Raw genomic sequence first — 55,362 nt, forward strand, 5'->3', positions numbered from 1 at the left:
GCTTGGCGAGCCCCCAATGGGCCCCCTCCGTCACGTCGCCTATCGGCGCCGCGCCACCTCCCCCGTTTCACGGGTGAGGAGGAAGCCGCAACCCTCCTGCCCCGCTTGCGGGGGAGGTGGCGCGCGGCGAAAGCCGCGTGACGGAGGGGGCGCTTTCTCGCCCCCCGCTATCCCGCACGCGCCCGTCGCAGCGCCTGGGGCGGCTGGCCGAACGCGCGGATGAAGGCCCGCCGCATCCGCTCGGGATCGCCAAAGCCCGTCTCCAGGGCCACGTCCTCGACCTGTAGAGGCTGGCTGTCCAGGAGGGCGCGGGCGGCCTCGACGCGCAGGCGCTCGATGGCCTTGGCGGGGGTGACGCCGGTCTCCTGGGCGAACAGGCGGGCGAAGTTGCGGGGGCTCATGGCGGCGCGGTCGGCCAGTTGCTCGACGGTCAGGGGCTCGGACAGGTTCTGGCGGGCCCAGGACAGCAGGGCGTCGAAGCGGCCGGGGCGCAGGTCGATCAGGGCCGAGTGCTGCGACTGGCCGCCGGGGCGGTGGTGATAGACCACCAACTGTTGGGCCGTCCGCCGCGCCACCGCCTCGCCCTCGTCGGCGCCGATCAGGGCCAGGGACAGGTCGATGCCGGCGGTGATGCCCGCCGAGCTCCATACCGACCCGTCCTGAATCCAGATGCGATCGGGCTCGAGCCTGATGTTCGGATAGCGACGCTGGAAGTCCTTGGTCCGGCTCCAGTGGGTGGTGGCGCGCTTGCCGTCCAGGAGGCCGGCCTCGGCCAGGACATAGGTTCCCGAACAGACGCTGGCGACGCGCCGTGACGAGCGGCCAGCCTCGCGCACGAAGGCCAGGGTCTCGGGACAGGTGGCGGGAACCTTCACCGCATCGCCGCCGGCGATCAGCAGGGTGTCCAATTGCGGGGCCTCGGCCAGGGCCTTGGTCTGGACGACCATGCCCGAAGTGCTCGGGACGAGGCCCCCGCGCAACGACAGGAAGTGCAGGCTGTAGGCGCCCGGCGACAGCCGTCCGGCGATCTCGAACGCGGCGATCGGGCCGGTGGCGTCCAGCAGCTGGAAGCCGGGATAGACAAGAAAGCCGATCGCACGGGGCATGTCGGGGGCTCTGGCTGAAATTGCGGGAACTATGTCATTTCCGCCAGACGCTAATCGAACCATGGTGTCTGGGTCAATCCAGCTGGAGACCCCGCCATGAGCCAGACCCCGCAGATCGTGATCGCCCTGTTCCCCGGCGTCACGCACCTGGACTTTACCGGACCGCACCAAGTGCTGTGCCGATTGCCCGGCGCCAAGGTGACGGTGGCCAGCCTAGCGGGCGGTGAGATCGAGGCCGACGGCCTGGTCTTCGCGCACCTGCCCAAGCTGTCGGACATCGAAGCCTGCGACGTGCTGATTGTGCCGGGCGGCTTTGGCACGACCCAGGCGATGGGCGACCCTGACTTCATCGCCGAGATTAGGCGGCTGGCCGACGGCGCGCGCTATGTCTGCTCGGTCTGCACTGGCTCGCTGGTGCTGGCGGCGGCGGGCCTGCTCAAGGACAAGCGCGCGGCCTGCCATTGGGCCTGGCGGGACCAACTGGCGCTGTTCGGCGCCATCCCCGACGCTTCGCGGGTGGCGCGCGATGGCCGCTACATCACCGGCGGCGGGGTGACGGCCGGCATCGACTTCGCCCTGACCCTGATCGCGGAGCTGGCCGGCGACGAGGTGGCCCAGGGTATCCAGCTGGCGGTGGAATACGCGCCCGACCCGCCGTTCAATGCGGGGCGTCCGGAGACCGCGCCGCCGCAGGTGCTGGAGCGGATCACCGCGCTTTACGGCAAGGGGATGGACGACCGGATGGCGGCCGCGAAGGCGGCGGCGGCGGGGCTGTGAAGTCTGAGCTCAGATCCCGTGTCATCCCGGGCGGCGAAGCCGACCCGGGACCCAGGGGCCAAGCGCAGTGAGGCTGCCCCTGGGTCCCGGCTCTCCGCGCTACGCGCTGCGGCCGGGATGACACGGTTGTTGAGGTGGGGGGAGCGCCAGCCTCACCCCACCTTCACGCCCGTCATCGAGATGGCCGCGAACACATCATCGTTGAAGAAGCTGACCGGATCCCCGGGCGCCTGGGCGCCCAGTACATAAAGCAGCGGCAGGTAGTGTTCGGCGCTGTTGATCGCGGCCTCGGCGTCGGGGCCGAGGGTGCGCCAGTCGATCAGCGGATCGTGGTCGCCGGCCAGGATCAGGCGCTTGGCGGTCTCGTTGAAGCGGTCGGCCCAGGGCGGTGCTTCAGGGCGGCGGAAGTCGGCGGCGCGCAGGTTGTGGACGATATCGCCGCTGCCCATGATCAGCACGCCCTCGTCGCGCAGCGGGGCCAGGCGCCGGCCGGCCTCGTAGTGCCAGCGGTCGCTCCGACCGCGATCGAGACTCAGCTGGACGACGGGAATGTCCGCTTGCGGATACATCGGCGCCAATACGCCCCAGGCGCCGTGGTCGAGACCTCGCGTCGGGTGCTGCACCACGGTGTCGGGCGCCAGCAACTCCGCCACCCGCGCGGCCAGGGCCGGGTCGCCCGGCGCCGGATAGCGCACGTCGAACAGGGCCTGCGGGAATCCGAAGAAGTCATGGATCGTTTCGGGCGCGGCCGAGGCGCTGACGGCTGAGGCTCCCCGCGTCTCCCAATGGGCGCTGACCATCAGGATCGCCTTGGGGCGGGGAAGCGCGGCGCCCAGCCGCGCCCAGTCGCGGCTCCAGGCGTTGTCCTCGATGGCGTTCATCGGCGAGCCGTGGCCGACGAAGAGGGCAGGCATGCGGGACATGAAGATCCGGCCTTATCAGAAACAGTATAAGTTACAGATAGTGGCCGCGACGCCATGGCGCAAGATGACGTTCGGGTGACGGCTTCCGCGCCTGGACGCGCTTTGCTATGCGGCGAGCGTGACCGCCGCGCCGCCCCAGATTCCCCCGGACGTGACCCCTGTTCCGACCGAGCCGACGGCTCAGTCGGTCAGCCATGCGCCGGTGCGGGAAAACGTGCGGGGCGGGGCGCTGGACTTCCTGCGCTTCCTGGCCTCGCTGCTGATCGTGGTCTACCACTATGGCGCCGAGAGCCCGATGCGGATCGAGCGCTTCGCCCAGGTGTTCTCGCGCGGCTTTCTGGCCACCGACTTCTTTCTCATCCTGTCAGGCTATGTGCTGGGCAGGGCCTATGGCGCCTCGACCCTGAGCGGACGGCTCAGCACGCCACAGTTCTGGGTGCGCCGCGCGGCGCGGGTGTGGCCGGGCCATCTGGCCGTGCTGGCCATGCTGGTCGTGCTGGTCCTCGTGCTGAACGCCATCGGCACCGACGCCCACAAGCCCAGCCGCTTTGCGTGGGACCAGCTGGCCCCGCAGGCGCTGCTGGTTCACGCCTGGGGCTTTCCCAGCGACGGCTGGAACCTGCCCAGCTGGAGTCTGTCGGCGCTGATCGTCTGCTACGCTCTGTTCCCATCCTTCTGGCGCGCGGTCAGCAAGATCCGCCACGCCTGGCTGCTGCCGCTGCTGGGCCTCGCCATCTTGGCCGCCTTCGAGGTGCTGGCCGAGACCGTCTTCGACCAGGGCCTGGCTGACCTGCGCTTCCAGTTTGGGGTGATCCGGGCCCTGCCGCTGTTCATTCTGGGTGTCTGCCTGGCGCGCACGGTCGACATGCGCTGGCCGTCGGAGAAGGCCGCCCACGCCCTGCTGTGGGGCGGGGTCGCCCTGCTGGTGATCACCCAGCCGCTGGACCGCTACGCCTTGCCGGATCCGCTGCTGTTCGACGCCCCGTCGCTGCTGGCCATCGCCATGATCGTACTGGGCGCGGGGCGCCTGCCGGTCAAACGTCCGCGCCAGTGGATCGAGGAAGGCGCCAAGCTGTCGTTCGCCCTCTTCATCACCCACATCTTCGTCGGCGTGATCTACTGGAGCGCGGTGCATAAGCTGATCGACACCGTGCCGATCGGCATCGGCTGGCAGTGGCTGATGTGGCTGGCGGGCTTTCCGATCGCCTATGGCGCAGCCTGGCTGTTCCACCGCTATGTCGACCAGCCGCTGCAGGACCGCATCCAGCCGCTGTTGCGGCGGACCTCCTGAACGCCGACCTCCCCGGCGAATGCCGGGGTCCAGGTCGAAACCCGAGGACATCGCTCTGTAAGCTCTGAGCACAGGCGGGCCCACCCCAGCCGCTCTTGATGGATCTGGGCCCCGGCATTCGCCGGGGAGGTCGGGGGACATGATGGGCGTTCGCTTGTCGTCCACCGCCCTTCTCACTGCGTAACAGCGTTATCGATCGCCGCTGGAGAACGCCATGCTGGTCCTGATGCTCGCCCTGTCCCTGCAAGCGGCGACGCCGCCGGCCGCCCCCTTGGCCGGGGACTGGGTCGTCGACCTGTCGGCGACGCCGGCCGAGCCCTACTACAAGGGCATGAGCCTTAAGCTCGAAGCCGACGGTACGGTGACCGGCAGCTTCTACGACAGCGAGATCCAGGCTGGGCGCTGGAAGACGGCCGGCGGCCGCACCTGCGCCAGCTTCCGCACCACCGACGGCGCGGGGCCCTACCACACCAGCGTCTGCCAGGGCGCGAGCGGGCTTGAGGGGCAGACCTGGGCCGAGCACCGCAACTTCGTCTTCCTTTGGCGCGCCAAGCCGGCGACGGCCGAGGACCGCAAGGCGAAATGGTGGTGACGCAGGGGGCGCTTTCCACAGTCTCGCCCATTCGATAAGTCACCCAGCCATGACCAGACTGATCCCCCTGCAAGGCGTCGAGAACTTTCGCGACTTCGGTGACTACGCCGCAGGCGCGGGTCGGCTGAAGAAGGGCGTCCTGTTTCGCGCCGCCCACCAGGCCGAGGCGACTGACGAGGACCTTTCGCACCTATCCTCGCTGGGGATCGCGACCCTGGTCGACCTGCGACGTCCGAACGAGCGTGAGCGTGCGCCGTCGCGGCGGTGGGACGGCTTTTCGGCGAGCGTCATCGAAAACTTCCTGGGCGCGACCGGCGAGGATCCCTGGCACACCTTCCTCAAGGAGTCGGATCTCTCCGAAGCGTCGATCCACGCCTACATGGACGAATACTACCGTCGCGCCCCGTTCAAGGCGCGGCACCTGGATCTGTTCAGCCGCTACTTCCAGGCGGTCGCGAAGGGCGAGGGCGCGGTGCTGATCCACTGCGCGGCGGGCAAGGACCGCACCGGCATCCTGGCGGCCCTGACCCATCATATCGCCGGCGTGTCCGACGAAGACATCATCGACGACTACCTGCTGACCAACGACCCGACCCGCTTCGAGCGGCGCGGCCATATCTTCCTGAACAACATCTTCGAGATGACCGGCAAGCGTCCAACCGAGGCGGCGATGCGGGCGGCCATGGGTGTGGAGGCTCGGTACCTGGCGGCGGCCTTCGCGGCGATCAAGGATCAGTACGGCTCGCTGGACGGCTATCTGGAAAACGCCGTGGGACTGGACGCCAAGACGCGCGAGGCGGTGGCGGCGCATATCCTGCTTTAATCGGTAAGGTGACAAACGCCCGTTTAACCGCCAACCTCGCCTGACGGCCCCGTCAGAGGGCCGGTCACCGGGGTCAGGGTATGAGTGAGTTGGCGGGAACGCCTCCGGGCTTGAGCGATGTCGCGGGCGCGGAGGGACGGGAAGACGTCCTCACCCCGCCGCCGACTGGAAAGCTGTCCAAGGGGGCGCTGAGCTGGATCCTGCACCAGGGAACCCGCGACCCCTATGTGATCCTGGTCACCATCTATGTGTTTGCACCGTACTTTTCGCGAGTGCTGATCGGCGATCCGGTCAAGGGCCAGGCGACGGTCGCCGACATCTCCACCACCTACGGCCTGCTGACGGCGCTTCTGGCGCCGATCCTGGGCGCCTCAATCGAGCGCTATGGACGGCGCAAGCCGCTGATGGCCCTCGGTCTGGCGATCATGGTCCCGCTGCTGTTCGCCCTGTGGTGGGCGACGCCCGGCGGGCTGCCGGTGGGGCTGATCGGCGTATTCCTGATCATCCTGGGCGTCGTCTACAACTGTGGCGACGTGCTGCAGAACTCGCTGCTGTCGCGAGCCGCCGAGAAAGGCCAGGAGCCGGTGCTGTCGGGTCTGGGCTATGCCGTCGCCAACGGGCTGTCGGTGGCGCTGCTGATCTTCGTGATGTGGGCCTTCGTGCTGCCCGGGCAGGTGTCATGGTCGTTCGTGCCGGCCGCGCCCTTGTTCGGCTTGAGCCAGAGCGCCTATGAGCCCAGCCGCATCGTCGGACCGCTGGCCGGGGCGGTCATGCTGCTGGGCGCGATCCCGTTCTTCCTATGGACGCGCGACGCGCCGCCCACCGGCCTGCCGTTCGTCGCCGCATTGAAGGAAGGCTTCCGCCTGATCCTCGACACCTTCAGCAATCTCAAAGGCCACGCCGACGTCGCCAAGTTCCTGGGCGCACGGATGCTCTATTGCGACGGCATGACCGCGCTGCTGATCTTCGGCGGCCTGTTCGCGGCGGGGCTGATGAAATGGGGCGAGCTGGAGATGCTGGCCTATGGGATCTCGCTGTCGATCTTCGGCGTGCTGGGCGGTCTGCTGGCGCCGTGGCTGGATCGGGTGCTCGGCCCTCGCCGCGCTATCCAGCTGGAGGTCGGGGCCTGCATTCTCATCCTGATCGCCATGCTGGGCATGACCCGCGAGCAGATCCTCTATGTCTGGCCTTGGGACGCCAGCCAGGGCGTGCTGTGGAACGGACCTCTGTTCCGCACCCTGCCCGAGGTGATCTATCTCTGCCTTGGCCTGCTGATCGCCGTCTTCGTCACCGCACAGTACGCCTCGAGCCGCACCCTGCTGGTGCGCCTGGCCCCACCTGATCGGATGGCGGCGTTCTTTGGCCTTTTCTCGCTGTCGGGCACCGCGACCATGTGGGTCGGCTCGCTGCTGGTGGCCCTGGCCACCAAGCTCTTCGACAGCCAGGTGGCGGGCTTCATCCCAATCGCGGGCCTCCTGGCGCTGGGGCTGCTGGGGCTGTTCACGGTGAAGGGCGGGGGACGCGAGGCTTAGGGGGCGCGCACTGGCTTCGACCCGTCGACCCCGCTATCACCCTTCGCATGCGCCACGTCGCTTTCCTCACCGCCCCCTGGCGCGAGCCGGTGTGGGCGCTCGCGCCGTTCCGGGATGAGGCCTACGCCTGCGCGCTGGTCACGGGCGGCGCGGGGCGGTGGTCGTACCTGCTGCGCGCGCCCGACGCGACGCTGGCCCTGTCGGAGAAGGACCCGGCCGATCCCTTCGCGGCCCTGACCGAGCTGGTCGGCCCCCGCCAGCCCGACCATCCCCAGGGGCCGCCGTTCCAGGGCGGCGTGGTGGGCCTGGGCGCCTATGAGCTTGGCGACCGGGTCGAGCACCTGGGGCTGGCGCGCACCGACTGGCCGGACCTGACCTGCGCCCGCTACCCGACCTTGCTGGCCTTCGACCATCACGTCCGTCAGGTGGTCGCGGTCGGCCGGGGCGAGACAGAGGCCAAGGCCAAGGCGCGCGCGGCGGACGCCCTGACCTGGCTGGACGCGACCACACCTGACAGCGTCGAACCGGTCGGCCCCCTTTGCACCGACCTGATCGCCAGTGACGCGAACGCCTATGAGGCCGCCGTGGCGCAGGTGGTCGAACGCATTCTGAGCGGCGAGATCTTCCAGGCCAATATCGCCCGCGCCTGGACGGGGCGGCTGGCGGCGGGCGTCGATCCATTCGATCTGTTCGTGCGCCTGCGCCAGCAGAGCCCCGCGCCGTTCTCAGCCTATTGGCGCCTGCCGGGCCGAGCGCTGGTCTCCAATTCGCCCGAGCGGTTCCTGAAGCTGGATCCGTCCGGCGCGATCCAGACCCAGCCCATCAAGGGCACGCGCCCGCGGGGCCGCGACGCCGCAGAGGACCGCGCCCTGGCGGCCGAGTTGCTAGCCAGCGACAAGGACCGGGCCGAGAACCTCATGATCGTGGATTTGATGCGCAACGACCTGGCCCGGGTGGCGCCGCCGGGCAGCGTGCGCGCGCCGACCCTGTTCGCGGTCGAGAGCTTCGCCAACGTGCATCACCTGGTCTCGACGGTCACGGCGCGATTGGCGCCGGGCAGGGGTGTCGCCGACCTGTTGCGGGCCAGTTTCCCGCCGGGCTCGATCACCGGCGCGCCCAAGGTCCAGGCCATGAAGGTGATCGCGCAGTTGGAGTCGCCGCGTGGTCCCTATTGCGGCAGCCTGTTCTGGGCCGGTGTCGATGGGGCGTTCGACTCCAGCGTTCTGATCCGCACCGTGGCCCTGGTCGAGGACGGCCAGGGTTGGCGGCTGGAGGCGCGGGCCGGGGCGGGGATCGTCGCCGACAGCGACCCGCGCGGCGAGCGCCGGGAGACCGAGGCCAAGATCGCGGCCCTGAAGATGGCGCTGACCCAATGACCGCTTTGGACTTCATCCCGTGCGACGACCGTGGCCTGCTGCTGGGCGACGGACTGTTCGAGACGATGCTGGCGGTCGACGGCGTGATCGCGCATCTGGCCGCCCATCTTGACCGGATGGCCGCCGGCTGCGCCGCCATGGGCCTCCCGTTTGATCGCGACGCGGCCGAGCGGACGGCGCGCGCCGCCACGCCGGCCGAGGGGCGTTGCGCGGTGCGCCTGACTCTGACCGCCGGCTCGGGAGGGCGAGGACTGGATCGTCCGGACGCGCCGGCCCTGCGCCTTTTCGCAACCGCCGCGCCATCGACCGCGCCGACGGGGCCGGCGGCTCTGATCGTGGCCGCCACCCGCCGCAACGAAGGCTCGCAGGCCGCGCGGCTGAAGACCCTGTCGTATCTCGACAGCGTTCTGGCGCGGGCCGAGGCCCGTGCGCGCGGGGCCGATGAGGCGGTGATGCTGAACAATCGCGGCGAGGTGGCCTGCGCGGGGGCGGCGAACCTGTTCTGGCTGGCCGGCGGGCGATTGTTCACCCCCCGCCTGGATTGCGGCGTGCTGGCGGGGATCACCCGCGCTCGTGTTCTGGCGCGAGAGACAGTCGAGGAGGTCGCGGTCGGGATCGATGCTCTGGAGCGGGCCGAAGCCGTGGTGCTGACCAACAGTCTGATCGGCGCTCGCCCGGTGTCACGCCTGGAAGACCGCGTATGGCCTGAACACCCGCTGGCGGCGCGCCTCAACGCGGTGCTGGGGCTATAGCCTGGCGGGTTGGTCGACCAGGCGCGCCCTAGCGCGCGACGGCGAAAATGGTGGCCGGTTTCGGCGCCGGCTACGCTCTAACTCTATGATTTAGAGTTTTTTCGCGGCGAAGTGCTTCCGTTTGACGCGAAAGGCTCTAGCTCGACGTCGACCACGAGATCGTTTCGACCTTTCGTGGGCGCAGATAGAAGGTTCGCTGAAAGGTGATGCTGGTCGGCAGCACCAACTTGATCGGCGAGGCGTAGACGTAGCTCGCCCGGGCCATGATCACGCTCTTGCTGGCCGGAAGAACGCCGACCGGAACATCGGTCAGCACCGTTCCCTGTGTGGGGCAGTTGCTCATCCCGCCGGCGGAGGCTTGCGACCACGCCACGGTGTCCCTGCCGGTGGCGTCGGAGGTGACGCTGGCGACGCACATCTTCAAAGGCGCAGACGGGAACGGCGCCATAATGATCGTGCCGATCTTGAAGACATCGGCCATGCTGTTCGGACCGGTCTGATTGCTCTGGGCCACCAGGTCGCCGATCTGGGATGCGATGTTGGACAGGCGCCGCTGGGCCATCATCGCCTGGGTCATCTCGGCGAGGCCGCAGTACATCACGATCAGCACCGGCGCGATCAGGGCGAACTCAACCGCCGACACGCCGCGCTTGTCGCGCCAGAAGCGGGCAAGGGGACGCCGCGGGCTCATTGATCGTAGGGCTCGTTGGTGAAGGAGGTCGCGGCGTAGATGATCCGCTGGCCGTTGGAGGTCTGAAGGCCGGTGTTGAGCAGCGGCGTGATCAGCGGCCAAGTATAGTAGGCGCGGACCAGGACGATGGAGCCAGACGTTCCGGGATTCCAGCTCATGGTGGTCGGCACCGTGCCGTTCGTGGCCGAGGTGGTGCCGGTCGAGTAGTCGGCGAACGTGCGCACGTCCAGGCGCAGCGCGGTCGTGCAACGAGACCCCAGCCAGTCCATCCGGTTGCAGACGGCGGTCTTGAATGCGGCGGCGTCGCTGCCGGCGGTCTGGACTTCGCCGGTCCGGATGGTGCGGCCCGCGTCGATGACCGCGCTCTCCAGGGTGATAGAGACCAGGAAGACCAGGCCCAGTTCGATGATCGCGAAGATCAGCATCAGGAAGGGGATGGCCACCAGCGCGAACTCGACTGCGGTCGCGCCCTGTTCGGCGCGCGCGAAGCGGCGGGCCGAGCGGGCCAGCCGGAGACGAGCGCGAGCGAGGAGGAAACGAGAGGCCATGCGTCGGGCGGTCCTGCTTTCAGGCGCACGCTAGCCGAACGATCCTAACCACAGGTTATGACGGGCCCGCCAGGACGCGCCGTATAAAGAAGTGCTGGGCGGGTTACGGGGCGCCAGGGCCCAGGCGCGTGCACTGGGGCGCACAGGCGTAGGTGCTGGCCGTCGCGCCGCGATAGACGGTGACGCCGCCGCCGCTGTTCTCGGAGACCACGACCTGCCGATCGGCCAGGGGACGGCCGCCCGCTCCGAAGGCCAGCAGGCTGGTGACGCCCGGACGCTTGCCCAGCACGACGAGCGTGCGGTCGTTGACGAGGCTGACATCGGCGATGGTCGGATCGCCCACCACGACATCGCGCACGGGGCCGGTCAGGGTCATATAGGCGGCCTGACCCGCCGACACGGGCAGGTCCATCGGCGCCGAACCCGGCGTCGTGGTCACCAAGATCTTGTCGGTCGGCAGGACTTGCGCACTGGCGGACGCGCCCGAAAGGGCCGCGAAGACGGCGATGACCAGCGATAGACGGCGCATGATGGTTTCCGATCCCGGATCCGAACGAACCCCAAGATCATTTTTATTGGTCAATAAAAGACTAAAATCCCTGAGTGTGCGACCAAGCGCCGCTTGAGAAAGTCCTTGAATCAAAAGGGCTTGGCGGCCTTCGTGGCGGGCATGGTTAAGAGTAAATAACGGTAAATACAAATAAACCAAAAGAAAATCGCCGTAAACTATTCGCTGTTTACTGGCCATTAATTGCAGTCGGCGAAATTGATCGTGTTTTCGGGGGTGAGCAAGTCGAACGGCTTGAGAGCCTCAAATCAACTAGCTCTGGTTTAGGAGACCAAGTCATGACCAAGTTCGTCACTCGCTTCCTGAAGGATGAATCGGGCGCCACGGCCATCGAATATGGCCTGATCGTCGCCCTGATCGCCGTGGTCATCGTGACCGCCGTCACGACCCTCGGCACCAAGCTGAACCTCGCCTTCACGAAGGCCGGCACGGCTGTGTCGACGGCGGCTGGCACCTAAGCCACCCGCTTCACACTCGAAAAGAAGAGGGTCGAGGCTCCCGCCTCGGCCCTTTTCTTTATTTCCGGCCCCTCTTTACTTGTCCGCCGGCGCGCCAAGAGCCCGGCGAAGAAACCATTGCTTCACGGGTCCGGCTCCAGAGTAGCGTGAACGCAACAAGGCCCGTCTTGTCTCCATGCAGGCTCTCCAGATCCCGCTGCTGCTGATCTTTCCGGCCCTGGCCATCGTCGGGGCGCTGAAAGACCTCACCAGCTACACGATCCCCAACTGGATCTCGCTGTCCCTGATCGCCGCCTTTGTTCCCGCAGCCCTGGTCAGCGGCGTCCCGCTCGGCCAGATCGGGCTTTGCCTGGCCGTTGGCCTGGGCGCTCTGGTGCTGGGCATGGGGATGTTCGCGGCGGGCTGGATCGGCGGAGGCGACGGCAAGCTGTTCGCCGTCTGCGCCCTGTGGCTGGGCTGGCCGGCGGTGCTGCCGTTCATGCTCTACACGGGCCTTGCGGGCGGCGCTCTGACCTTTGCGATTCTGGGCCTGCGCTCGGGCTGGCTGGCGCCGGCCGTGGCGGGCGGGCCCGCTTGGCTCCGCAAATTGGGGACGAACGGCGGAGACCTGCCCTACGGCGTGGCCATCGCTGTCGGCGCCTTGGCGGCCTTCCCGCAAGGCGCTCTGGCCCACGGAATCCTGGGTTGAGGCCTCACCGCCGCTGACTCCTGGCGCGACAGCCTGTCGCGCGATCGACGCCTTCCAGCGGCAAAACTTTTAGCAGGCGTTAACCATGCGGAGGCCACCATGGGGCGTGGCCAGAAAGGCTGACTGACGAATCGTGCGCGCTTGCCGGACCGGCGGCCGTGCGGCTCACCCTAGAGTTTCAGCCTGCTCATGAGCCCCGTTCGCCTATTGATCGTCCTGATCGCCGCGGTGTCGGCCATCGGCCTGGCCGTGGTGCTGCAGCGCGCGTTGGGCGCCAAGCCGGCCGCGCCGACGGGCCTGGTCGAGTCGTCCGGCCCGGCCGCTCCGCAAGGCAAGCCCATGACCCAGGTGCTCGTCGCCAAGCGGGATCTGCCGGTCGGCGCGCGCCTGGTCGCCGCCGATGTGGGCTGGCAAGCGTGGCCCAGCGACTCGATCAACACCGCTTTCATCACCAACGGCGCCGCGCCGGCCTCGCCGGACGGTAAGGTCCAGGCGGCCAAGGCCGTCGTCGCCGCCACCGCCGACCAGATGATCGGCGGCGATCCCGCCAAGGTGGTCGAGGGGGCGATCGTGCGCGACCCGATCCTCGTCGGCGAGCCGATCACCCCGCGAAAGATCGTGCGGGGCGGGGAGGGCGGTTACCTGTCGGTCGTCCTGACGCCGGGCAAGCGCGCCATGTCGGTGCCGGTCAGCTCCGACACCGCCGTGGGCGGCTTCATCCTGCCTGGCGACCGGGTCGATGTGCTCACCACCCGCGAAACACCGGCCGCCGGGGACGCCGGCGGCAAGGTTACGGTGGCCGAGACCGTCCTGCAAAACATTCGCGTCCTCGCCCTCGACCAGGCCACGGCCGCCGAGAAGGACGCCAAGTCGATCGTCGCCGCCACCGCGACGCTGGAGGTCGGCCCGGTCGAGGCCGAGACCCTGGCCCGCGCCAAGGCCGGCGGCGCCATAAGCCTCGCCCTGCGCGCCTACACCGACATGGGCGGCCCGTCGGGCGTGACCCACGTGGTCGCGCGCGACGACTCCACGGTTCGCATCAACCGAGGCGGCCAGACCAGCAGCGTGGCGGTGCGCCCATGAGCCGCCCGGCGTCCGCTCTTCCCGTGAAAGCCCCGATGTCCGCTTCGCGTCGTCTCGTGACGGTTCATGCCGTCGCCCTGCTGGCGCTGGCGCCGGCCGCCCCCGTGTTCGCCGATGGTCCCGTCGGCGGGTCGCACACCTATCGGCCGCCGGCCAGGGTGGTTCGCGAGGTCGCGCCGCCCGCCCCCGCCCCGGTGATGGTCCGCGCCGAGGATCAGGTCGCCCGCGTCGTGATGACCGCCGACCAGAGCGCCGCGACGCTGGAGCTGGCCAAGGGCAAGTCGGCGATCGTCGAACTGCCCAGCGAGGTTCGCGACCTTCTCGTCACCAATCCGCAGATCGCCGATGCGGTGCTGCGTGACAAGCGCCGCATCTACATCGTGGGCCTGGCCGAAGGCACGACCGACGCGGCCTTCTTCGACGCCGCCGGCCGCCGCATCCTGTCGCTAAGCATCCGGGTCAGCCAGCCTGTCGATCAGCTCGCCGCCATGCTCGGCAAGATCATGCCTGACGCCAAGATCAGCGTCTCGCCTATCCGTGACAGTGTGGTGCTGAGCGGCGTGGTCCGTAGCGCCTCGGAGTCGGAAAGCGCCGCCCGGATCGCCGCCCAGTTCGTCGGCTCGCCGGAGAAGGTGCTGAACATGATCAGCGTCGCCGGCAAGGACCAGGTGATGCTGCAGGTCCGCATCGTCGAGGTGCAGCGCAACGTCATCAAGCAGCTGGGCGTCGACCTGAACGCGGTGATCGGCCAGCTGGGCGAGACCCAGTACACCTTCGGCATGGCGCCGGGCTATGGCGTCAACGGCAGCCTGCTGGGCGGGTTGACCGGCGGCTACAAGATGGACACCACCAAGCAACCGGTCATGCAGACCCCCTGCACCGGCCCTGGCTGGAATCCGGGCTCGCTCTGCCCCGTGGTGGTGCGCAGCGGCGGTAACTCCGACACCGCCACGATCCAGAACACGGCCGGCGATCCGGGTCTGAACTCCGCCAAGGGCATGATCCAGGCGTTCGAGCGCGTGGGCCTGGTGCGCACCCTGGCCGAGCCGAACCTGGCGGCTGTGTCGGGCGAGGCCGGTCACTTCCTGGTCGGCGGCGAGTTCCCCGTTCCGACGGGCAGTGACCAGAGCGGCAAGGTCACGATCGAGTTCAAGCCCTACGGCGTGGGTCTGGGCTACACGCCGGTGGTGCTGTCGGGCGGCCGCATCTCGCTGAAGCTGTCGACCGAGGTGTCGGAGCTGACCAGCCTCGGCGCCTTCACCCTGAGCGCCGGCACCAACGCCGCCGTGACCGTTCCGGGCCTGTCGGTGCGCCGCGTCGAAAGCACGGTCGAGCTGCCGTCGGGCGGTTCGCTGATGCTGGCGGGCCTGTTGCAGCAGACCACCAAGGAAACCATCGACTCGCTGCCGGGCATGACCAACATGCCGATCCTGGGGTCGCTGTTCCGCTCGCGGGACTTCCTGAACAACCAGACCGAGCTCGTGGTCATCATCACCCCCTACATCATCGACCCCACCAAGCCGCAGAACCTGCAGACGCCGGCCGACGGGCTGCGCTTCGCCGGGGACATGAGCACGGTGCTGCTGGGTCGGCTCAACAAGGTGGTCAAGGCGCCGGCCGGCGCCAATGCGGGGCGCGCCTATCAGGGCCCCGTGGGCTATGTGATCGAGTAGGACGCCGCCATGACGCTTCGTATTCTGGTCAAGACCGTCCTCGTTGGAGCCGCCGTGCTGGGCCTCTCCGCCTGCGCCTCGACCCCGCCCGATCAAGGCCCCAGCAAGCTGGCCGCCACCGAGACCCAGCAGTGGATGGACCGGATCAGGGTCGACTCCGCGCCGGACGAAATCCTGCTGGCCGTCCATGCCGGCGGCCTGTCGGCCAACCAGTCGGCGGCGCTGGAGGCCCTGGTCTCGCGCTGGATGGAGGCCGAGGCCCGCGAACTGGTCGTCGCCGCGCCCAACAACGCCGGCGCCATGGCCATCCAGATCCGCGATCGCCTGGCCACGCTGGGCGCGGGCTCGCGGGTACGGATCATCGGCGTGGACCCCGCCGCCGCCGATCAGGGCGCGATACGCGTCGGCTTCCTCCGCTATGAGGCGCGGCCGATCAAGTGCGGCCAGCATTGGGAGAACCTGACGGCCACCCGCGACAACGGCGTCACCGAGAATTTCGGCTGCGCCATGGCGGCCAACATCGCCGCTCAGGTCGCCAATCCCGAGGACCTGCTGCGGCCGCGCGACATGACCCCCGCCGACACCGGCCGTCGCGACACCGTCCTGGGCAAGTACCGCAAGGGCGAAGTCACCAGCTCGGCCAAGGATGACCAGGCCAGCGGCGTCGTCTCGAAGGCGATCCAGTAATGCGGCCGACCGACAACGATCCCTTCGACCTTGGCTTCGACGCCGCCGACGAGTTCACGACCGGCGCGAACGATCCCTGGCGCTCGTCAGCGCCGTCGCTGACGCCGACCGGCGGCTTTGAAGACCCGTTCGCCGACTTCCCGCCGGCCAGTCCCCGCGACGACGCCCCTCCGCCCGCGCGGTCGCCGCAGGCGGCCCCGCCGACCACGCGTCCCACGCCCCAAGCCCGACCCGTCCAGCAAGCGCGGCCGGTTCAGCCGTCGGCTCCGGTCATGACGCGTGATATCGGCGATTTCGATCGGGCGCCCGAGATGGCTGCGACCGCCTATCCCGAACCGATCGCCGACAGCGGCCTTGGCGATGCGGCGATCCCGCGCATCACCATCCACGCTTTCTGCGCGCGACCCGAGACCGCCGCCCTGATCGAGCAGGCCGCCGCCGATCGCCGGATGGCGCGCGCCTCGACCATTGTCCGCGACGGGGGTCTGGCCGCAGCCGTCGACTACTACCAGAACCAGCCGACGCCCTCGTTGGTGATGGTCGAGACCCTGGATGGCGCCCAGCGCCTGCTACACATGCTCGACAGCCTGGCCCAGGTCTGTGACCCGGGCACCAAGGTGGTCGTGGTGGGCCAGACCAACGACATCGCCCTCTATCGCGAGCTGATACGCCGGGGGGTCAGCGAATATCTGACCCAGCCGCTGGGCCCGCTGCAGGTGATCCGCGCGGTCGGCGCGCTCTATGCCGACCCAGCGGCGCCCTTCATCGGGCGGCAGATTGCGTTTGTCGGCGCCAAGGGCGGCGTCGGCGCCTCGACCCTGGCCCACAACTTCGCCTGGACCATGGCCGAGAACATGCAGACGGCCACGGTGCTGGTCGATCTGGACCTGGCCTTCGGCACCGCCGGCCTCGACTTCAACCAGGACCCGTTGCAAGGCGTGCTGGACGCGCTGAGCCAGCCTGATCGTCTCGATCCGGTGCTGATGGACCGGATGATGGTGCGTTGCGGCGACCGCCTGTCGCTGTTCGCCGCGCCGGCCTCGCTGGACGGCGATTACGAGTTCGGCGCCGACGCCTTCGAGGAAGTCACCCAGAAGATCCGCGGCGCGGCGCCCTACGTGGTGCTGGACCTGCCGCACGTCTGGAACGCCTGGAGCCGCCGGGTGCTGATCGGCTCCGACGAACTGGTCGTGGTGGCCACGCCGGACCTTGCCAGCTTGCGCAACGCCAAGAACATCATCGACCTCGTCCGAGGTTCGCGGCCCAACGATGCGCCGCCGCGCCTGCTGTTGAACCAGGTGGGCGTGCCGGGCCGGCCGGAAATCCCGGTCAAGGATTTTGGCGAGGCCCTGGGCGTCCAGCCCTCGCTGGTGCTGCCGTTCGATCCCAAGCCCTACGGCCAGGCGGCCAACAACGGTCAGATGCTGGCCGAGGTGGCGCCGAAGTCGAAGGCTGCCGAGGGCCTGGAGCATCTGGCCCGCCTGATCAGCCGGCGCGAGCCGCCGCCGCAGCAGAAGTCGTCGTTGTTCTCGGGCCTGTTCAAGAAGAAATAGATGTTCGGCAAGCGCGACCCGTCAGCCTCCGGCGATCCTAAGGCGCCGCCCCCCGCCCCAGCGGGCGGCGCGGCCATCGCCACGCGGCCGCAGCGCATCGAGCCGGTCGCCGCCCCCGAACGCAAGGCTCCAGCGCCAAAGGTCAACGGCCCGGCGCCCAAGGCGACCGCAGGCCTGGAGCAACTGCGCGCCGCCCAAGGGCAGCCGCAGACCACTCACATCGTGCGTGAGCAGAGCGACTACTACCACGCCACCAAGACCACGATCTTCAACGCCCTGTTGAACACCATCGACCTGAGCCAGCTGGCCCAGCTCGACCAGAAGCAGGCGGCCGAGGAAATCCGTGACATCGTCGCCGAGCTGGTGGCGATCAAGAACGTCTCGATGTCGGTCGCGGAACAGGAGCACCTGGTCCAGGACATCATCAACGACGTCCTCGGCTATGGTCCCCTGGAGCCCCTGCTGAGCCGCGACGACATCGCCGACATCATGGTCAACGGCGCGCATCGCGTGTTCATCGAAGTGGGCGGCAAGGTCCAGCTGACCAATGTCCGCTTCCGCGACAATCTCCAGCTGATAAACATCTGCCAGCGGATCGTCAGCCAGGTCGGCCGTCGGGTCGACGAAAGCAGCCCGATCTGCGACGCCCGCTTGCCCGACGGCTCGCGCGTCAACGTCATCGCCCCCCCTTGGCGCTGGATGGTCCCACCCTGACCATCCGGAAGTTCAAGAAGGACAAGCTGACCATGAAGAACCTGGTGGAGTTCAACTCCATCAGCCCCGAAGGGGCGCGGGTTCTGGGGGTGATCGGCGCCTGCCGCTGCAACATCGTCATCTCGGGCGGTACAGGCTCGGGCAAGACGACGCTGCTCAACACCATGACCGCGTTCATCGACCCCACCGAACGGGTCGTAACCTGCGAAGACGCCGCCGAACTGCAGCTGCAACAGCCCCACGTGGTGCGCCTGGAAACCCGTCCGCCGAACCTGGAAGGCTCTGGCGCCGTCACCATGCGCGACCTGGTCAAGAACTGTCTGCGGATGCGTCCCGAACGCATCATCGTCGGCGAAGTCCGCGGTCCCGAGGCGTTCGACCTGCTGCAGGCCATGAACACCGGCCACGACGGCTCGATGGGCACGCTGCACGCCAACAGCCCGCGCGAGGCGATCAGCCGTATCGAGAGCATGATCACCATGGGCGGCTACGGCCTGCCTTCGAAGACCATCAAGGAGATGATCGTCGGCTCGGTCGACGTCATCATCCAGGCCGCGCGCTTGCGTGATGGTAGCCGCCGCATCACCCACATCACCGAGGTGGTTGGCCTGGAAGGCGATGTGATCGTCACCCAGGACCTGTTCGTCTACGAGATCACCGGCGAGGACGAGAACGGCAAGGTCGTGGGCAAGCACCGCTCGACCGGCATCGCCCGTCCGCGTTTCTGGGATCGCGCCCGCTACTACGGCCTCGAGCGCGAGCTGGCCGAAGCCCTCGACGCGGCGGAGTAGGCGATGCTGTTCGTCCTGGCTGGCATCCTGGGGTTCATCACCATCGCCGGGCTCGGCTTCGCCTTCGCCGGCGGCGACAGCGCTCAGGCCAAGGCCGCCAAGCGCGCCCAGGTGATCGCCAAGGGCGGCGAGCGCCAGGCCAGCGTCCGCGCCAAGGCGGCCGCCAGCACGCCCGACGCTCGCCGCCAGGCCATTCTCAAGGCGCTCAAGGACCAGGAGCGCAAGCAGAAGAAGGCCTCGCTCAGCATCGCCGCGCGCCTGCAGGCTGCGGGCCTGGGCGAAAACGTCAAGATGTTCTGGATCGTCAGTGCGGTCCTGGGCCTGTTCGTGGCGATGATCATCCTGCTGCTGGGACAGTCGCCACTGGTGGCTCTGGGCGCCGGCTTCGCCGCCGGGGCCGGCTTGCCGCGCTGGGTGCTGGGCTTCCTCGCCAACGGCCGGACCCAGAAGTTCACCGCGGCCTTCGCCGACGCCGTCGACATCATCGTGCGCGGCATCAAGTCGGGCCTGCCGGTCCACGACTGCCTGAAGATCATCGGCAAGGAGTGTCCCGAACCTCTGGCCGGGGAGTTCCGCACCCTGACCGAGAACGTCGCCATGGGCGTGCCGATGGATGCGGCGCTGGAAAAGATGTACGAGCGCATGCCCACCAACGAGCTGCGCTTCTTCTCGATCGTGCTGGCCATCCAGCAGAAGACCGGCGGCAACCTGGCCGAGGCGCTGGGCAACCTCTCCACCGTTCTGCGCGCGCGCAAGCTGATGAAGGAGAAGATCAAGGCGCTGTCGGCCGAAGCCGTCGCCTCGGCCTTCATCATCGGCTGCCTGCCGCCAGGCGTCGTCACCCTGATCAGCGTCACCTCGCCGGCCTACATGGCCCCGATGTTCACCGATCCGCGCGGCCACCTGATGCTGCTGGTCAGCGCCGTGTGGATGAGTATCGGCATCTTCGTGATGCGCAACATGATCAACTTCAAGTTCTGAGGGGGAGGGCCGCGTGAAGCTTGTCGAAGCCCTGACCAACCCCTCGAACGTGCTGACGGCGTTTATTGCCGTGGTCGTGTTCGCCACCATCATCACCCTGGCCTCGCCGGTGATGCGCGACAACAATTTGGAAGGCCGTCTGAAGTCGGTGGCCAACCGCCGCGAGGAACTGCGGCGCCGGTCGCGGCAATCCATCGCGACGCGTGGCGGCGGGGCCGGCGGCAGCCTTCGTCACCAGGACGAGGGTCTTTACAAGAACGTCGTGGAGCGGCTGCAGCTGTCGCGCCTGCTGGAGGACCCCAAGGTCGTCGAGAAGCTGGCCCAAGCCGGCTTCCGCGGCCCCAAGCCTGTCAGCACCTTCTACTTCTTTCGGTTCGCCATGCCGTTCGCCTTCGCGGCGGGCGCGGCCTTCTATCTGTATCTGATCAACGACTTCGGCCTGCTGCCCATCCAGAAGCTGTGCGCCTGCGTAGCCTTCCTGGCCTTAGGCTACTATGCGCCCAATGTCTACATCACCAATGTCGCCCAGAAGCGCCGCGAGTCGATCGTGGCCGCCTTCCCGGACGCGCTGGACCTGCTGCTGATCTGCGTCGAAAGCGGCATGTCGATCGAGGCGGCGATCCAGAAGGTCGGGGCCGAGGTCGGGGCGCAATCGATGGAATTGGCCGAAGAGCTGTCCCTGCTGACCGCCGAACTGTCTTACCTGCCCGACCGCCGCCTGGCCTACGAAAACCTCGCCCGCCGCACCAACCATCCCGGCATCAAGTCGGTGGCCACGGCCATGATTCAGGCCGAGCGCTACGGGACGCCGCTGGGCACGGCTCTGCGCGTCATGGCCAAGGAGAACCGCGAGCTACGTCTCTCCGCCGCCGAGAAGAAAGCCGCCGCCCTGCCGGCTCAGCTCACTGTGCCGATGATCCTGTTCTTCCTGCCGGTGCTGTTCGTGATGATCCTGGGCCCGGCGATCATGAAGGTGCAGGACGCCTTTAAATAGCGCTCAAGGCTGGCTGCGCCCTGGCGTAGGTCTTGCGCTGTCCCGACCGTTCAGTGTCGGTTTGGGACAGGTCCTATGGGATATGCGGGTAAAGAGCCTCCGGTGCGCGCGTTCGCGGAGGCGGAAGAGGGCGGGGCCGCCCTGGAGATGGGCCTGCTCTTGGGCCTGGCGGCGTTCTTCGCCTTTACCCTGAGACACGTCGTGGCGACGCCGCTGCTGACCACCTTCACTAAGGCGGCCAAGGTGGTGAGCCAGGCGCTAGGGTAGGACGGAGCGGGGTTAGCGCCCGCCACCAGCCCTCATGGCGTCCCAGCTACGGCCTTGGCCGGCCTGGCCCACAGCGGCCCGCAGATAGGCGAGGTTGTTGGCGACCTGCTCGGGCGGCAGGTCGGCGCGGACCAGCTTTTCGGCTTCCGGCAGACGGCCCTGCAGGCCAACCACCAGGGCCAGGTTCTGGCGCGCCTGGATGCCCGCCGAGGGCAAGGCCACGGCGCGGCGAAGCTGGGCCTCGGCCCCCGCCAGATCGCCCTTGGCGGCCAGGTGCAGGGCGTAGTTGGTCATCGGCGTGGCCTCGTTTGGCGCCACGGCGATCGCTTGTCGGTGCGCCGCGTCCGCTTCCTCGTCGCGCTCGGCCTGCTCGTAGGCCACGCCCAGCAGGGTCAGCGGACGCCAGTCCTTGGGATACGCCGCCGCGACCTTGCGGGCCGGCTCGATCGCATAGAAGCCCTGGCCCCGGGCGATGTGGGCGCGCGCCAGTTCCAGCAGCAGACCCGCGTCATCGGGATGGGCGATCAGGCCCTTGGTCGCCGCAATGGCGGCCTCGTCGGCGCGGCCCAGTGCGCGCAGAGCCTTTGCCAAGCCGGCGCCGGCTTCGGCGTCGCCCGGATCAACCTCGAACTCGGCGCCCCAGAACGCGGCCTGGGCCAGCGGGTCGAGGCGCCGCGCCTCTGCCCGCTGCTGCGGCGAGGCCTTCGTCGGCGTCTTCTGAGCCGTCGCCGCTTGGGCCTTCGGCGGATCCGCGGCCAGGACCGGGGTCGCCACGGCCAGGGCGATGGGGGCGAGAACGGTTGCGATGAGCGCGCGCTTGCGACACATGAAGACAAGTCTCCAGAAGGTGCGCCTATCATCCGGCGCGGGCCTCAAGGAATCGTTAAGCATAGTTTTTAAGGGTTTCGCCGATGACCGACCCCGCGCATCCGATCCTCGCCGAGACCGACGGCAAGGCGATCCTGGTGCATCCCGTCGCGGAGTCCGAGGTCGAGGCGTTCCTGGCGCGAAAGCGTGCGCCGGTAAGGACTTACGCCACCGCCAACAAGTTCGCGGGCAAGGTCGGGCAGGTGCTGGTCGTCCCCGGCGCTAGCGGGGCGGTCGAGCAGGTGCTGATGGGTGTGGGCTCGGGCCGCGCCGATCTGTCGCTGCTGAGGGGCCTGGCGGGCAAGCTGCCGGCCGGCGACTACGCCCTCTTGCGCCTGCCCAAGGGCCTGGACGGCGAGCAGGCGGCCCTCGGCTTCGCGCTGGGGACCTATCGCTATGACCGCTACAAGAAGCGCGGCGAGCCGATCCCGCGCTTGCTGGCGCCCAAGGGCGTCGACGTGACCTTCGTCACCGCCCTGGCCCACGCCTGCGCCCTGTGCCGCGACATGGTCAACACCCCGGCCAACGACATGGGGCCGCTGCAGATCGAGACCATCGCCGGCGAGATCGCCGAGAAGTATGGGGCGACCCTGTCGGTCGTGCGGGGTGACGACCTGTTGCGGGAGAACTATCCCGCCGTCCACGCCGTGGGCCGCGCTGCGGTCGACGCCCGCGCCCCGCGGATGATCGAGATCGCCTGGGGTGATCCGTCCCATCCGGTTCTGGCCCTGGTGGGCAAGGGCGTGGTGTTCGACACCGGCGGCCTCGACATCAAGCCTTCGTCTGGCATGCGGCTGATGAAGAAGGACATGGGCGGCGCCGCCCACGCCCTGGCGCTGGGCCGGATGGTGATGGAGGCGAGGCTCCCGGTGCGCCTGGTGATCCTCACTCCCGTGGTCGAGAACGCCATCGCCGGCGACGCGATGCGGCCGGGCGACGTGCTGGCCACCCGCGCGGGCCTGACCGTCGAGGTCGGCAACACCGACGCCGAAGGCCGGCTGATCCTGGCCGACGCCCTGACCCGCGCCGCAGAGCTCAAGCCCGCCCTGACCCTGGACTTCGCCACCCTGACCGGCGCGGCGCGGGTGGCCATGGGGCCCTTCGTGATCCCGTTCTGGACCGCCGACGACACCCTGGCCGCCCAGATCGAGACCGCCTCACGCAAGGTCTCCGATCCGCTGTGGCGCCTGCCCCTGACCGAGGCCTATCGTGACGCGCTGGACAGCGACATCGCCGACCTGAAGAACGACCCCGACGGCTGGGCTCAGGCGGGCGCGACCACGGCGGCGCTGTTCCTGCAGCGCTTTGCTCCGAGCGAGGGAAGCTGGGCGCACTTCGACGTCTTCGCCTGGAACCCGAAGGGGCGGCCGGGCTATCCGGTGGGCGCCGAGGTGCAGGCTATCCGCGCCGCCTTCGCCATGCTGCAAGCCAGGTTCGCCCGATGAGCGCGCCAGACCGCCGCGTCACCCTGGTCCGCGATGGCGTCGCGGATCGTCGGCTCGAAGGCCTCGTCGCCGCCGACCGTTTCGCCGACGTGACGCCGATGCAGGTCAGCGCCCCGATCGCCAGCCTGCGCAAGGCCCCCGAGCCGGACGCCGAACAGGAGGACCAGCTGGTCTTCGGCGAGCTGTTCGACGTGTTGTTCGAGGTCGGCGGCTTCGCCTTCGGCCAGGCGCGCCGCGACCGCTATGTCGGCTATGTGCTGCTGGAGGCCCTGTCGGCGCCGGTGCTGACGCCCGAGCATCGTATCGCCGTTCCGCGCACCTACGCCTTCGCCGAGCCGGACATCAAGTCGGCCATCATCGGGCTCTACAGCCTGAACGCCCTGGTGACGGTCGAGGCCCGCGAGGGCCGGTTCGTTCGCGGCGCCCGGTCGGGCTGGTTCGTCGCGCACCACCTGGCGTGCGTCGGCCGGTTCGAGACCGACTATGTCGCCGTCGCCGAGCGGTTTCTCCACGCGCCCTATCAGTGGGGCGGGCGGGAGAGCCTGGGTCTGGACTGCTCAGCGCTTGTCCAACAGGCGCTCTATGCCTGCGGCCGGGCCTGTCCGCGCGACACCGACATGCAGCGCGATTTCTTCCCGGAGATCGCCGAGGCCGACCGACGGCGCGGCGATCTGGTGTTCTGGAGGGGGCACGTGGCGATCCTGCTGGATCCCGACACCATCCTGCACGCCAACGCCCACCACATGGCCACCGCGATCGAGCCGCTAGCCGAGGCGATCACGCGTATCGCGGCGACGCCGACAGGCGGGGTGTTGGGGTACCGGCGGGTTTAGCGGGGAGGGGGCGCTTCCTCTTTGTGTCATCCCGGAAGCGCGAAGCGCTCTCCGGGACCCAGGGGGTGACAGGACGCCCTGCGCGCCGCCCCTGGGTCCCGGCTCTCCGCTGCGCTGCGGCCGGGATGACACGGGAAAACAAAAAGGCCGCGGCGCTTTCGCGTCGCGGCCTCTTCGTATCGGATGTCGAAGAGCCTTAGGCCTTCGGGGCAGCCGGGGCGGCGGCGGCCGGAGCGGCCGGAGTCGCGGCGGCGCCGGCGGCGGGCGCGGCGCCTTCAGCGGCTGGAGCCGCGCCTTCAGCAGCCGGGGCGGCGCCTTCGGCCGGAGCAGCGGCGGCGGCCGGACGCGGCGGCGGGACCGGCAGCTTCGAACCCAGGCTGTGCATGTAGGCGATGATCGCGACGCGATCTTCCGACTTCTTCAGGCCGACGAACGTCATGTTCGTGCCCGAGACGTACTTACCCGGGGCCTTCAGGAATTCATACAGGTGGTCGTAGTCCCACACCGGCGTCTTGGCCGCGAAGTCCTTCATGGCGGTCGAGTAGTTGAAACCCGCATGCGCAGCCGGCTTACGGCCCACCACGTCCCACAGACCCGGGCCCGTGCCGTTGGCGTTGCTGGCGTCGAACTTGTGGCAGGCGGCGCACTTGGCCGAGACGGCCTGGCCGGCGGCCACGTTGGCCGGGGTCAGGACGGCGTTCCAGTCGGGCAGGGTCTCGACCGCCGCCGCGCCGCCTTCGGCGCCTTCTTCCTGGACCGCGATCTCGTAGCCGGCCTTTTCGACTTCGTGCTTGGCGAAGACGATGGACGACGCTTCCCGCAGACCGAAAATAACGAGGCCGGTCAGCAGCACGCCGCCAGCGATCTTGTTGAACGTCAGGTCGCTCATTTCAGCCTTGTCAGCCTCTTATCGGCCCGTCGAACGGCGGGCTTGAAACCCGCGCGCCGGAATCACAAGGACGAGTCTCCAGCGCGCGTCATGTTGCGCTCGCGTCTCTTACACGCTACCGCCCCTCGCGCAACAGGGCGGCGGAGATTTGCACCGATGAACCCCCTCATTCTGATCCCGGCTCGGATGGCCGCGACCCGCCTCCCGGGCAAGCCCCTGGCCGATATCGGCGGGGTTCCGATGATCGTGCGGGTTCTGCGTCAGGGCCTCGAAGCGGGTATTGGTCCGGTGGCCGTCGCCGCCGGCGACCCGGAAATCGTCGAAGCGGTTCAAAAGGCTGGCGGAACCGCCGTGCTGACCGACCCGGATCTGCCGTCGGGTTCGGACCGGATTCTGGCGGCGTTGGCTGAGCTCGATCCGGGGTTCGAGCACGACGTGGTGATCAACCTGCAGGGCGACATGCCGTTCGTGGACCCGGCGGTTCTCTCCGACTGCGCGCGAATACTTAAGGAGTTCGGCGACGCCGACATCGCCACCGTCGTAGCGCCTGAGTCTTCGCCGGCCGACCGGAGCAACCCGGATGTGGTCAAGGCTGTGCTGGCCATGGAAGAGGACGGGACGAGCGGCCGCGCGCTCTATTTCACCCGCTCCACGCTTTATGGCGAGGGCCCCGTCTGGCGCCACATCGGCATCTATGGCTATCGCCGCGAGGCGCTGGAGGCGTTCAACGCCGCCGCGCCCTCGTCGCTGGAAAAGCGCGAGAAGCTGGAGCAGCTGCGCGCCATGGAACTGGGCCTGACGATCCGCGCAGCGGTAGCGCAGACCGCGCCCATCTCCGTCGACAATCCTTCCGACCTCGAAGCGGCGCGACAGGCCGCAGGAAAGAACGCATGAGCATCCTCAAGAAGATCGCCTTCCAGGGCGAGCCCGGCGCCAACAGCCACGAGGCGTGCCGCACCTACTTCCCGGATTACGAAGCCTACCCCTGCAAGACCTTCGAGGAGGCCTTCGAGGCCATCAAGTCGGGCGTTTGCCAGTTGGGCATGATCCCGATCGAGAACTCGATCGCTGGCCGCGTGGCCGACGTCCACCACCTGCTGCCCGCCTCGGGCCTCAAGATCATCGGCGAGCGCTTCAAGCCGATCCGCTTCCAACTGATGGCCAACAAGGGCGTCAAGATCGAGGACGTGAAGGTCGTCAGCTCGATGCCGATCGCGCTGAGCCAGTGCCGCAACAGCTTGAAGCGCCTGGGCGTCGAGACCGAGGCCGCCGGCGACACCGCCGGCGCGGCCAAGGCCCTGGCCCTGAAGCCCAATCCGACCCATGCCGCCGTCGCCCCGGCCCTGGCCGCCGAGATCTACGGCCTCGACATCCTGGCGCGCGACATTGAGGACGAGCGCCACAACACCACGCGCTTCCTGGTGATGACGGCCGACAAGGCCCCGGCCGCGCCCGACTTCACGCATCGCTGCGTAACCAGCTTCGTGTTCCGCGTCCGCAACCTGCCCGCCGCGCTGTACAAGGCGCTGGGCGGGTTTGCGACCAACGGCGTCAACATGACCAAGCTGGAAAGCTACATGGAGGGCGGCAATTTCACGGCCACCTTCTTCTACGCCGAGGTCGACGGCCGCCCCGAGGACCGCAACCTCGCTCTGGCCCTGGACGAGCTGAAGTTCTTCTCCGAGCGCTTCGAGATCCTGGGGGTGTACCCGGCCGATCCGTTCCGGGATCGGGGGGCTTAGCTGTCGAAGCTATGAAGGTTGTTCACCCGGAGGCGGGCTTGAACGAAGCTGGGGTTGCGACACTCCACTTCCATGGCCGGGAGCCCCCGGATGAACATCCATCAGAATGCCCGCCTGACGCCGCTTGGTCGAGCGGCGATGATTTCACGGATCGAGGTTGAAGGCTGGTCGGTGGCTAGGGCCGCCGAAGCCTTCGGAATTTCACGCCAGACGGTCGGTAAGTGGCTGCAACGGCATCGGCGGGGCGGCGAGCGAAGGCTTCACGACCGCAGCTCGGCGCCCCGCCGATGTCCGCGCAGGACGTCCGCGGAGATCGTCGACCAAGTTCAGACCCTGCGCCGCCAGCGGATGACAGGGCCGGCCATCGCCCGCAACCTGAGCCTGGCCCGCTCGACTGTGGGGCTGATCTTGCGCCGGCTGGGCCTGGGCAAGCTATCGGCCCTGGAGCCCAGGCCGCCGATCGTCCGATATGAGCGCGCCGCGCCTGGCGAGATGATCCACCTCGACATCAAGAAGCTGGGCCGGTTCACCGTCGAGGGCCATCGCGTCACCGGCGACCGGCGGGCGGGACGTTCCAAGAAAGCCGGCTGGGATTTCCTGCACGTCTGCGTCGATGACGCCTCGCGCTTGGCCTACACCGAGATCCTGCCCTCCGAAGGCCAGCACGATACGACCGCCTTCCTCGAACGCGCCCTGGCCTGGCTGAGCCGCCACGGCGTCGCCGTCCAGCGGGTGATGACCGACAACGGTTCGGCCTATCGCTCCAAGCTCTTCGCCCAGGCCCTGCGGATCGCCGGCGCCAGGCACGTGCGCACCAAGCCCTACACGCCCAGGACCAATGGCAAGGCCGAGCGCTTCATCCAGACGAGCCTGCGCGAGTGGGCCTATGGCAGGCCCTATGCCTGCTCGGAGGAACGATCCAACGCCATCAAACCCTGGACCGACGCCTACAACCTAACCCGACCACACTCTGGCATCGGCGGCCTCACCCCCTGGCAGCGTGTAAACAACCTTCTTGGAAACGACACTTAGCGCCTTTCAAAGGCCCATAACATCGTGTCATCCCGGCCGCAGCGCGAAGCGCGGAGCGCCGGGACCCAGGGGCGGCGCACACGGCGTTTCGTCACCCCCTGGGTCCCGGATAACGCCTGCGGCGTTTCCGGGATGACATAGGGTTTTTAGCGCTCTACCCCGGCAGCCGGATCAGCGCCCGCAGGCCGCCCAGCGCCGAGCGGGACAGAACAAGGTCCCCGCCCAGGCCCCGGGCCATGTCGCGGGCGATGGCGAGCCCCAGGCCCACGCCCTTCTCGTTCTGGTTCCGACTGTCGTCGAGTCGCGAGAAGGGCTTGAAGGCCTCTTCATACTTGTCTTCCGGAATGCCCGGACCGTCGTCATCGACAGCGACGTCGACCCCGCCGGTCTGGCGCGGACTGACCGTCACACGCACCCGGTCGGCGTGGGCTACGCCGTTGTCGATGAGGTTGGCCAGCGCCCGGCGGAAGGTGAGGGGACGCAGGCGGGTTTCCAGGCCTTGGGTGATCTCGGTCTCGATCGCCGCGCCGCCCCGTTCGGCGTCAGCCACGACGCTCTCGACCAGTTCGGAGAGATCGACGACCTGAATCGCCTCGCCGCCCTCGCCGCGGGCGAAGGCGAGGTACTCGTCGATCATGTGCTCCATTTCGGCGAGGTCGCCCTTCATGGCCTCCATCTGCTCGCAGGGCTCGGCCATGGCCATTTCCAGCTTCAGCCGGGTCAGCGGCGTGCGCAGGTCGTGGCTGACGCTGGCCAGGAGGGCGGTGCGCTGCTCGATATGGCGCTGGATGCGCAGCTTCATGGCGATGAAGGCCAGCGCCGCCTGACGCACCTCGCGCGCGCCGTGCGGCTTGAAGTCCGGATCCTCGCCCCGGCCGAAGGCGTCGGCGGCCTCGGCCAGGCGCTCGATGGCCCGCACCTGGTTGCGGATGAACAGGATCGCCACCGCCGTCAGCAGCATGGTCGCCACCACCATCCACAGGATGAAGATGTGGCCCTGGGTGGCGTAGGCGCGGTCGCGCAGGGCGTAGATCTGCAACACCCCCCCGTCGACCTTCACCCTGATGTCGATATAGGCGCGGTAACGGGTGGTATCGAACCAGAACGGGTTGTCCAGCCGGTCCTCCAGCGCCCGGTCCAGCGAGCGGTCGAGCGCCGCGAACAGCGAGGGGCGGTGGCCGGTCGGTAGTTTGCGGCCCTTCTGGAAGGCGATGGACAGCGACAGCGAGTCTTCGGCGCGCTTGGCCAGTTTCTCGACGGCTGCGGGGCTGGGATCGTCCTCGTAGGACTGCACAGCCCAGGCGATGTCGCCGGCCAGACCCTCGGACAGCTTTGCGGTGACGCTCTGCCAGTGCGCGTCGAAGAACGCCCAGGTCACCGCGATCTGCATGATCGCCACCGGCAGGACGATGATCAGCAGGCTGCGGCCAAACAGCGTGGTCGGCAGCAGCCGCTTCAGCGCGGGCGGGATGTCGAGGCGGGCGAGGGGCACGGCTTGCTACTTGCCCCCTCCGCGCCTGCGGCGCTCCTCCCCCGGAGGGGGAAGAAGGCATACGCGCTCCTTCTTCCCCCTCCGGGGGAGGAGGATGCGCAGCATCTGGAGGGGGAAGGTGCCCGCCTTCACCCCATCAATCCGGCGCCAGCCGATACCCCACGCCCCGCACCGTCTGCAGGTAGCGGGGATTCTTCGGGTCGGGCTCGATCTTGCGGCGCAGGCGGGTGACCTGGACGTCAACGGCGCGGCCGGTGGCGTCGGCGGTGTCGCGGGCCAACTCGAGACGATCGACCGGCTCGTGCAGCGAGCGGGCCAGGCGACGGAGGAGGGTCACTTCGGCCTCGGTGATCCGCACGGCCTCGCCGTCGCACGACAGCTCTCCCCGATCGGCGTCGAAGGTGCAGCGGCCCAGACTCAGCGCCTTGGGGCCCACCGGACGGGCGGCCGAGCGGCGCAGGATGGCCTCGATGCGCAGGAGCAGCTCCTGAGGCTCGAACGGCTTGCCCAGATAGTCGTCGACGCCGCTGGACAGGCCCTCGATCCGGTCGGCCGTCTGATCCTTGGCGGTCAGCATCAGGATCGGCGTGCGGCCGGCCTCGCCGCCCTTGGCACGCAGGCGCTTGGTGAAGGTCATGCCGTCCTCGCCGGGCATCATCACGTCCAGCACCATCAGGTCGAAGTCCAGGGCCTCGAACAGCTTGTCGGCCCCGGCGGCGCTGGAGGCTGCGGTGACGCGAAAGCCGGCGCGGCTCAGGAATTCCTTGATCAGCTTGCGTAGCCGGTCGTCGTCGTCGACCACCAGGATGTGGCGTTCGCGGCGCTCGTCAGGGGTCATGTGGGAATCCGTCGTGCTGGGCCGACACCTTGCCGCGATCCGGCCAGCGCCGCCAGGATGCGCCGCGTGCCGGCCACGCCGTCCAGGCCGCCGGTGCGGTAGGCGCGGGCCAGCAGCGCTCGCAGCCGTTCGGCCGTGCGCTGCTCGAAGGCCACGCCCTCGGCGGTGAGAGTCGCGGGGCGGCGACGGCCGTCCAGATCGCCGGAGACGCGCTCCACCAGACCCGCCTTCTCAAGGTCGGCCAGGGTGCGGCTGGCGGCCTGTTTCGACAGGCTGGTCAGCTTCGAAAGGTCCTGCACCCCGATGCCCGGCCGGCGGCGCAGCAGGAACGCCGCGCGCCAGTGTGAGCGGCCAAGACCCAGGGCCTCGGTCTCGAGCACCGCGTCCACGGCGGCCCACAGCGAGGCCTCGGCCAGCAGGATCAGTTCCAGCCCGCCGTCCAGCTCCTCCTCGCGAAGGATCAGACGGGGATCGTCCGAGCCGGGCTGCAGCGGGGCTATCATCACGCAGAGTCCATTTTATTTGACGCATTCCGCGACGGGGCGTCTAAGAACCCGGTTCCCAATAAGGAGGTCTTGGGCCGATGTCTCTGGTTCCCTTCGACGATCGCGACGGTTGGATCTGGCTTGACGGGCAATTCGTGCCCTGGCGCGAAGCGAAGGTGCATGTTTTGACCCATGGCCTCCACTATGCGTCGTCGGTGTTCGAAGGCGAGCGCATGTATGGCGGTGAAATCTTCAAGCTGACCGAGCATACCGAGCGCCTGTTCAAGTCGGCCGAGATCCTCGACTTCAAGATCCCCTACACGGTGGCCGAGATCGACGGGGCCTGCAAGGCGACGGCGGCCAAGAACGGCCTCAAGGACTGCTATGTCCGTCCGATCGCCTGGCGCGGCAGCGAAATGATCGGCGTTTCGGCGCAGCAGACCAAGATCCACGTCGCCATCGCCGTCTGGGAGTGGCCCAGCTACTTCGATCCGGCGACCAAGGCCAAGGGCATCCGCCTGACCTGGGCCAAGTACCAGCGTCCGGACCCCAAGACCGCGCCGGTCGCGGCCAAGGCCGCCGGCCTCTACATGATCTGCACCATCTCCAAGCACGCCGCCGAAAAGGACGGCTACGCCGACGCGATGATGCTGGACTATCGCGGCTATGTGGCCGAGGCGACCGGCGCCAACGTGTTCTTCGTCAAGGACGGCGTGCTGCACACGCCCAAGCCCGACTGCTTCCTGGACGGCATCACCCGCCGCACGGTGATCGACATCGCCAAGCGCAAGGGGATCGAGGTGGTCGAGCGCCACATCCAGAAGGAAGAGCTCTCGACCTTCACCGAGTGCTTCATCGTCGGCACCGCCGCCGAGGTGACCCCGGTCTCGGAAGTGGGCGAGTTCAAGTTCACGCCGGCCAAGCTGTCGCTGGACCTGATGGACACCTACGCCGCCCTGGTGCGCGGCGAGGCGATGGCGACGGCCTAAGGTTCTCCTTCTCCCCTTGCGGGAGAAGGTGGCCCGAAGGGCCGGATGAGGGGTTTCTCGGCATGGCCGCGCGACCCCTCACCCGACCGCCTCCGGCGCCCACCCTCTCCCGCAAGAGGAGAGGGAAGGGTTAGGGCCCCCTCATCCCGAGGAGGAAAGAGTTGAAACGTCACTGAAGGCCAGATATTGCGACGCACTCGCATTCTCAGGATCTTCCGATGTCGTCTCGTCTCGCCCTTCTGCTGTCGTCCGCCCTGTTGGGAGGCGTCGTGGCCAGCCCCGCCTTGGCGCGCCAGGCCGAGACGACCCAGGTCGAAGAGGTGGTCATCACCGGCTCGCAGGTGCGTTTGCCGCCCGCCTACGCTGGCGACCAGGTCGCCAGGGGCGCGCGCGTCGGCCTGCTGGGCGCGCTGGACACGATGGACACCCCGTTCGCCATCACCAGCTACACCGAAGCGCTGATCCGCAATCAGCAGGCCCGCAGCGTCGCCGACGTGCTGCAGAACGACCCGACCGTCCGCGTGACCAAGGGCTTTGGCAACTTCCAGGAGCTGTACGTCGTTCGCGGCTTCCCGGTCTATTCCGACGACATGACCTATAACGGTCTCTACGGCGTGCTGCCGCGCCAGTTCGTGGCGGCCGAGCTGATCGAGCGGGTCGATGTGTTCCGCGGCGCCAACGCCTTCCTGAACGGCGCGGCCCCCGGCGGCAGCGGCGTCGGCGGCGCGTTCAACCTGACGCCCAAGCGCGCCTCCAGCACCCCGCTCACCCGCTTCACGGCCGGTTGGGACGGCGGCGAGCAGGTCTATGGCTCGGCCGACATCGCCCGCCGCTTTGGCCAGAACGACGCCTATGGCGCGCGCGTGAATCTTGGCCTGCGCGGCGGCGAGACGGCCGTCGACGGCGAAAAGCGCGACCTGACGGTGCTGGGCCTGGGCCTGGACCGTCGCGGCGACCGCGCCCGCTTCTCGGCGGACCTCGGCTGGCAGGATCACCGCATCGAAGGCGCGCGTCCGACCGTGACCCCGGCCGGCGCCATCCCCAAGGCCCCCTCGGGCGACAAGAACTTCGCCCAGCCCTGGACCCACACCGACGAGCGCCAGCTGTTCGGCGCGGCGCGCGGCGAGTTCGACCTGACCGACACGGTCAGCGCCTGGGCCGCCCTGGGCGGTCGTCAGGGCAAGGAAGACAACGTCCTGGCTAACCCGACGGCTCTGGCTGACGGGACGCTGAGCGCCTACCGCTTCGACAACGTCCGCAAGGACTCGATCCTGTCGACGGACGCGGGCCTGCGCGCCAAGTTCGCCACGGGCGCGGTCGGTCACGCGATCGTCGCCTCGGTCGCCCAGGTGAACCTGAAGTCCAGGAACGCCTACGCCTTCTCGAACTTCGCCGGCTTCGCCAGCAACCTCTACAACCCGGTGGCCGTCGCCGCGCCGAACCCGAACTTCTTCGTGGGCGGCTCCAAGAGCGATCCGAACGTCACCGAGCGCGTGAAGAACCGCAGCGTCGCGGTGGCCGACACCCTGTCGTTCCTGGACGAGCGCCTGCTGGTCACGGTGGGCGTCCGCTATCAGGACATCCAGACCCGCTCGTATGACTACAACACCGGCGCCCGCAACGGCGCCTATGACGGCGACGCCACCACCCCGGCCGTGGCGGCGGTGTTCAAGCCCAGCGACAAGGTTTCGCTGTACGCCAACTACGCCGAGGCCCTGGTCCCCGGGAAGATCGCCCCGGCCCAGGTCAATGGCGTGGCGGTGGCCAATGTCGGTGAGATCCTGTCGCCGTTCCGCGGCGAGCAGACCGAGATCGGCGCCAAGTACGACGCCGGCGCGTTCGGCGGTTCGATCAGCCTGTTCCGCACCACCCAGCCGGCCGAGTATTTCGAGGCCGCCAGTCGTCGCTACACCGCCGGCGGCGAACAGGAGAACCAGGGCGTCGAACTGACCGTCTTCGGCCAGCCCGCCCCGGGCCTGCGCCTCTTGGGCGGCGCCACCTGGCTGGACGCCCAGATCAACCGCGCCCTGTCGGCCGCGCTGCAGGGCAAGGCTCCGATCGGCGTGCCGGAATTCCAGGCTAACCTGAACCTGGAGTGGGACGTCGCCGCCGTCGAGGGGCTGACCCTGGAAGGTCGCGCGGTCCACACCGGATCGCAGCAGGCCAACACCGCCAACACCGTGTCGCTGGACGCCTGGACGCGCTTTGACCTCGGCGCGCGCTACGCCTTCGAAGCTGGCGGCAAGGCGGTCACCCTGCGGGCCCGCGTCGAGAATCTGGCCGACAAGAACCAGTGGGTGGCGGTCGGCGGCTATCCGGGCGCCAACTACCTGACGCTGGGCGCCCCGCGCACCCTGCGCCTGTCGATCAGCACGGACTTCTAGCGCGGATGAAGGCCCGGACGCTCCGCGCCTGGTCGTGGGTTCACAAGTGGTCGAGCCTGGTCTCGACCGCTTTCCTTCTGATGCTCTGCATCACGGGGCTGCCGCTCGTGTTCACCCACGAGATCGAGCATGTCCTGATGGAAGAGGCCTGGACGCCTGCGCGTCCGGACGGCCCCAAGCTGACCCTCGACCAGGTGCTGGAGACCGCACTCGCCCGTAAGCCGGGCGAGGTTCCGGCCTTCATGAGCTTCGACGAAGACCGGCCGGTGGTGAACGTCACCAGCGTGCAGCCGGGCGGCAAGGCGGGAGTCTACAGCTTCCAACCCATCGACCACACCAGCGGCGAACCCGCTCCGCCGGTCGCGGGGCATCCTGTCATGGAGTTCCTGCTCCAACTGCACACCGACATGTTCCTGGGTCTGGCGGGCATGTTGTTCCTGGGCGCGATGGGGCTGCTGCTGATCGCGGCCCTGGTCTCGGGCGTGGTGCTGTACGCGCCTTTTATGCGCCGCCTGCCGTTCGGCACGGTGCGGGCCAGCAAGCGGGCGCGCACGCGCTGGCTGGACTATCACAACCTGTTGGGCGCGGTTACGGCGGCCTGGGTGCTGGTGGTCGGCGCTACCGGCGTCGTCAACACCCTGGCCACGCCGATCGTCGGCTACTGGAAGAATACGGCGCTCAAGGAACTGACGCAGGCCTATGACAGCCCCGTCGCGCCGGGCCAGCGCAGCTCGCTACAGGCCGCCGTCGACAAGGCCAAGACGGCCCTGCCGGACAAGGAGCTTCAGTTCGTCGCCTTCCCGGGCTCGGACTATTCGACCGACCACCACTATGCGGTGTTCTTTCACGGCAAGACGCCGCTGACCAAGCACCTGACCACGCCAGCCCTGATCGACGCCCGCACCGGCGAGCTGGCCGCCATTGCGCCGACGCCCTGGTACGTCAAGACCCTGTCCTTGTCGCAGCCGCTGCACTTTGGCGACTATGGCGGGCTGGGCCTGAAGATCGTCTGGGCGCTGCTCGACATCGCCACGATCGTGATTCTGGCCTCCGGACTCTATCTGTGGCTCGCCAAGCGGAAGGCCGCGCGATGAAGACCGGTCACCATCTGACGCTGTGGCAGGTGTTTAGCGTACCGGCGGCGATCGCCGCGCTGAGCCTCTTCGGCTTGGTCGTCGCCCTGCTGGGCGATGGCCTCTGGAACGTGATCGGCGCGCTGACGCTTGGGGCGTCGGTCATCGCGACCGTCTGGGCCTTGGCGGCGCGCCGACGTTAGGCGGAACTAACGCCCCTCCAGGTCCCTGCCGCCGCACGCCGTCGGCTGTCGCACCGGATTGCAGACCGCGACCTTGCTGTCCGGCAGGCGCACCGTATAGCCGCCGGCAAAGCGCGGATCGGCCCAGATGTAGTCGGTCGAGATGTACTGGGCGCCGCTGGTGAAGGCGGCGGTGCGCTGGGTGGTGTCGTTGGATCGGGCCGCGCGCGTATCGGCGTCGGCGCGGGTGCGAACGATGAAGCCGGCCTTCACGGCGGCCGCGATGCGGTCTTTCTCGTCGACCGGATCGTTGAGCGTCAGATAGGCGGCGGCGGGCGAGGCTTCGTCGGTGTTGACGAACATGGCCCGGCCTTCCAGCGACGCGCGCTTGCCCCGGTAGATCGCGACCTTCTCGGGACCCTCGTCGAGGGCGAAGAACACCTTGCCGCGCGCCGCGCCCAGCTTGGGCCAGCCGCCGCCCAATTTCGCACCGGCCAGGACGCCTTCGCGCAGGGTCTTGGCCTTGCCCTGGACCAGATCCGGCGTGATCAGCCGATCGTCGCCGAACACCGAGCGGATCTCGGCGTCCAGCGCATCGAACAGCGCCTTGGTGAAGGGCAGGGGCGTCACCCCGCCCGGCATGGTGGCCGCGCCTTCCTTGGCGTTCAGCATGATCAGGATCGGAACGTGGTCGCGGTGGGTGTCCGACCAGGCGCGGATCGTCTTCAGACAGGCCACGAAGGTCACGCACGAGGACCGGAAGTCGACATCGGGCATGTGCAGGGTCTTGAAGCCCGGCTTGGCCAGCGCGGCGGCTACGTCCGGCGGCAGGGTCGTTCCCCGGCCAAACACCGTCAGCGGCTTGGCGTAGAGACCGCCTTGCGGGTCGGCGACAATGTCGATCTCCAGCTGCCGCGCCCCGGCGTCCAACTGTTCGACCAGCGGGCGATGGCCATAGTCGATCCCCAGCGCGGCGGGGCCGCGCGCGGCGACCATGACGGCCATCTCCTCGGGCGGGATCGCCAGCTTGTAGGAATTGTGGGTCCCCACGACCATCATGTCGTTCATGCCCAGCGCGTCGATCCGCTGGCGCACGCAGGCGGGCTGCTCGTCCGAGGCGGGGCAAGGGGCGGCGGCGACCGCCAGGGCGGCGAGAAGGTTCAACATCACGGGACTCCGAAACCGTACCTGCCCCCTAGCGCCCGCGCGTGACGGTTTGACGTCGCGGGGAGGGGAGCGGATCGTCTGTCATCAATCCTTGATCGAGTTGAGACGCCTCAGTCACCGATCCTCCCTATTGCCCGCGCAACTGTCGGCGCCCCTCCCCGGGCGTTCAGCCGACACCAGTGCAAGGGGGTATTCCTATGTCTCGCAGCAAGATCGCGCTTCTCGTGGGCGCGGCGCAACTCGTCATGGCCGCTCTGGCCCCGGTCGCCGAAGCCCGCGTCGTCGATCCTGCGCCGGCGTCGGTCGCCGACGCCGACCCGTCCGAAGTCGACGCCGTTGTTGTCACCGGTTTCCGCAAGTCGCTGGGCGTGGCCCGCGAGGCCAAGAAGACCAGCGCCATCGTCTCGGACGTGATCGTCGCCGAAGACATGGCCAAGTTCCCCGACCTCAACCTGGCTGAGTCGCTGCAGCGCCTGCCCGGCGTGGCCATCAACCGCGAAGGCGGCGAAGGCCGTCGCGTCAGCCTGCGGGGCCTTGGCCCCGACTTCACCCGCGTGCAGCTGAACGGCATGGAAGTGCTGGGCAACGTCGACTCGCCGATGGACAGCCGCGGCCAGACCTCGCGCGACCGCGCCTTCGACTTCAACATCTTCGCCTCGGACCTGTTCTCGAAGGTCGACGTGCGCAAGTCGTTCTCGGCCGAGCAGGATGAAGGCGGCATGGCCGGCACCGTCGGCCTCTACACCGCCAAGCCGTTCGACTACGCCGGGACCAAGGGCGCGATGTCGCTGCAGGTCGGCACCAACAGCGCCACCAAGGACACCCAGCCGCGCGGCGCGGCGATGATCGCCAAGAACTGGGACGACAAGTTCGGCCTGCTGGCCTCGGTGGCCTACTCCAAGCGCAAGACCGAGGAGCAGGGCTACAACACCTACGGCGCGGGCACCCAGAAGGCCCTGGCCGCCAACGTTGTCAATCTGAACGCCGCCGACGCGGCCAAGGCGATGAACGGCGAACTGATCTTCGCGCGCGGCAACCGTCTGTCGGTGTGGGGTTCGGACCAGGAGCGCCTGGGGATCACCGCCGCCGCCCAATGGCGCCCGGTCGAGAACGTCACCCTGACGCTGGACGCCCTGCACGGCAAGTTCACCAACGACCGCACCGAGATCCACCTGGCCACCCGCGCCTCGGTCGGCTCGACGGTTCTGGGCGGATCGACGCCGCACTCGGGCAATCTGGTCAGCCCGCCGCCGGTGCTCAATTCGATCCAGTACGACAAGTACAACACGATCATCTACGCCGACGTCGACAACACCGTCTTCGCGACCGAGACCCGCCGCCAGGAAGCCAAGAACACCTTCGATCAGCTGGTTCTGACTGGCGAGTGGGCGGTTTCGGACAAACTGCGCTTCGACGGCCACATCGGCCAGGAGACCTCGGACTACGACATCCCGATGTCGGACAAGTTCTACACCGAGGCGTTCGGCGGCCTGGTCACCGACTATCGCGGCGACACCGGCAAGAACACCTACAAGTGGAACACCACCGACCCGAACAATTACCGGGCCCACGAGATCGACTTCTCGGCCACCTACCAGACCACCAAGCTGAAGAACGCCGAGTTCAACGGAGCCTATGACTTCAACGACGCCGTGACCCTGAAGGGCGGCCTGTCGTATCGCGGCTTCAAGAACGAAGGCTACTCGCAGACCAACGACGACGTGAACAAGACGGCCTGGGAAAAGGGCACGCTGGACGACCGTCTCGACGGCGTGACCAAGGTCTTCACCCAGCACAAGGACCAGTCCTGGATCATCGTCGACTGGGACAAGGCGCTGGCCAAGTACGGCGTCACCCGCACCCTGGGCGCGCCGCGCTCGATCTATGCGGTCGAAGAGGACACCAAGGCGGGCTATCTGCAGCTGGACTGGAAGGCCGAGTTCATGGGCATGCCCCTGCGCGGCAACACCGGCCTGCGCGCCTATGAAACCGAACTGACCTCGTCGGGCGTGATGGCGGTCAAGGGCGTCAACACCCCCAGCGTCGCCAAGAAGACCTATTCGGGCGTGCTGCCGTCGCTGAACGCGGTGCTGGAGGTCTCCGACCGCTTCCAGATCCGCATGGCCGCCGCCCAGAACATCAACCGCCCGGCCCTGGGCGCCTACGCCATGAACGGCTCGATCAGCGTTGACGGCACGACCGTCACCGTCTCGACCGGCAACCCGAACCTCGAGCCCTACACTTCCGACGAGTTCGACCTGGCGGCCGAGTGGTACTTCGGCGACATCGGCATGCTGACCGCCGGCGTGTTCCACAAGAACATCGACGGCCTGGTCGCCAGCCAGACGACGACGAATGTCAGCTACGCCAGCACCGGCCTGGCCGAAGGCCTCTATCCGGGCGTCACAGCCTCGACCAATGTCGCGTCCTATACGCGCCAGGTGAACCTCAACAACGCCAAGTTGACCGGCCTGGAGCTGAGCGCCCAGAGCGACTTCTTCTTCCTGCCCGGTCCGCTGAAGAACATGGGCGCGGTCGCCAACCTGACCCTGATCGACAGCGAGACGATCAGTCTGGTGAACGGCAAGAACCAGAAGACCGACATCTTCGGCCTGTCGGACATCAACGCCAACGCCACGCTGTACTACGAGACCGCCAAGTACGGCGGCCGCATCTCGGCCAACTATCGTTCGGACTATCTGATCGACAGCGGCGCGTTCAACGCCACCACCTATGTCGACGCCGCGGCCTTCTATCAGTTGACCCCGCGCATCCGCCTCTCGCTGGACGCCATCAACCTGACCAACGAGCGCGAAGAGCAGGTCAACAGCTTCAACAACGGCTTCGGCCAGACCGGCGCCCGCCGCCTGTGGAACTTCACCACCAGCGGTCGCACGGTGTTCGTGGGGGCGAACATCCAGTTCTAAGAGCTGGGTTGAGCCAAGAGACGAAGACGCCGCCCAGGAGCGATCCTGGGCGGCGTTTTTCGGCGTCGAAGGGCGCTGACACGCTCGACGTGATGCGTGGGTCTTCGTCCGGCAAATGGTGGAAAGGCAGCCCCGGGCCGACCTCTCGGCGTTTTGGCGCGGCCGGTGCCGTAAGCCCGCGCTTACGCCCGGGCGCATAAGCCGTCCGCCGATAGCCGCCGGGCGCTCGACCACGCATCGCTTGTCCCATCTTAAGCCGGGAGAAGCCCCCATGACCGACGCCGCCGCCCCTCTGGAAGCCGCGCCGCCGCCGCGTCGCTGGGACCCCGTCGTCAAGCTGACCCACTGGACGATCGTCGGCGCCATCCTCGCCAACGGGCTGATCACCGAGGAAGGCTCGGGACCGCACGTCTGGGTCGGCTATGCCTTGGCCGCGACGCTGGCGCTGCGGCTGATCTGGGGCGTCATCGGCCCGGCCGAGGCAAGGTTCGCCGCCTTTCCACCCAGCCCCGCCCGCGCCTTGGCTCATATCCGCGAGATCGCCCAGGGACGCCGCACCGAGCACGCCTCGCACAATCCGCTGGGCGCGCTGATGGTCTACGCGATCTGGAGCACGCTGGCGGTCATCATTGTCACGGGCGTGCTGATGGCCAATGCTCCGGCCGAGGCCAAGTCCCCCGCCACGATCCCGCCCGCCGCCGAGGCCAGCGCCGCCCGCATCGTTCAGGGGCGCGAGGAGGCGGACGAGCATGAGGAGTCCGGCGAGAACTCCGAAGCGGGCGAAGGCGGTGAGGGCCATGGCGAGGAGGGGCCCCTGGCCGAAGTCCACGAGACGGCTGTCAACCTGCTCTATGTGCTGATCGTCCTGCACATCGCCGGCGTGGTCTTCGAGACCCGCCGAAGCGGTCGGCGGATTGTCTTGGCGATGCTTCCCGGGCGGCGCTAAAGCTTGCGCATGATCGGCCGCCGACGCGCTCTGGAACACAGGATCACGATGATCGCGGTCGTCGTGATCCTGCAGCTGGCCGCGACGCTGTTCTTCCTGGTCGACGTCACGGGCGACCTGCGCGCCAACGGATCGGGCGTCCATATCGCAGCCGAGGCCGGGGCGGCGCTCGCCCTGCTGGTCGGGGTGGTGTTCGGCGCGGCCCAGGTGCGCTGGCTGGTCCTGCGCGCCCGCCAGGACGAGGCGGCGGTGGCGGCGGCCAAGGGCGCGCTGGCCGATCTGGCCCGCCTGCGCTTTTCCGACTGGAAGCTGACGGCGGCCGAGGCCGACGTGGCGCTGTTTGCGCTGAAGGGCTGCGACGTCGCCGAGATCGCCGCCCTGCGCGGCGCGGCCGCCGGCACCGTCCGCGCGCAGCTCGCCCGCGTCTACGCCAAGGCCGGCGTCAATTCCCAGTCGGCGCTGATGGCGCTGTTCCTCGAGGAACTGGTCGAGGCGGGCGAGGGGTAGCGCGAAAGCAAAGGCCCGCCCGGGATCACCGGACGGTCGCGCTTCGATGTACGCGCAGTTCTTGGCCGAGAGGTCGCGGCTCAGGCGTAGGCCGCCCAACCGCGCCAGGTGAAGGCCGCCCAGAACATCGCCACGTCGCGGAAGCCGGCCTCACGCAGAATGGCTTCATCGTCCTCGGGGGCGATCATGCTGGCCATGGTCGCCACCGCAGAACGCGCACCCAGCGCCTTTTCCGCCTCGACCCCCTGCGAGATGGCGAAGGCGGCGTAACGGTCCAGCCAGAGATCACGTTCGCCTGACCCCTGCGGGAAGCTGCCGTGAGCGGCCACGAACGCCGCGCCGGGTTTGAGCCTTTCGCGGATGGCCGCAGCGGTGCGTACGCGCTCGCCGCGTTCCAGGAAGTGCAGGGTCAAGAGGCAGGTGGCGCCATCGAAACCACTGGCGGTCACGTCGTCGACATAGCCCTCAACCAGCTCGACGCGATCAATCAGCGGTCCCAGGGTGCGCGCGGCTTGGCGCAGCATCTCGCCGGCCGGGTCGACACCGACGAATGTCCAACCCGGATGGGCGCTCGCCATAGCCTTCAGCTCAAGGCCGCCGCCAGCGCCGACGACGAGAATGCGGGCGTCATCCGGCGCGCGCTCGGCCAGCAACAGGCCGCACATGGCGTGCATCGCCTCCAGGCCCGGCACGAAGCGGCGCGGGCCGTCGGCGTACTTGGCGACGGCCTCGGGGTCCGAGAAGGCGGCCAGAAACTGTTTGGAGCCGTCTTCAGTGCGCATGGATCATCTCATGGCGGCGCGCGGCCATGCCGGCATGGAAATCCTGCCTGAGCATGGCCAGGGTCACCGCGGCGAAGCCGGCCTTCAGCACCGCCTCGGCCTGGTCGAACACCGCGCCCAACGCTTTGTTGACCGCCTGTTCGACCAAGCATGAAGGCGCTTCGGTGCGGTTGCCGATGGCCAGCAACTCGGCTGCGCCGAGGGCCTCATGCACCTGCAGCATCGTGATGTCTTCAAGCGGCCGCGCGATCGTCCAGCCGCCGCCATGGCCCTTCTCGGACGCCACGAGGCCCGCCTCGCGCAGACCACCGAGAATCCGCCGCACCACCACGGGATTGGTGGTCATGGCCCTGGCCAGCTCTTCCGAGGTGGACGGGCGTTCGTGTTCGGCCATGTGCAGCAGCACGTGCAGCACGCCGGAAAGCTGGCTGTTCCTTCTCATGTAACTTTATATGTTGCGAGAATCGCGCTGCGTCAAGAACGCAGCAGAAAGGCCGCCCGGGATCACTCCCGGGCGGCCTCAATGCAATCTCGCGAGGGACGGCCCTTAAGCCGCTTCCGCAGCCTCCGCCGCAGGCAGGCGGATCAGATAGTCGAACGCCGAGAGCGAGGCCTTGGCGCCTTCGCCCATGGCGATGATGATCTGCTTGTAGGGCGTCACCGTCGCGTCGCCGGCGGCGAAGACGCCGGGGATCGTGGTTTCGCCGCGATAGTCGACCTCGATCTCGCCGCGCGGCGACAGCGCCACGCCGGAGTCCTTAAGCCATTCGGTGTTGGGCACCAGGCCGATCTGCACGAACACGCCTTCCAGGTCGACGCGGTGGGGCGCGTCGCTGTTGCGGTCCTTGTAGGTCAGGCCATTCACCTTGGAGCCGTCGCCGTGAATCTCGGTGGTCATGGCCGAGGTGACGATCTTGACGTTCGGCAGGCTGGCCAGCTTGCGCTGGAGCACGGCGTCGGCGCGCAGTTGGCTGTCGAACTCGATCAGCGTGACGTGAGCGACGATGCCGGCCAGATCGATGGCCGCCTCGACGCCGCTGTTGCCGCCGCCGATCACCGCCACGCGCTTGCCCTTGAACAGCGGGCCGTCGCAGTGCGGGCAATAGGCCACGCCCTTGTTCTTGTACTCGGCCTCGCCGGGCACGTTGACGTTCCGCCAGCGGGCGCCGGTCGACAGGATGATCGTGCGCGACTTCAGGCTGGCGCCGTTCTCGAGCTTGATCTCGTGCAGGCCGCCCGGCGTCTTGGCCGGGATCAGGCCCACGGCCTTCTGCAGGTTCATCACGTCGACTTCGTAGTCCTTGACGTGCTGTTCCAAGGCGGTGGCCAGCTTGGGGCCTTCGGTGTGCGGCACCGAGATGAAGTTCTCGATGTCCATGGTGTCCAGCATCTGGCCGCCGAAGCGCTCGGCCGCGACCCCGGTGCGGATGCCCTTGCGGGCGGCGTAGATCGCCGAGGCCGCGCCGGCGGGCCCGCCGCCGACCACCAGAACGTCGAAGGCGTCCTTGGCCTTGATCTTTTCGGCCATGCGGTCGGCCGCGCCGGTGTCCAGCTTGGCCAGAATCTGTTCGACGTCCATGCGGCCCTGGCCGAACGGCTGACCGTTCAGCAGGATGGTCGGCACCGCCATGACCTGGCGCGCCTCGACCTCGGCCTTGAAGAGAGCGCCGTCGATGGCGACGTGACGGATGCGCGGGTTGAGCGCGCTCATCGTATTCAGCGCCTGCACCACGTCGGGGCAGTTCTGGCACGACTGCGAGAAGTAGGTCTCGAAGCTGTAGTCGCCGTCCAGGGCCTTGATGCGCTCGATCACCTCGGCGTCGAGGCGCGGCGGGTGGCCGCCCACGTGCAGCAGCGCCAGCACCAGCGATGTGAACTCGTGGCCCAGCGGCAGGCCGGCGAAGCGCACGTCAGCATCGCCCGCCGCGCGGGTGATGGCGAACGAGGGCTTGCGAGCGTCGGCGCCGTCGAAGGTCACGCTGACCTTGTCGGAGGTCGAGGCGACGTCCTCCAGCAGGGCCTTCATCTCGGCCGAGCCTTGGGAGTCGTCCAGCGAGGCGACGAGCGCGATCGGCTGGCGCAGGTTCTGCAGATAGGTGGTCAGTTGGGCTTTCAGACCGGCGTCCAGCATGGCGGGCTCCCTGGTTGGCTGGGGGAGTAGAAAGGGCGTTCGATTGTCGAAGGGGAGGGGATCGAACGCGGCGAACGATCGGGTAGCTCGGGTAGAGGGCGCGCCGCCCCGCCTCGGGCTGGAAGCGGAGCGGCGGCCAGGTCTCGTCAGACTTAGATCTTGCCGACCAGGTCCAGCGACGGGGCGAGGGTCTTTTCACCCTCTTCCCACTTGGCCGGGCAGACTTCGCCCGGGTGGCTGGCCACGTACTGGGCGGCCTTGATCTTGCGCAGCAGCTCGATGGCGTTGCGGCCGATGCCCTCGGCGGTGACTTCCATGAACTGGATGACGCCTTGCGGGTCGACCAGGAAGGTGCCGCGGTCGGCCAGGCCGACGCCCGGACGCATGATCTCGAAGTTGTTGGTCACTTGGCCCGACGGATCGCCGATCATCGTGTACTTGATCTTGCCGATCGCCGGCGAGCTATCGTGCCAGGCCTTGTGCGAGAAGTGGGTGTCGGTCGACACCGCATAGATCTCGACGCCCAGGCGCGTGAACACGTCGTAGTTATCGGCCAGGTCTTCCAGTTCGGTCGGGCACACGAAGGTGAAGTCGGCCGGATAGAAGAAGAAGACCGACCACTTGCCCTTCACGTCGGCTTCGGTGACCGTGACGAACTTGCCGTCCTTGTAGGCCTGGGCGGTGAAGGGTTTGATCTCGGTGTTGATCAGCGACATGAGGCGCTCCGGTTGGAAAGGATGGGCGCTGTCTATAATGCGCCGCACAATCGATCCAATTGATAAAACTTCTGGATGGAATAGGTTTCATCTATATTCTGAAGGGGCTTGATTACGGTCAAGATCCGTCCAGCGTAAGGGCTGGCGCGTATCGCCTCGCAGGAGGTGACCCCATGCTGAACACCGCTTTTGCTCTTTTCGCTCTGGCCCAGGCTGCTGCAGCGCAACCCCAAACGCCGCTCATCGACCCCGCCCGTCACTATTCGGGGGTCTGGATGGAGGTGGGCCGCACGCCGATGCGCATCACCAAGGGCTGCGTAGCCGCCACCACGGTCTACAGGCGCGTTGACGAACGCCGTGTGGCGGTCGAGGACGATTGCCGCCAGGGCGGCGTCGACGGCAAGCGCAAGGCGATCAAGGGCGACGGCGTCATCGAGGATCCGGGCGTCAACCGCCGCCTCAAGGTTTCATACCTGCCGTTCGTCACCTGGCGCTACGAGGTGCTGGATCAGGACCCGGCCGGCGCCTGGTTCATCTCGGCCAGCCCTGACCGCCGCAAAATCTTCCTCTACACGCGTGCGCCAGCCTCGCCCGAGTTGCTGAAGAGCATGACGGATCGGGCCCGCGCCCTCGGCTACCAAGGCGAGATCGAATACCCGGCGCCGCCGCCCGTCGGGCGGTAGCCGGCGGGCTTCCCTCTGCGTCACACTTTCAGCAAACGCCGTTGTCTGATCTGATCCCTCCCAGGAAAGAACAAAGCCTGGGAGGGCGTCTTGCAAACTTCAATGGTCGCGCCGGTGATGGCGCTGGTGGCGTGGTCGCTGGTGATCTGGGTCTGGATGTATGTCCAACGGATCCCCGCGATGCAGAAGGCCGGGATCAAGCCGCAGGACGCTCGGTTTCCGGGCTCGCTGGACAAGCTGCCCGACGCTGCCCGTCAGGCGGCCGACAACTACAACCACCTGATGGAGCAGCCGACCATCTTCTACGCCGCAGCGCTGGCGATCGAGGTGGCCGGCCACGCCGACGGCATGGCCGTGCATTTCGCCTGGGTCTATGTCGGCCTGCGGGTGGTTCACAGCCTGGTGCAGACCACGGTCAATCTGGTGGCGCTGCGGTTCCTGGTCTTCGTGCTGTCGACCGGCGTCCTGGCGGCGATGGTCATCCGCGAGCTGATGAAGCTGTTCTAGAAAATCCGTGTCATCCCGGCCGTAGCGCGTAGCGCGGAGAGCCGGGACCCCAGGGGCGGCGGGCGCTGCGCGGTTGCAACCCCTGGGTCCCGGATCGGCCCTGCGGGCCGTCCGGGATGACACGTGTTTTTACTAAGGCCCGCCCTGCGCCTAGTTGGCGTCCAGCCCAATATCCAGAACCGGCGCCGAGTGCGTCAGCGCCCCGACGCTGATCACGTCCACGCCGGTCTCGGCGATGGCCCGCACGGTCGTGAGGTTCACCCCGCCGGAAGCCTCCAGCACCGCCCGGTTCTTGGCCAGGGCTACGGCGGCGCGCAGGTCGGCGAGGCTGAAATTGTCCAGCATCACCACGTCGGGACCGTGCTTGAGGGCCTCTTCCAGTTGGTCGAGACCGTCGACCTCGACCTCGACCTTGACGAGGTGGCCGGCGTGGGTCCGGGCGCGGCGCACCGCCTCGCCGACCCCGCCGCAGGCGGCGACGTGGTTGTCCTTGATCAGGATCGCGTCATCCAGGCCAAAGCGGTGGTTGACCCCACCGCCGCAGCGTACCGCGTACTTCTCCAGCGCCCGCAGGCCTGGGGTGGTCTTGCGGGTGTCGACGATGGTGGCGCCCGTGCCTTCGACCAGGCGCACATAGGCCCGCGTCAGGGTGGCGATGCCAGACATCCGGCCCAGCAGGTTGAGCCCCGTGCGCTCGGCGATCAGCACGGCGCGGGCGTTTCCTTCCGCGCGGGCCAGAACCGCGCCCGGCGTGACGTCGGCGCCGTCGGGCGTGACCACTTCGAAGGTGGCGGTCGGGTCCACCGCCGCCAGCGCCAGCCGCGCGCAAGACAGTCCTGAAACGCGCCCGTCTTGGCGGCTGACCCAGGCGACCGACAGTCGCGCGTCCGCGTCGATGCAGGCCTGCCCGGTGATGTCTCCCGCACGGCCCAGATCCTCGGCGAGGGCCAGGTCGACGATCGGGCGGACGAGCAGGTCGGGCAGGGGGCTCAAGTCAACGGCAGCCATTGGGTTTCCTTCAGGGGCGCGCCGGCGCCCGAAAGCAGAGCTTGGGTGAGGGTGCGGGTGGCGCGGCGGACCTCGACCCCTGCGGCCTCGGGATCGGCCGAGGCGGCCACCCGAAGCACGCCCTGAACGAAGGCGCCGAACAGCAGGTGGGCCAGGGCCGGGACGACATCGGGCTCGATCAGGCGCTTGTCGGCCAGATGTCCCAGGGCGTGGGCGATCAGCCCCACGCCGACCGGCTCCTGCAGAGCGATCCAGCCGTCGACGCCCAGCACGGTCAGGCCATCCACCAGCAGCAGGCGGCGGGCGTCGGGCGCGTCATAGGCGTCGTAGAGGCGGTCCGCGCCAATGACGATCTCGTCCAGGTGATGGCTGGACTGGCCCATGCTGGCGGTCTCGACCCGGTCGCGGACATCGGCCAGCACCGCCTCGCACGCCGCTCGGAACAGGTCGGTCTTGTCCTTGAACTGATAGTAGACCGCCCCCTTTGTCAGGCCGGCGGCGGCGGCGATGTCGTCGACCGAGACACCTTCGAAGCCGCGCTCGGCGAACATGGCGCGCGCCTGCGCGATCAGGCGCTGACGGTTGGTGAGCGGGGAATGGCTTGACGTCATACTCACGGTATGATCCTCATACTCTCGGTATGACAAGCGCCAAGGCGCGCGAAATCCGGGGAGATGGCGACATGAAGATCTCGACGCCCGCCATGGTGGCGGCGACCTTTGTGGCGGGCTTGGCGGTCGGCGCGCTCGGCTTCGCGACGGGCGGGGGCTGGACTCTGGACGGCGCCCTGATGGCCACGCGCCTGACGGCCCGCTTCGCCTTTCCGATCTTTCTGTTGGCCTGGACAGCGTCGGCCTGGGCGACGCTGGTTCCGGGCGGCTGGCGCACGGCGTTGCTGCGCCGGCGTCGCGCGGTGGGGCTGTCCTTCGCCGCCGCCCACGGCGCGCATCTGGTGTTCATCCTGATCACGCTGCGCATCTTCGGGCATGAGGCGCCGATGATCACCGTCTATGCGGGGGGCTTTGTCTATCTGATGGTCGCCGCCATGGCCGCGACGTCCCATGACGCTGCGGTGCGCTGGCTGGGCCGCTCGCGCTGGAAGGCCCTGCACACGGTGGGCGGGCTGGCGATCCTGCTGGTCTTCACCAACAGCTATGTGGGGCGGCTCAAGTCCATGCCGATGCTGGCGATCCCGGCCCTTGGCCTGATCCTGCTGGCGATCGGCGTGAAGCTGGCCGCCTGGCGGAGCCGGCGCGGCCGAGCGGTTCAGGCCGCCTGAACGGACGGCGCAGGAAGGGTTCAAGCCGCCCGCCGGCGCAGCGCTCCGGCGGCCTCCAGCGTCACGAAGGTTCGCACAGCCTCGCCGCTGGCCGGGAAGTCAGAGCGATAGTGCCCGCCCCGGCTTTCACGCCGGGCGAGGGCGGCGTCGACGATCAGGCGCGCGGCGACCACGGTCGGGCAGGGACCGTGCGCGGCCTCCAGCGCCTCGACCTGGGTGAGCAGGCGGGTCAGGCCCCAAGCGTCGCGGATCACGCCCGCGTCGCGGCTCATCGCCTGTCGCAAGCCCTGCAGGGCGGCCTCGGGCAGGTCGGGCAGGGGGGCGAGGCTGACCGGCTCTTGGCCTGCCGCACCTTCGGTCGCCGCTGCGCGACCGGCGCGGGCCCCGAAGACGGCCGCTTCCAAGAGGCTGTTGGACGCCAGCCGATTCGCGCCCTGGACGCCGGTCGAGGCGCATTCGCCGGCGGCGTACAGGCCAGCCAGACTAGCGCGGCCGTCAAGATCGGTGGCCACTCCGCCCATGTGATAGTGGACAGCGGGCGTGACCGGGATCATCGCTTGGCGCGGATCGACGCCGGCGCTCATGCAAGCCTCGAACACAGCCGGGAATTCGTGCGGGAAGTGCTCGCCCACGGCCTGTGTGGCGTCGAGGAATGCGCCGCGACCGGCCGCGCGCTCGGCGTGGATCGCACGGGCCACCACGTCGCGCGGCGCCAGTTCCTTGGCCGGGTGATAATCGGCCATGAAGGCGCGACCGTCGATATTGCGCAGGATCGCGCCCTCGCCGCGCAGGGCCTCGGTGGCCAGGGGGGCGGGATCGCGGCCGATGTCGATGGCGGTGGGGTGGAACTGCACGAACTCCGGATCGGCGATCATCGCACCGGCCAGCGCGGCCAGGCCCAGACCCTCGCCGCGCACCTGGGCGGGCGTGGTGGTCACGGCGTAGAGGCCGCCGACGCCGCCGGTCGCAAGGATAACGCTGGGGCTGCGGATCTCGACCAAGGCGCCGTCGATCTCGGCAAGCACGCCAACCACGCGGCCGGTGGCGTCTTGCAACAAGCGGCGGGCTCGGGCGCCTTCACGGATGTTGATCGTCGCCGTCGCGCGCACCGCCGCCACGACGGCGGCCATGATCGCCGCGCCGGCCCCGTCGCCGCCGACCCGGGCGACGCGAGCCTTGGCGTGGGCGGCTTCCAGGCTGAGGACGAAGCTGTCGTCCGGCTTGCGGTCGAACGGCGCGCCGAGGGCGGCGAGGTCGCGGACAGCCCGGGGGCCTTCGGTAGTCAGGAGCTCGACGGCTTTGGGATCACACAGACCCGCTCCGGCGGCGATGGTGTCGGCGGCGTGCAGCACGGGAGAGTCTTCCGCCGACAGCGCTGCGGCCATCCCGCCCTGAGCCCAGGCGCTGGAGCAGCCGGTCGCCAGCGGCGTGGGCGACAGCACCAGCGCCGTCTTCGCGGCGAGCGCGGCGGTGAGGCCAGCCAGACCTGCCCCGAGGATGACGGGGCCGTTGAAGATGATGCGTTCGATCATTTCACTCTCCACTCCCCACCCCCTTGCGGGGAGGGGTTGGGGTGGGGGTGTCGGCGCTGACCTTGAAGGTCACAGCTCACACCCCCATCCGACCGCTGCGCGGCCACCTTCCCCGCAAGGAGGAAGGAAGCCACCCGTCAAATCAGCTCCACATCCACATGGTGCTTGGCCTTCACCAGGTCGTAACGCGCCGGCACGGCCGGCGGGGGCAGGTCGATCATGCGCTGCACGGCCAGGCGCGCGCGGTCGAGGATGTCGGCGTCGACCGTGACCTCATACTGCTCGTGCACGAGGGCGTCGTAGATGTTCTGCAGCGTGATCCGCTTCATGTGCGGGCACATGTTGCAGGGGCCGATGAACTGGGTGGCCGGGCTTTCGGCCTGGACGTTGCTGGCCATCGAGCATTCGGTGATCAGCACCACCTGGGCCGGCTTCTTGGCGGCGACATAGTCGTTCATCGCCGCCGTGGAGCCGGCGAAGTCGGCGGCTTCCAGGATCTCGGCGGGGCATTCGGGGTGAGCCAGCACCTCGGCGCCCGGCCAGGCCGCGCGCATGTCGGCGATGTCCTGGGCGGTGAAACGTTTGTGCACCTCGCAGTGACCGGCCCAGGCGATGATCTTGACGTCCGTCTGGCGCGCGACGTTGCGGGCCAGGAACTCGTCGGGGATCAGGATGACCTTGTCGGTCCCCCATTCCTTGGCGGCCCACTCGACCACCTGCACGGCGTTGGCGCTGGTGCAGCAGATGTCGGTCTCGGCCTTCACGTCGGCGGTGGTGTTGACATAGGTCACGACCGGCACGCCCGGATAGCGCTGCTTGATCAGCCGCACATCGGCGCCGGTGATCGAGGACGCCAGCGAGCAGCCGGCCTTGAGGTCCGGGATCAGGATCTTTTTCTGCGGCGACAGGACCTTGCTGGTCTCGGCCATGAAGTGGACGCCGGCCTGGACGATGATCTGGGCGTCGCTCTTGGCGGCTTCCTTGGCCAGCGCCAGGCTGTCGCCCACGAAGTCGCCCACGCCGTGGAAGATGTCCGGCGTCATGTAGTTGTGAGCCAGGATCGCGGCGTTCTTCTCGCGCTTGAGGCGGTTGATCTCGACGATCAGCGGGGCCTGGACGCGCCACTCCATCGGGGTGACGTGATGCTTGACCTTCTCCCAGATCGACGCGGTCTGCGCCTCGATCTCGGCGGTGAATTCCCCCTTGAACGCGTGGGGGGCGGCGAAGCCGTCAGCCATCTGATCCTCCGTTATGCTCAAAGTGAGCATTACCAGGGCCTCAAAAAACGCCGGGACCGTCTCGGGCGTTCCGATCAGGATCCGGCGTCGGGGTTATGCTAAAAATGAGCATAACTGACGAGCGACACATATAGCGTCTGCTCGGCGGAAAGCAAACGGGCTTCTTGGCCGAGCTGACCGCATTTTCCGCTCAAGAGCGCCGCGGGGAGGGGAGGTGAAAGAATTCTTCGCTCCAGGCTGACTAAGTATAGCTAGGTGCGAGAAAAATTCCTTACAGGCGCGTAATGTGGAAGAAAAATCTCTCAATACGTCCTGGTTCGCGAGAAACGTGCATCCACATCGCGATGTAGCGCCGGGAAAAGCTGAGCTATCCAATGAAGTATAAGATTTTGGCGCATCGTTTCTCGATGTGAGCGGCGCGCGATCGATATTTGATCTATATCAATAATATTTGGAAATTACGGCTAGCGGATCGGTCTATCAATATTAAGTGGAATTAATCATGTGACTTTAATGAGACAGGAATTTTTCATCCCGTTTCATCGCTGTGATGTTTGTTGACCTAATTTAGATTCAGTCCGTAGCTCCGGCCGTCTGGCTCCACTTCGAGAGCCTGGGGGCGCACACCAGTTGGTGCGTGGAAATGCTGGGGAGTAACAACCTTGAATACGAACTCGATCCGGAGGCGACTGTTCGCTTCCACCATGATCTGCGGCGTGGCCCTGCTGGCCGCCGGTCAAGTCGCCGCGCAGACTGCGCCGACCGGCCAGAACGCTGAACAGACGCAAGTCGAGGAAGTTGTCGTTACCGGTTCGCTGTTCCGCCGCACCGATACAGAGACCCCGTCGCCGGTCACCGTGCTGACGTCGGAAAACCTGGCGCGCGCGGGTATCGCGACCGCTGCGGACGCCATTCGCTCCATTTCCGCCGACGGCGCGGGCTCGATCGGCACCGGCTTCCAGACGGGCTTCTCGGCCGGTGGTTCGGCCGTTTCACTGCGCGGCCTGGGCGTCTCGTCGACCCTCGTGCTGGTTGACGGCCTGCGCTCAACCAACTTCCCGATCAACGACGACGGCCATAACGCCTATGTCGACCTGAACTCGATCCCGTTCAGCCTGATCGAACGCATCGAAGTGCTGAAAGATGGCGCTTCGTCGTCTTACGGCGCCGACGCCATCGGCGGCGTGGTGAACCTGAAGCTGAAGAAGCAGTTTGTCGGCGTCAAAGGCAGCATGGAAGCCGGCGAAAGTGATCGTGGCGACGCCGAACATCGTCGCGCCGATATCACGCTGGGTTATGGTGACTACGCCGAAACCGGCTGGAACGTGTACGTCAACGCCGAGTACCAGACCAACGGCCGGGTCTCGAACCACAGCCGTGGCTTCCCCTACAACACTCAGGACCTGAGCTCGATCGGCGGCCTGGACAACAATACGGCCGACCAATCGCTGACCACCGCAACGCCGAACGCCGTCGTGACGCGCGTCAGCCAGTCGGACCTGAACAACCCCCTGTCGGGCAAGGCCGGTTCGCCACTGACCACCTCGTACCAGTCGCTGAACCTGAACTGCGCCAACGGCACCTTCACCCAGACGTCGGCCTCGGCCAATGGCACTGGCTGCCGGTGGAACCTCGTCGACTCCTATCGCCAGATCGCGCCGAAGCAAAAGCGCTACGCCTTCAACGGCCGCCTGAGCTTCCGCCTGAACGAAAACGTCGAGGGCTACGCGACCGGCAGCTACTCGAAGAGCTACGTCAACATCAAGGGTCTGCCAGCCGCTATCCGGAACACCCAGCCCTTCGGCGGCGCGCCCGCCCTGGCCTCGTCGAACCCCGGCATCGTCCTGCCGGTGTGGATCTGCCCGGCGGGCGTCAATTGTTCGACCGCTCCGGACCGTCGTTTGAACCCGAACAACCCGTTCGCGGCGGCCTTCGCAGCTGACCCGGCCAACGGCGCTGCGCGGATCTACTACCTGTTCGGCGACATCCCTGGCGGCAGCGAGCGTGATAACGAGGTCATCCGCGGCACGATCGGCTTCAACGGTTCGTTCGGCGATGACTGGAACTGGCGTGTGGAAGCCGTCGGCGCTCGCGACAATCTGAAGCTGACCCAGCACGGGCTGATCAACATCGCCAGTCTGATGACGGCGATCAACACCGGCTCGTACAACTTCGTCGATCCGACGCAGAACAGCGCCGCCGTGCGGAACGCGATTTCGCCGGACAAGATCACGCCGTCGCACTCGTCGCTGATGGCGATCGACGCCTCGATCACCAAGCGGCTGTTCGCCCTGCCGGGCGGGGACGCCCAGTTGGCCGTCGGCGTCCAGGCGCGCAAGGAAGTCCTGGAAAACAACAACCAGAACGCCCGTCTCGACACCTATGGCCTGACAACGGCTTCGGCCTTCGGCAAGCACACGGTCAAGGCCGCCTTCTTCGAAATCGCCGCGCCGGTCCACGACACGCTCGAACTGAACCTGTCTGGCCGCTATGACGACTATTCGGAAGGCTTCAGCCACTTCTCGCCGAAGTTCGGCGCGAAGTTCACCCCGATGAAGCAACTGGCGTTCCGCGGCACCTACTCCAAGGGCTTCCGCGCGCCGACCTTTGCTGAATCGGGCCCGCGCTCGCAATACGCCGGCTTCGTGACCACCACCCCGCCGGCGGCGTTCCAGGCTGCTCACGGTGGTTCGACCAACCCTTACTCGCAGGCCTACAGCTTGGGTCGCGGCGTCGCGGGCTCCCCGAACCTGAAGCCGGAGAAGTCGCGTAGCTTCACGCTGGGCGCCATCGTCGAGCCGACCCGGTGGTTGAGCCTCACGGTCGACTACTACAACGTGAAAAAGTCCGACCTGATCGTCGCCGGTCCGGACGTGTCGAAGGCCGTGGCGGCCTACTATGCGGCCGGCAACCAGACTGCGGGTTGCGCGGCGGTGGCCGCCGTGGGCGCTGGCTACTCGTGTAACGTCGTCGATGCGCCGGACCCGTTGTTCCCGACGGCGCAGCCGCGCGTGCTGATCATCAACGTTCCCTACGTCAACGCGAACTACGCGGCCACGGCGGGCGTGGATTTCTCGGCCACCGGCAAGTTCAATCTGACCGACGACATCAAGCTGACCAGCCGCGTCGAAGTCACCCACCTGCTCAAGTACGACCTGCACACGGCCACGGAAGTGCAGAAGTACGCTGGCACGCTGGGCCCGTACGACCTGTCGTCGGGTAACGGCACGCCGGACTGGAAGGGCAATTGGCAGAACACGCTGGCTTTCGGTGACAAGTATACCCTGTCGGCCACGGCCTACTATGTGGGTAGCATCAAGTCTGTCGCGGCCGACACCAACGGCAGCACCGATTGCGTCGCGGGCAACCCTTACGCCACCGGCAATGCCGCTGTCGCCAGCAAGTTCTGCACGATCAAGAAGTTCATCAACGTGGACATGAACGCCACGGCGCAGATCAAGGACGGCGTGCAACTCTACGCCAATGTCGGCAACGTCTTCGACAAGAAGGCGCCGATCGCGCCGGGGGCTTACGCTTCGGCTCCGAACTTCCTGACCACCTTCCACTACGCCGGTCTGATCGGCCGTACGTTCAAGGTGGGTGTGCGTTTCGAATACTAGACCAAACCGCCCATGGGTGCGTTGAAGGGCCGGCTCCGAAAGGGGCCGGCCCTTCTTCTTTGCGCGTCAAACGGCCGGCGTGTGCTCGAGCGGCTTCAAGTCTGGAGCGACCCAGCCGCGGCGCGCCTGCGGCGTGAACAGGCGCTCGCGAGACCAGTGGCTCAAGGGCCAGTCCTTGTCGCCCAGCGGCGTCGCCAGCAAACGGCGCGCGGCCTCGGCGTCGTCCAGTCCGGGCGGCAGAGCGGCGGCGAAGGCGCGGATCGCGGCCAGGTAGGCCTGGGTGATGGTCTCGTGATAGCCGCTCTGGTCGTCGTTCACCCCGCCGACCGCGACATTGTAGGTCCGGATGATGGCCGGCAGGTCGCGCTCAAGGCCCGCGTCGCGGGTGCGGACCAGCCGCAGGGTCGCTATCAGGTGGGCGGCGTGGGTCCACTCGGCCTTGGGCAGGGTGTGATCCAGCAGACGCTCGGCGAGGGCGGCGATCTCGGCGTTGGAGTAGGCAGGCATGGCGGCGATGTTAGAGGCCGCGCTTGCCGATCGGCCAGCGCCTTTCGTCGAGCCGCACCTCGATATCGGCGATCCTGGGCAGATCCTCGGCGATCCATTCGGTCAGGCGCTGATAGTGTGACAGAAAGCGGTCGAGCGCGGCGGCGTCCATGGTCCGGCCAGCGTCTCGGCCTTCCGCGGTCAGGCGCGCCCGCAACCTCGTCTCCTGCTCGCCGCGCCAGGCGCGAACCGTCTCGAAGTCCGGCGCGGTCAGCAGCACCAGGCGGTCCAGCCTCGCGAACAGGGGGCGATAGGCGTCTGCCAGAGCTGTGTTGGCGAAGGCGCGCCAGACGCCGAGCGGGTCTTCGTCGGCCTCCAGGGCGTTGACCGGCGCGACGAGGGCGCTCGGGGCCTGCGGACGGGCGCCCACGCACCAGCCCTCCAGCAGCACGACATCAGCGGGGCCTTCAAACACCGGCCACGTCACCGGTGGCGCGGGATCGTCGGCGGCCTTGTCGAAGCGGGGCAGGGCGACAGCGCCGGGGCGCCCCAGCGCATCCAACAGCGCCAGGCCCATCGCCGGATCGTGCGTGCCCGGAACCCCCGCGTCTGGAGCAGGGGATGAACGGTGCGCGCCAGGCGCTCACGAGCCTCGCGCGGCAGATAGAGGTCGTCGATCGACAGGTTGGCGGTCCGCAGGCCCTGGGTCTTCAG

Annotated in this window: 50 protein-coding genes and 6 pseudogenes (1 of these 56 only partly in view); 33 read left to right on the forward strand and 23 right to left on the reverse strand. The window is 67.9% G+C overall.

Translation table 11 applies throughout. The features are described 5' to 3' along the window. Window positions 1-167: 167 nt before the first annotated feature. Window positions 168-1,106, reverse strand: coding sequence for a GlxA family transcriptional regulator (locus tag CSW63_RS06635; protein WP_062098420.1), 939 nt, complete (start codon window positions 1,104-1,106; stop codon window positions 168-170). A 96-nt stretch (window positions 1,107-1,202) separates the two neighbouring features. Between CSW63_RS06635 and CSW63_RS06640 the strand changes: the two genes are divergently transcribed. Then, window positions 1,203-1,883, forward strand: coding sequence for a DJ-1/PfpI family protein (locus CSW63_RS06640; protein WP_062098418.1), 681 nt, complete (start codon window positions 1,203-1,205; stop codon window positions 1,881-1,883). A gap of 17 nt (window positions 1,884-1,900) precedes the next feature. Here CSW63_RS06640 and CSW63_RS24110 read toward each other — a convergent pair. Both CSW63_RS24110 and ygiD read right to left on the reverse strand, forming a co-directional pair. After that, window positions 1,901-2,007: pseudogene (locus tag CSW63_RS24110) on the reverse strand (hypothetical protein); the annotation flags it as partial. Window positions 2,008-2,035: 28 nt separating this feature from the next. Then, on the reverse strand, window positions 2,036-2,806 hold the full coding sequence (gene ygiD, locus CSW63_RS06645; protein WP_099503876.1) for a 4,5-DOPA dioxygenase extradiol: 771 nt from the start codon (window positions 2,804-2,806) through the stop codon (window positions 2,036-2,038). A 118-nt stretch (window positions 2,807-2,924) separates the two neighbouring features. Here ygiD and CSW63_RS06650 point away from each other — a divergent pair, with 118 nt between their 5' ends. From CSW63_RS06650 to CSW63_RS06675, 6 genes and pseudogenes are all read left to right on the forward strand, one after another. Then, on the forward strand, window positions 2,925-4,097 hold the full coding sequence (locus tag CSW63_RS06650) for an acyltransferase (RefSeq protein ID WP_062095822.1): 1,173 nt from the start codon (window positions 2,925-2,927) through the stop codon (window positions 4,095-4,097). A 202-nt stretch (window positions 4,098-4,299) separates the two neighbouring features. Beyond that, window positions 4,300-4,689 carry a hypothetical protein gene (locus CSW63_RS06655; protein WP_062095820.1) on the forward strand — a complete coding sequence of 130 codons (390 nt, stop codon included), beginning with the start codon at window positions 4,300-4,302 and terminating at the stop codon, window positions 4,687-4,689. 49 nt (window positions 4,690-4,738) lie between these two features. Beyond that, the gene (locus CSW63_RS06660) at window positions 4,739-5,512 is read left to right on the forward strand and encodes a tyrosine-protein phosphatase (RefSeq protein WP_099503874.1); all 774 of its coding nucleotides are present in this window, start codon (window positions 4,739-4,741) and stop codon (window positions 5,510-5,512) included. An 80-nt stretch (window positions 5,513-5,592) separates the two neighbouring features. After that, window positions 5,593-7,044, forward strand: coding sequence for an MFS transporter (locus CSW63_RS06665; protein WP_062095816.1), 1,452 nt, complete (start codon window positions 5,593-5,595; stop codon window positions 7,042-7,044). Window positions 7,045-7,054: 10 nt separating this feature from the next. Then, a pseudogene (gene pabB, locus CSW63_RS06670) lies at window positions 7,055-8,420 on the forward strand (aminodeoxychorismate synthase, component I). Beyond that, window positions 8,417-9,172 carry an aminotransferase class IV gene (locus CSW63_RS06675; protein WP_062095812.1) on the forward strand — a complete coding sequence of 252 codons (756 nt, stop codon included), beginning with the start codon at window positions 8,417-8,419 and terminating at the stop codon, window positions 9,170-9,172. The pseudogene pabB and the gene CSW63_RS06675 overlap by 4 nt, the downstream one beginning before the upstream one ends. 136 nt (window positions 9,173-9,308) lie before the next feature. Here the strand turns inward: CSW63_RS06675 and CSW63_RS06680 are convergent, their stop codons facing one another. The 3 genes from CSW63_RS06680 to CSW63_RS06690 all read right to left on the reverse strand — a co-directional run bounded on the left by CSW63_RS06680 (window position 9,309) and on the right by CSW63_RS06690 (window position 10,940). Further along, on the reverse strand, window positions 9,309-9,863 hold the full coding sequence (locus CSW63_RS06680; RefSeq protein WP_062095811.1) for a TadE/TadG family type IV pilus assembly protein: 555 nt from the start codon (window positions 9,861-9,863) through the stop codon (window positions 9,309-9,311). Continuing rightward, window positions 9,860-10,411, reverse strand: coding sequence for a TadE/TadG family type IV pilus assembly protein (locus CSW63_RS06685; protein ID WP_062095809.1), 552 nt, complete (start codon window positions 10,409-10,411; stop codon window positions 9,860-9,862). Before CSW63_RS06685 ends, CSW63_RS06680 begins: the two co-directional genes overlap by 4 nt. Before the next feature lie 103 nt (window positions 10,412-10,514). Then, window positions 10,515-10,940, reverse strand: a complete 426-nt coding sequence (locus CSW63_RS06690; protein WP_062095807.1) for a pilus assembly protein N-terminal domain-containing protein — start codon at window positions 10,938-10,940, stop codon at window positions 10,515-10,517. A 317-nt stretch (window positions 10,941-11,257) separates the two neighbouring features. Between CSW63_RS06690 and CSW63_RS06695 the strand changes: the two genes are divergently transcribed. The 10 genes and pseudogenes from CSW63_RS06695 to CSW63_RS06740 all read left to right on the forward strand — a co-directional run bounded on the left by CSW63_RS06695 (window position 11,258) and on the right by CSW63_RS06740 (window position 20,868). Further along, window positions 11,258-11,437, forward strand: a complete 180-nt coding sequence (locus CSW63_RS06695) for a Flp family type IVb pilin (RefSeq protein WP_062095805.1) — start codon at window positions 11,258-11,260, stop codon at window positions 11,435-11,437. A gap of 175 nt (window positions 11,438-11,612) precedes the next feature. Beyond that, window positions 11,613-12,125: a prepilin peptidase gene (locus CSW63_RS06700; protein ID WP_062095803.1), complete on the forward strand. Its 513-nt coding sequence runs from the start codon at window positions 11,613-11,615 to the stop codon at window positions 12,123-12,125. A 189-nt stretch (window positions 12,126-12,314) separates the two neighbouring features. After that, the gene (cpaB, locus tag CSW63_RS06705) at window positions 12,315-13,208 is read left to right on the forward strand and encodes a Flp pilus assembly protein CpaB (RefSeq protein ID WP_062095801.1); all 894 of its coding nucleotides are present in this window, start codon (window positions 12,315-12,317) and stop codon (window positions 13,206-13,208) included. Then, complete coding sequence (locus tag CSW63_RS06710; RefSeq protein ID WP_062095799.1) at window positions 13,205-14,881, forward strand: type II and III secretion system protein family protein; 1,677 nt, start codon at window positions 13,205-13,207, stop codon at window positions 14,879-14,881. Before cpaB ends, CSW63_RS06710 begins: the two co-directional genes overlap by 4 nt. Before the next feature lie 9 nt (window positions 14,882-14,890). After that, window positions 14,891-15,568: a CpaD family pilus assembly lipoprotein gene (locus tag CSW63_RS06715; protein ID WP_062095798.1), complete on the forward strand. Its 678-nt coding sequence runs from the start codon at window positions 14,891-14,893 to the stop codon at window positions 15,566-15,568. After that, entirely contained in the window at window positions 15,568-17,121 is a 1,554-nt protein-coding gene (locus CSW63_RS06720; protein ID WP_062095796.1) for an AAA family ATPase, read from the forward strand. Before CSW63_RS06715 ends, CSW63_RS06720 begins: the two co-directional genes overlap by 1 nt. Beyond that, window positions 17,122-18,626 (forward strand): annotated as a pseudogene (locus CSW63_RS06725) (CpaF family protein). Between the two features lie 3 nt (window positions 18,627-18,629). Then, window positions 18,630-19,607 (forward strand): type II secretion system F family protein, encoded by a 978-nt coding sequence (locus tag CSW63_RS06730; RefSeq protein ID WP_062095792.1) that lies wholly within the window; start codon window positions 18,630-18,632, stop codon window positions 19,605-19,607. A 13-nt stretch (window positions 19,608-19,620) separates the two neighbouring features. Continuing rightward, a complete protein-coding gene (locus tag CSW63_RS06735; RefSeq protein WP_099503872.1) occupies window positions 19,621-20,601 on the forward strand; it encodes a type II secretion system F family protein in 981 nt (326 codons plus the stop codon). A gap of 75 nt (window positions 20,602-20,676) precedes the next feature. Beyond that, complete coding sequence (locus CSW63_RS06740) at window positions 20,677-20,868, forward strand: hypothetical protein (RefSeq protein ID WP_062095787.1); 192 nt, start codon at window positions 20,677-20,679, stop codon at window positions 20,866-20,868. A 12-nt stretch (window positions 20,869-20,880) separates the two neighbouring features. Here CSW63_RS06740 and CSW63_RS06745 read toward each other — a convergent pair whose 3' ends face one another. Then, window positions 20,881-21,696 carry a tetratricopeptide repeat protein gene (locus tag CSW63_RS06745; RefSeq protein ID WP_168193617.1) on the reverse strand — a complete coding sequence of 272 codons (816 nt, stop codon included), beginning with the start codon at window positions 21,694-21,696 and terminating at the stop codon, window positions 20,881-20,883. An 83-nt stretch (window positions 21,697-21,779) separates the two neighbouring features. Here CSW63_RS06745 and CSW63_RS06750 point away from each other — a divergent pair, with 83 nt between their 5' ends. Further along, complete coding sequence (locus CSW63_RS06750; protein ID WP_062095783.1) at window positions 21,780-23,180, forward strand: M17 family metallopeptidase; 1,401 nt, start codon at window positions 21,780-21,782, stop codon at window positions 23,178-23,180. Beyond that, the gene (locus CSW63_RS06755) at window positions 23,177-24,013 is read left to right on the forward strand and encodes an NlpC/P60 family protein (RefSeq protein WP_062095781.1); all 837 of its coding nucleotides are present in this window, start codon (window positions 23,177-23,179) and stop codon (window positions 24,011-24,013) included. Before CSW63_RS06750 ends, CSW63_RS06755 begins: the two co-directional genes overlap by 4 nt. A gap of 50 nt (window positions 24,014-24,063) precedes the next feature. On the opposite strand, the pseudogene CSW63_RS23700 reads toward CSW63_RS06755, so the two are convergent. Both CSW63_RS23700 and CSW63_RS06760 read right to left on the reverse strand, forming a co-directional pair. Then, window positions 24,064-24,144, reverse strand: a pseudogene (locus CSW63_RS23700) (hypothetical protein); the annotation flags it as partial. A 65-nt stretch (window positions 24,145-24,209) separates the two neighbouring features. Beyond that, window positions 24,210-24,902, reverse strand: coding sequence for a cytochrome c family protein (locus tag CSW63_RS06760; protein ID WP_062095779.1), 693 nt, complete (start codon window positions 24,900-24,902; stop codon window positions 24,210-24,212). 156 nt (window positions 24,903-25,058) lie between these two features. Here CSW63_RS06760 and CSW63_RS06765 point away from each other — a divergent pair, with 156 nt between their 5' ends. The 3 genes from CSW63_RS06765 to CSW63_RS06775 all read left to right on the forward strand — a co-directional run bounded on the left by CSW63_RS06765 (window position 25,059) and on the right by CSW63_RS06775 (window position 27,676). Continuing rightward, window positions 25,059-25,796: a 3-deoxy-manno-octulosonate cytidylyltransferase gene (locus CSW63_RS06765; protein WP_062095777.1), complete on the forward strand. Its 738-nt coding sequence runs from the start codon at window positions 25,059-25,061 to the stop codon at window positions 25,794-25,796. Then, window positions 25,793-26,644: a prephenate dehydratase gene (locus tag CSW63_RS06770; protein WP_062095775.1), complete on the forward strand. Its 852-nt coding sequence runs from the start codon at window positions 25,793-25,795 to the stop codon at window positions 26,642-26,644. The genes CSW63_RS06765 and CSW63_RS06770 overlap by 4 nt, the downstream gene beginning before the upstream one ends. A gap of 90 nt (window positions 26,645-26,734) precedes the next feature. Then, the gene (locus CSW63_RS06775; protein WP_062094136.1) at window positions 26,735-27,676 is read left to right on the forward strand and encodes an IS481 family transposase; all 942 of its coding nucleotides are present in this window, start codon (window positions 26,735-26,737) and stop codon (window positions 27,674-27,676) included. 154 nt (window positions 27,677-27,830) lie between these two features. Here CSW63_RS06775 and CSW63_RS06780 read toward each other — a convergent pair whose 3' ends face one another. The 3 genes from CSW63_RS06780 to CSW63_RS06795 form a co-directional block, all read right to left on the reverse strand. Then, window positions 27,831-29,168: an ATP-binding protein gene (locus CSW63_RS06780; protein WP_062095773.1), complete on the reverse strand. Its 1,338-nt coding sequence runs from the start codon at window positions 29,166-29,168 to the stop codon at window positions 27,831-27,833. Between the two features lie 136 nt (window positions 29,169-29,304). Continuing rightward, window positions 29,305-30,006: a response regulator gene (locus tag CSW63_RS06790; protein ID WP_062095771.1), complete on the reverse strand. Its 702-nt coding sequence runs from the start codon at window positions 30,004-30,006 to the stop codon at window positions 29,305-29,307. Continuing rightward, window positions 30,003-30,509, reverse strand: a complete 507-nt coding sequence (locus CSW63_RS06795; protein ID WP_062095770.1) for a MarR family winged helix-turn-helix transcriptional regulator — start codon at window positions 30,507-30,509, stop codon at window positions 30,003-30,005. Before CSW63_RS06795 ends, CSW63_RS06790 begins: the two co-directional genes overlap by 4 nt. An 80-nt stretch (window positions 30,510-30,589) precedes the next feature. Between CSW63_RS06795 and CSW63_RS06800 the strand changes: the two genes are divergently transcribed. The 4 genes from CSW63_RS06800 to CSW63_RS06815 all read left to right on the forward strand — a co-directional run bounded on the left by CSW63_RS06800 (window position 30,590) and on the right by CSW63_RS06815 (window position 35,140). Further along, window positions 30,590-31,480 (forward strand): branched-chain amino acid aminotransferase, encoded by an 891-nt coding sequence (locus CSW63_RS06800; RefSeq protein WP_062095769.1) that lies wholly within the window; start codon window positions 30,590-30,592, stop codon window positions 31,478-31,480. A 218-nt stretch (window positions 31,481-31,698) separates the two neighbouring features. Next, entirely contained in the window at window positions 31,699-33,864 is a 2,166-nt protein-coding gene (locus CSW63_RS06805; RefSeq protein ID WP_062095768.1) for a TonB-dependent siderophore receptor, read from the forward strand. Beyond that, window positions 33,774-34,958, forward strand: a complete 1,185-nt coding sequence (locus CSW63_RS06810; protein ID WP_062095767.1) for a PepSY domain-containing protein — start codon at window positions 33,774-33,776, stop codon at window positions 34,956-34,958. The genes CSW63_RS06805 and CSW63_RS06810 overlap by 91 nt, the downstream gene beginning before the upstream one ends. Then, the gene (locus CSW63_RS06815; RefSeq protein WP_062095765.1) at window positions 34,928-35,140 is read left to right on the forward strand and encodes a hypothetical protein; all 213 of its coding nucleotides are present in this window, start codon (window positions 34,928-34,930) and stop codon (window positions 35,138-35,140) included. The genes CSW63_RS06810 and CSW63_RS06815 overlap by 31 nt, the downstream gene beginning before the upstream one ends. Window positions 35,141-35,146: 6 nt before the next feature. Here CSW63_RS06815 and CSW63_RS06820 read toward each other — a convergent pair whose 3' ends face one another. After that, window positions 35,147-36,289 carry a phosphatidylinositol-specific phospholipase C1-like protein gene (locus tag CSW63_RS06820; protein WP_099503868.1) on the reverse strand — a complete coding sequence of 381 codons (1,143 nt, stop codon included), beginning with the start codon at window positions 36,287-36,289 and terminating at the stop codon, window positions 35,147-35,149. Between the two features lie 75 nt (window positions 36,290-36,364). Here CSW63_RS06820 and CSW63_RS06825 point away from each other — a divergent pair. The 3 genes and pseudogenes from CSW63_RS06825 to CSW63_RS06835 all read left to right on the forward strand — a co-directional run bounded on the left by CSW63_RS06825 (window position 36,365) and on the right by CSW63_RS06835 (window position 40,666). Continuing rightward, window positions 36,365-39,213 (forward strand): annotated as a pseudogene (locus tag CSW63_RS06825) (TonB-dependent receptor). Between the two features lie 271 nt (window positions 39,214-39,484). Further along, window positions 39,485-40,159, forward strand: a complete 675-nt coding sequence (locus CSW63_RS06830) for a cytochrome b/b6 domain-containing protein (RefSeq protein WP_062095760.1) — start codon at window positions 39,485-39,487, stop codon at window positions 40,157-40,159. 9 nt (window positions 40,160-40,168) lie between these two features. Then, the gene (locus tag CSW63_RS06835) at window positions 40,169-40,666 is read left to right on the forward strand and encodes a helix-turn-helix transcriptional regulator (protein ID WP_082749454.1); all 498 of its coding nucleotides are present in this window, start codon (window positions 40,169-40,171) and stop codon (window positions 40,664-40,666) included. 80 nt (window positions 40,667-40,746) lie between these two features. Here the strand turns inward: CSW63_RS06835 and CSW63_RS06840 are convergent, their stop codons facing one another. From CSW63_RS06840 to ahpC, 4 genes are all read right to left on the reverse strand, one after another. Next, window positions 40,747-41,448: a bifunctional 2-polyprenyl-6-hydroxyphenol methylase/3-demethylubiquinol 3-O-methyltransferase UbiG gene (locus CSW63_RS06840; protein ID WP_062095757.1), complete on the reverse strand. Its 702-nt coding sequence runs from the start codon at window positions 41,446-41,448 to the stop codon at window positions 40,747-40,749. Beyond that, the gene (locus CSW63_RS06845; RefSeq protein ID WP_062095755.1) at window positions 41,438-41,890 is read right to left on the reverse strand and encodes an Rrf2 family transcriptional regulator; all 453 of its coding nucleotides are present in this window, start codon (window positions 41,888-41,890) and stop codon (window positions 41,438-41,440) included. The genes CSW63_RS06840 and CSW63_RS06845 overlap by 11 nt, the downstream gene beginning before the upstream one ends. Before the next feature lie 105 nt (window positions 41,891-41,995). Then, window positions 41,996-43,579 (reverse strand): alkyl hydroperoxide reductase subunit F, encoded by a 1,584-nt coding sequence (gene ahpF, locus CSW63_RS06850; RefSeq protein ID WP_062095753.1) that lies wholly within the window; start codon window positions 43,577-43,579, stop codon window positions 41,996-41,998. Between the two features lie 152 nt (window positions 43,580-43,731). After that, window positions 43,732-44,295 (reverse strand): alkyl hydroperoxide reductase subunit C, encoded by a 564-nt coding sequence (gene ahpC, locus CSW63_RS06855; protein WP_062095751.1) that lies wholly within the window; start codon window positions 44,293-44,295, stop codon window positions 43,732-43,734. Between the two features lie 173 nt (window positions 44,296-44,468). Here ahpC and CSW63_RS06860 point away from each other — a divergent pair, with 173 nt between their 5' ends. Both CSW63_RS06860 and CSW63_RS06865 read left to right on the forward strand, forming a co-directional pair. Further along, complete coding sequence (locus CSW63_RS06860; protein WP_062095750.1) at window positions 44,469-44,978, forward strand: lipocalin family protein; 510 nt, start codon at window positions 44,469-44,471, stop codon at window positions 44,976-44,978. Window positions 44,979-45,068: 90 nt separating this feature from the next. Next, a complete protein-coding gene (locus CSW63_RS06865) occupies window positions 45,069-45,485 on the forward strand; it encodes an MAPEG family protein (RefSeq protein ID WP_062095749.1) in 417 nt (138 codons plus the stop codon). Window positions 45,486-45,635: 150 nt separating this feature from the next. On the opposite strand, the gene nadC is transcribed toward CSW63_RS06865, so the two are convergent. Continuing rightward, a complete protein-coding gene (gene nadC, locus CSW63_RS06870) occupies window positions 45,636-46,493 on the reverse strand; it encodes a carboxylating nicotinate-nucleotide diphosphorylase (protein ID WP_099503865.1) in 858 nt (285 codons plus the stop codon). Then, the gene (locus CSW63_RS06875; RefSeq protein WP_062095747.1) at window positions 46,475-47,104 is read right to left on the reverse strand and encodes a TetR/AcrR family transcriptional regulator; all 630 of its coding nucleotides are present in this window, start codon (window positions 47,102-47,104) and stop codon (window positions 46,475-46,477) included. The genes nadC and CSW63_RS06875 overlap by 19 nt, the downstream gene beginning before the upstream one ends. 71 nt (window positions 47,105-47,175) lie before the next feature. On the opposite strand from CSW63_RS06875, the gene CSW63_RS06880 reads away from it, so the two are divergent. Then, the gene (locus CSW63_RS06880; RefSeq protein WP_062095745.1) at window positions 47,176-47,772 is read left to right on the forward strand and encodes a hypothetical protein; all 597 of its coding nucleotides are present in this window, start codon (window positions 47,176-47,178) and stop codon (window positions 47,770-47,772) included. Between the two features lie 20 nt (window positions 47,773-47,792). Here CSW63_RS06880 and CSW63_RS06885 read toward each other — a convergent pair whose 3' ends face one another. Together CSW63_RS06885 and nadA are read right to left on the reverse strand one after the other, a co-directional pair. After that, the gene (locus CSW63_RS06885) at window positions 47,793-49,304 is read right to left on the reverse strand and encodes an L-aspartate oxidase (protein ID WP_062095743.1); all 1,512 of its coding nucleotides are present in this window, start codon (window positions 49,302-49,304) and stop codon (window positions 47,793-47,795) included. A gap of 137 nt (window positions 49,305-49,441) precedes the next feature. Next, the gene (gene nadA, locus CSW63_RS06890; RefSeq protein ID WP_168193619.1) at window positions 49,442-50,542 is read right to left on the reverse strand and encodes a quinolinate synthase NadA; all 1,101 of its coding nucleotides are present in this window, start codon (window positions 50,540-50,542) and stop codon (window positions 49,442-49,444) included. Between the two features lie 704 nt (window positions 50,543-51,246). On the opposite strand from nadA, the gene CSW63_RS06895 reads away from it, so the two are divergent. Then, window positions 51,247-54,162, forward strand: coding sequence for a TonB-dependent receptor domain-containing protein (locus tag CSW63_RS06895; RefSeq protein ID WP_062095739.1), 2,916 nt, complete (start codon window positions 51,247-51,249; stop codon window positions 54,160-54,162). A 66-nt stretch (window positions 54,163-54,228) separates the two neighbouring features. Here CSW63_RS06895 and CSW63_RS06900 read toward each other — a convergent pair whose 3' ends face one another. Together CSW63_RS06900 and CSW63_RS06905 are read right to left on the reverse strand one after the other, a co-directional pair. Continuing rightward, entirely contained in the window at window positions 54,229-54,669 is a 441-nt protein-coding gene (locus CSW63_RS06900) for a hypothetical protein (RefSeq protein WP_062095737.1), read from the reverse strand. A gap of 10 nt (window positions 54,670-54,679) precedes the next feature. Next, a pseudogene (locus tag CSW63_RS06905) lies at window positions 54,680-55,362 on the reverse strand (kinase) (it continues 222 nt past the right edge of the window).

This window comes from Caulobacter sp. FWC26, assembly GCF_002742645.2.
Taxonomy (GTDB): domain Bacteria; phylum Pseudomonadota; class Alphaproteobacteria; order Caulobacterales; family Caulobacteraceae; genus Caulobacter.

Excerpts from the sequence above, each read along its gene's own strand:
- nadC (WP_099503865.1), bottom strand. The coding sequence starts at position 46,493 with ATGGCTGCCGTTGACTTGAGCCCCCTGCCCGACCTGCTCGTCCGCCCG.
- nadA (WP_168193619.1), bottom strand. The coding sequence starts at position 50,542 with ATGGCTGACGGCTTCGCCGCCCCCCACGCGTTCAAGGGGGAATTCACC.
- CSW63_RS06885 (WP_062095743.1), bottom strand. The coding sequence starts at position 49,304 with ATGATCGAACGCATCATCTTCAACGGCCCCGTCATCCTCGGGGCAGGT.
- CSW63_RS06875 (WP_062095747.1), bottom strand. The coding sequence starts at position 47,104 with ATGACGTCAAGCCATTCCCCGCTCACCAACCGTCAGCGCCTGATCGCG.
- CSW63_RS06800 (WP_062095769.1), top strand. The coding sequence starts at position 30,590 with ATGTCTCTGGTTCCCTTCGACGATCGCGACGGTTGGATCTGGCTTGAC.
- CSW63_RS06720 (WP_062095796.1), top strand. The coding sequence starts at position 15,568 with ATGCGGCCGACCGACAACGATCCCTTCGACCTTGGCTTCGACGCCGCC.
- CSW63_RS06665 (WP_062095816.1), top strand. The coding sequence starts at position 5,593 with ATGAGTGAGTTGGCGGGAACGCCTCCGGGCTTGAGCGATGTCGCGGGC.
- CSW63_RS06770 (WP_062095775.1), top strand. The coding sequence starts at position 25,793 with ATGAGCATCCTCAAGAAGATCGCCTTCCAGGGCGAGCCCGGCGCCAAC.
- CSW63_RS06640 (WP_062098418.1), top strand. The coding sequence starts at position 1,203 with ATGAGCCAGACCCCGCAGATCGTGATCGCCCTGTTCCCCGGCGTCACG.
- CSW63_RS06840 (WP_062095757.1), bottom strand. The coding sequence starts at position 41,448 with ATGCGCACTGAAGACGGCTCCAAACAGTTTCTGGCCGCCTTCTCGGAC.
- CSW63_RS06845 (WP_062095755.1), bottom strand. The coding sequence starts at position 41,890 with ATGAGAAGGAACAGCCAGCTTTCCGGCGTGCTGCACGTGCTGCTGCAC.
- CSW63_RS06690 (WP_062095807.1), bottom strand. The coding sequence starts at position 10,940 with ATGCGCCGTCTATCGCTGGTCATCGCCGTCTTCGCGGCCCTTTCGGGC.
- CSW63_RS06750 (WP_062095783.1), top strand. The coding sequence starts at position 21,780 with ATGACCGACCCCGCGCATCCGATCCTCGCCGAGACCGACGGCAAGGCG.
- CSW63_RS06675 (WP_062095812.1), top strand. The coding sequence starts at position 8,417 with ATGACCGCTTTGGACTTCATCCCGTGCGACGACCGTGGCCTGCTGCTG.
- CSW63_RS06680 (WP_062095811.1), bottom strand. The coding sequence starts at position 9,863 with ATGAGCCCGCGGCGTCCCCTTGCCCGCTTCTGGCGCGACAAGCGCGGC.
- CSW63_RS06715 (WP_062095798.1), top strand. The coding sequence starts at position 14,891 with ATGACGCTTCGTATTCTGGTCAAGACCGTCCTCGTTGGAGCCGCCGTG.
- CSW63_RS06740 (WP_062095787.1), top strand. The coding sequence starts at position 20,677 with ATGGGATATGCGGGTAAAGAGCCTCCGGTGCGCGCGTTCGCGGAGGCG.
- CSW63_RS06880 (WP_062095745.1), top strand. The coding sequence starts at position 47,176 with ATGAAGATCTCGACGCCCGCCATGGTGGCGGCGACCTTTGTGGCGGGC.
- CSW63_RS06710 (WP_062095799.1), top strand. The coding sequence starts at position 13,205 with ATGAGCCGCCCGGCGTCCGCTCTTCCCGTGAAAGCCCCGATGTCCGCT.
- CSW63_RS06790 (WP_062095771.1), bottom strand. The coding sequence starts at position 30,006 with ATGACCCCTGACGAGCGCCGCGAACGCCACATCCTGGTGGTCGACGAC.
- CSW63_RS06765 (WP_062095777.1), top strand. The coding sequence starts at position 25,059 with ATGAACCCCCTCATTCTGATCCCGGCTCGGATGGCCGCGACCCGCCTC.
- CSW63_RS06730 (WP_062095792.1), top strand. The coding sequence starts at position 18,630 with ATGCTGTTCGTCCTGGCTGGCATCCTGGGGTTCATCACCATCGCCGGG.
- CSW63_RS06775 (WP_062094136.1), top strand. The coding sequence starts at position 26,735 with ATGAACATCCATCAGAATGCCCGCCTGACGCCGCTTGGTCGAGCGGCG.
- CSW63_RS06860 (WP_062095750.1), top strand. The coding sequence starts at position 44,469 with ATGCTGAACACCGCTTTTGCTCTTTTCGCTCTGGCCCAGGCTGCTGCA.
- CSW63_RS06795 (WP_062095770.1), bottom strand. The coding sequence starts at position 30,509 with ATGATAGCCCCGCTGCAGCCCGGCTCGGACGATCCCCGTCTGATCCTT.
- CSW63_RS06805 (WP_062095768.1), top strand. The coding sequence starts at position 31,699 with ATGTCGTCTCGTCTCGCCCTTCTGCTGTCGTCCGCCCTGTTGGGAGGC.
- ahpF (WP_062095753.1), bottom strand. The coding sequence starts at position 43,579 with ATGCTGGACGCCGGTCTGAAAGCCCAACTGACCACCTATCTGCAGAAC.
- CSW63_RS06830 (WP_062095760.1), top strand. The coding sequence starts at position 39,485 with ATGACCGACGCCGCCGCCCCTCTGGAAGCCGCGCCGCCGCCGCGTCGC.
- CSW63_RS06660 (WP_099503874.1), top strand. The coding sequence starts at position 4,739 with ATGACCAGACTGATCCCCCTGCAAGGCGTCGAGAACTTTCGCGACTTC.
- CSW63_RS06835 (WP_082749454.1), top strand. The coding sequence starts at position 40,169 with ATGATCGGCCGCCGACGCGCTCTGGAACACAGGATCACGATGATCGCG.
- CSW63_RS06760 (WP_062095779.1), bottom strand. The coding sequence starts at position 24,902 with ATGAGCGACCTGACGTTCAACAAGATCGCTGGCGGCGTGCTGCTGACC.
- cpaB (WP_062095801.1), top strand. The coding sequence starts at position 12,315 with ATGAGCCCCGTTCGCCTATTGATCGTCCTGATCGCCGCGGTGTCGGCC.
- CSW63_RS06755 (WP_062095781.1), top strand. The coding sequence starts at position 23,177 with ATGAGCGCGCCAGACCGCCGCGTCACCCTGGTCCGCGATGGCGTCGCG.
- CSW63_RS06685 (WP_062095809.1), bottom strand. The coding sequence starts at position 10,411 with ATGGCCTCTCGTTTCCTCCTCGCTCGCGCTCGTCTCCGGCTGGCCCGC.
- CSW63_RS06700 (WP_062095803.1), top strand. The coding sequence starts at position 11,613 with ATGCAGGCTCTCCAGATCCCGCTGCTGCTGATCTTTCCGGCCCTGGCC.
- CSW63_RS06635 (WP_062098420.1), bottom strand. The coding sequence starts at position 1,106 with ATGCCCCGTGCGATCGGCTTTCTTGTCTATCCCGGCTTCCAGCTGCTG.
- ygiD (WP_099503876.1), bottom strand. The coding sequence starts at position 2,806 with ATGTCCCGCATGCCTGCCCTCTTCGTCGGCCACGGCTCGCCGATGAAC.
- CSW63_RS06695 (WP_062095805.1), top strand. The coding sequence starts at position 11,258 with ATGACCAAGTTCGTCACTCGCTTCCTGAAGGATGAATCGGGCGCCACG.
- CSW63_RS06745 (WP_168193617.1), bottom strand. The coding sequence starts at position 21,696 with ATGTGTCGCAAGCGCGCGCTCATCGCAACCGTTCTCGCCCCCATCGCC.
- CSW63_RS06895 (WP_062095739.1), top strand. The coding sequence starts at position 51,247 with ATGATCTGCGGCGTGGCCCTGCTGGCCGCCGGTCAAGTCGCCGCGCAG.
- CSW63_RS06900 (WP_062095737.1), bottom strand. The coding sequence starts at position 54,669 with ATGCCTGCCTACTCCAACGCCGAGATCGCCGCCCTCGCCGAGCGTCTG.
- ahpC (WP_062095751.1), bottom strand. The coding sequence starts at position 44,295 with ATGTCGCTGATCAACACCGAGATCAAACCCTTCACCGCCCAGGCCTAC.